Genomic DNA, 45104 nt, shown 5'->3' on the forward strand with positions numbered 1-45104 from the left:
ACCGGGCGCAGACCCAAGTACGTCCAGTACGAGGGTCTACGCCCGGCGCGCCGAGAGCACGCACCTGACGCCGCGCGGCCCGCCCTCCGGGCGGACGACGGGAGTTTGACGACAGGCCCTAGTACGGCCAGACCGGCGGGTTCGTGCAGAAGTGGCCGCCGAGGTGCGCGTGGTCCGGGTTCGAGGGGTCCAGCTCTCCCTGCTCGGCGACGAGCTTGTCCGCGTACTGCTCGGAGTCGTCCTGCGGTTCGTAGCCGATCGCGCGCGCCGACGAGAGGTCCCACCACAGCCGGGTGTTCGCGGACGAGCCGTAGACCACGGTGTGCCCCACCTGCGGGGCGGTCAGCGCCGCGTGGAAGAGGCGGGCGCCGTCGCCGGGGCTCATCCAGACGGACAGCATCCGCACGCTGGTCGGCTCCAGGAAGCACGAGCCGATCCGCACCGAGACCGTCTCGACCCCGTGCTTGTCCCAGTAGAACTGGGCGAGATCCTCGCCGAAGGACTTCGAGAGGCCGTAGAAGGTGTCGGGGCGGCGCGGGGTGTCCACCGGGATCAGCGGGTCGTCGCCGACGGGCCGCGGCGTGAAGCCCACCGCGTGGTTGGAGGAGGCGAAGACGACACGGCGGACGCCTTCCTCGCGCGCCGCCTCGTAGAGGTTGTACGTGCCCTCGATGTTCGCCCGCAGGATCTTGTCGAAGGAGGACTCCAGGGAGATGCCCGCGAGATGGATGACCGCGTCGACGCCCCGCACGGCCTCCCGCAGCGCCTTCTTGTCGGCTAGGTCGGCCGTGATCGCGTCCGGCTCGCCCTCGATGGGCCGCACGTCGAGCAGTCGCAGTTCGTGGCCGTACGCCGGAAGGAGCCCCCGCATGAGGGTGCCGAGGCCGCCTGCGGCGCCGGTGAGCAGGACGGTGCGGGGAGCGGGCATGAGGGGGTCTCCTCGGATCAGGGGCTGCTCGGCGGCTGCGTTCTGTCCACGTACGGCGTCGTTCGTGTGCACGCACGGCATTCACATCCGTGGACAAACTAAGGATCAATGCCTTGCCGAGTCAAGTGTCGTACGGACGCGGGGAATCCGCTCCTCGATCGCGGTTCTCTTCCCGATCTCTTGCCGGGCCCGCCGCTTGACCGGGGATCAGGAGGCGGCTTAGCGTGGAGTCGTTCAGAAATATGGACGTGGATCAGAAACGTGCACGCTAAGGGAGAGCCCGTGACGTCAGCACCCCTCGCCGCTCGACTCAACGTCCCCAGCGGGCCGCTGTTCTTCCCGGTCACCGCCTACGGCCCCGACGGCGCCGTCGACCTCGACGTCTTCCGCGCGCACGTGCGCGCGGGCATCGAGGCGGGAGCCGCTGCCGTGTTCGCCTGCTGCGGCACCGGCGAGTTCCATGCCCTGACGCCCGAGGAGTTCTCGGCGTGCGTCGCCGCGGCCGCCGAGGAGTCGGCGGGCCGGGTGCCGGTGGTCGCTGGCGCCGGGTACGGCACCGCGCTCGCCGTGCGGTACGCCAAGCTCGCCGAGGAGGCGGGCGCCGACGGGCTGCTCGCGATGCCGCCCTACCTCGTCGTCGCCGGGCAGGAGGGGCTCCTCGCCCACTACGCCGAACTGGCCGCGGCGACCTCCCTCGACGTCATCGTCTACCAGCGCGACAACGCCGTGTTCACCCCGGAGACGGTGGTCGAACTCGCCCGCGTCGAGGGCATCATCGGCTTCAAGGACGGCCTCGGCGACATGGACCTCATGCAGCGCATCGTCAGCGCCGTGCGTGCCGAAGGCCCGGAGGACTTCCTCTACTTCAACGGCCTGCCCACCGCCGAGCTCACCGGCCTCGCCTACCGCGGCATCGGCATCACGCTCTACTCTTCGGCGGCCTTCTGCTTCGCGCCCGACATCGCGCTCGCTTTCCACCGCGCCTTCAACGCCCGGACCGCCGAGGGCGACGCCCTGGTGAACCGGCTCGTCGACGGCTTCTACCGGCCCTTCGTGGAGCTGCGCGCCGAGGGCCGCGGATATGCCGTCTCGCTGGTCAAGGCGGGCGTGCGCATGGCCGGGCTCGACGTCGGCGAGGTGCGGACGCCGCTGCACGAACCCGCCGACGACCACATCAAGCGCCTGGCCGAACTGACCGAGCAGGGGCGCGCCCTGCTGCGGGAGGAGAGCGCGTGAGGACCTCCGCCTTCCTGTACCCCTGGGACGTCGTCGGCGACCCCGGTGCGCCCGCCCGCATCGCCGCCCTCGGCGTCCGGCAGGTCACCCTCGCCTCCGCCTACCACTCGACGCGCGCCCTGACCCCGCGCCACCCCCGCCACCGCATCGTCACCGCCGGTCACGCGGCGGTGCTCTACGAACCCGGCGACCGGTGGCAGGGTCGCGAGCTGTGCCCGTACGCCGCCGGGGACTGGGCCCCGGGTGACGCCTACGGAGAGGCTGCCAAAGCGCTGGCGGACGCCGGGCTCGACGTGCACACCTGGGTGGTCCTCGCTCACAACTCCCGGATGGGCGCCGACCATCCGGACACCTCCGTGGTCAACGCCTACGGAGACCGCTATCCCTGGGCCCCGTGCATCGCACGGCCCGCCACGCGCGCGTACCTCGTCGACCTCGCCGCGGAAGCCGCCGTACGCCCCGGCGCGCGCGGCACCGAGCTGGAGTCCCTGGGCTGGTACGGCCTCGCGCATCTGCACGCCCACGACAAGATCGCGGGAGTGCAGCTCGGGGAAGCCGGGCAGTACCTGATGTCGCTGTGCTTCTGCGCGGACTGCCGTGCGGGGTACGCGGGCCGGGGGCTCGACCCCGACGCTCTCGCGGCCGGGGTGCGCGACGCCCTGGAGCCCGTGTGGCGCGGCGAGGAGCCCTCCGGCGGCTGGGAGGCGGTGGAGAAGCTCCTCGGCGCCGAGCGGGCGGCCGCCACGCGCGCGTGGCGCGAGGAAACCGCCCGCACCCTCCAGGAGGCGGCGATCGCGGCCGTGCGCGCCGAGGCGCCGGACGGCTTCCGGGTGCTGCTGCACGCCGACCCGGTGGCCTATCACTGCGGGGCCAACGCCGGAGTCGACCCGGAGCACATCCTCTCCGTGGCCGACGGCGTGGTCGTGCCCTGCACGGGCGGCGCCGGGGCCCTTGCGCCCTTCGACGCGCACCGCACGGCCCGTACCACCCTCGCCGCGAACTTCACCGTGGTCTCCGGCATGGGCGGCAGCCCCGCCACGCTCGCCGCCGACGCCGCGCACGCACGCACCCTGGGCGCCGGCGAACTGCGGCTCTACCACGCCGGATTGGCGTCCGACGCGGATCTGGCGCAGGTGACGGAGGCCCTGGCGCACCTCAAATAGCCTCTGTCGCACCAGAAGTGGAAGCGGTTACCATCCGCGCAACCATTTCGCTCCAGTACGAGGAGACAAGGTGCGCAACAAGGGGATATCGGCACTGGTCTGCGCCGGGTTCATGGCGGGCGCGGCGGTACTCGGCGGGGCCGTGCCCGCCGCCGCGCAGGCCGGTGACGGGCAGGCCGGTGACGGGCGGGCCGGCGCATCGGGCGACATCCGGGACCGGCTGGAGAAGATCCCCGGCATGAAGGTCGTCTCCGTGGCCGACAGGGAGGGCCACCCCTTCTACACGCTCACCTACGCCCAGCCCGTCGACCACGGCAACCCCCGCGCCGGCACGTTCACCCAGCGCGCCACGCTCTGGCACAAGGCCACGGACAAGCCGACCGTCCTCTACACCGGCGGCTACACGCTTGCGTCCAACACCACGGCCCTCACCAAGCTGATCGACGCCAACCAGGTCAGCGTCGAACACCGCTACTTCGAGCAGTCCCGCCCCGCGGGCGCCGCAGGCGCCGACTGGTCCAAGCTCACCGTCCAGCAGGAGGCCGCCGACGAGCACCGCCTCACGCAGGCCCTGCGCGGCATCGAGAAGGGCAAGTGGCTGGGCACGGGCGCCAGCAAGGGCGGCATGACGGCGACGTACCACGAGCGGTTCTACCCCGGCGATCTGGACGCGGTCGTCGCGTTCGTCGCCCCGAACGACGCGAACAACAGGGACGACAGCGGCTACGAACGCTTCTTCAGGACGGTCGGCACGGCCGAGTGCCGCAGCGCGCTCGACGCCGTGCAGCGCGAGATGCTCGTACGCCGCGCGGCGCTGCTGCCCAAGTTCGAGGCGGACGCGAAGGCCGCGGGCGACACCTTCGAGGAGACGCTCGGCACCACCGACCGCGCCTACGAGTTCGCGGTGCTCGACCAGGTGTGGAACTTCTGGCAGAGCGGCAGCATCGACAACTGCCCGACCGTGCCCGACGCGAAGAAGGCAAGCGACGACGAGCTCTACGACTGGTCGAAGAAGCACGGCTTCAGCGTCTACCAGGACGAGACCCTCGGCACGAACGGCACGGGCCCCTACTACCGCCAGGCCGCGACCCAGCTCGGCTGGGCCGACCTCGCGTTCAAGCACCTCAGGGACGTCCGCCGCTACCCCGACATCTACCAGCCCAACTCGGTCCTGCCCGAGGCGATGCGCGGCTCCTACAACAACAGCACCACCGCCGACGTCGACCGCTGGGTGAAGACCCGCGGCCAGCGGATGATGTTCGTCTACGGCGAGAACGACCCGTGGAGCGCGGAGAGGTTCACCCCGAGCCACCGCGACTCCTACCGCTACGAGGTCCCCGGCTCCAACCACGGCGCGTCCATCGCCAAGCTGCCCGCCGCCGAGCAGGCCGAGGCGACCGCGACGATCAAGCGCTGGGCCGGCGTGAAGTAGCCGGATCTCCCGGTTCCGGGTGACCGGTCCGGCGATGAGTTCCGGGCGCCGGGCCGGTCTACAGGGGCAAGGGTGCGGTCTCTACAGGGGTCAGGGCCGCCGGGATTCGGGAGGATTCATGACGGAGATGATCGACTTCGCGCCGCAGGCCCGGCTTGTGGCGGCCGTCGCGGAAGGCGTCGCCGACGGGCAGCTCGAAGGAGCGACGCCCTGTCCGGAGTACCGCGTGCGCCATCTCCTCGGCCATCTGATCCAGCTGACCGGCGCGTTCCGGGACGCCGCGCGCAAGGACTTCGGGCCCCACCTCGACCGGGACCCCGGCAGCGTCGTGCCGGACGTCGGGCCCGGGTGGCGCGGCGACCTGCCGAAGCTGCTCGACGAGCTGGCGGAGGCCTGGCGCGACCCGGCCGCGTGGGAGGGCATGACCCGCGCGGGCGGCCTCGATCTGCCCGGTGCCGTCGCGGGTGCCGTCGCCATGGACGAACTCGTCGTGCACGGCTGGGACCTGGCGCGGGCGACCGGCCAGGCCTACGAGCCCGACGCCCTGAGCCTCGGGGTGGCCAAGGACCTGCTCACGCCCGAGGAGGGAGACGGCTCCGGGAACAGCCTGTTCGGGGCCGTGTTCCCGGTGCCGGACGACGCCTCGCGCCTCGACCGCGTGATCGGTCTCAGCGGGCGCGACCCGGGCTGGACGCCGGGCGCGTAGGGCGCCCCCTCCGAGCGCCCCGGGCACCGGGCTTTCCCCGGATCAGGTATCGATCGGGCAAAGGGTCTCGCGCAGATGCGTGTGATGCGCGTAGACAGTGCGCGTAGACAGGCATTGACCTGCTCGAACTCGTTGCCCCTGCACGGGCCCTGCGGCCCCGACCCTGATCCGGAGAGTACGTCCCATGCGCAAGTCCCTACGGGTGGCGGGCATCGCCACCGCCTGTGCCGTCGCCGGCGCCGCGCTGTACGGCACCGGTGCCGCCACCGCCGACAACTCCTCGGCGCGGCACACCGCCGAACCCCACAACATCGGCCTGCTCGTCGGCGAGATCGACGACTACTACGGCGCCCACCAGGACGCCGACGGCGTCTGGCGTTCCTCGCCCGACAGCCCGTACGCCAAGGACCTGGCGCGCATCCAGGCCAAGGCGAAGAAGGACATCAAGAAGGCCGCCGCGCACGGCGCGAAGAACGGCCGCCACGGCAAGAAGCCCGCGATCGTCCTCGACGTGGACGACACCTCGCTGCTCAGCTTCGACTACGAGAAGTCCACCAACTACACGTACAACAGCGGCACGTGGGACGCCTACGTGAAGGCGGCCAAGCGCCCCGCCGTCTTCGGCATGCCCGAACTCGTGAAGTACGCCAAGGGCAAGGGCGTCGAGGTCTTCTTCCTGACCGGCCTGAGCGAGGCCCAGCGCGAGGGCGCGGTCACCAACCTCGCCAAGGCCGGGTACGACACGCAGCTCGACACCCAGCACGTGTTCACCAAGAACAAGACCGCGCCGCCCGCCTACCTGAGCAACTGCGCCACGCCCGCCAAGTGGGAGTGCACCACCGTGCAGTTCAAGGAGGGCACCCGCAAGCACATCGAGTCGACCGGCTACGACATCGTCGGCAGCTTCGGCGACCAGGTCTCCGACCTCGCGGGCGGATACGCGGACAAGACGTACAAGCTGCCGAACCCGACGTACTTCGTGGAGTAGTCCGCTGTCCGTCGGCGTGGTGAGCATCGCGAGATAGGTTGCATTCCTGACTAGGTCGCTTTACGGTCTAGGTAGCTCACATGCTCATGGGGTCGTGCGGCGTGCGCCACCAGCCGCACGACCCCGTCGGGAAGGGGGAATCCCATGACCATCTCGCCGGACTTCTCGGTCGCGTCCACGGCCATCACGGCCGTCATCGGCGCCTATCTGCTGCTCGGTGAGCCCTGGCTCGGCCGCCGTCTCTACGGCTCGCTCGCCCGCCGCCGGGACACCGAACCGCGCGCTCTCGTCGGCTACTTCACCTTTGTGCTCGTCTTCTGGTGGGTCTTCGCCGCGCTCGCCGTGGCGGCGCTGCTGCTCTCACCGGGCATGACCGCCGCCGACCTCGGCGTCGCGGCGCCCGAATCGCCGCTAACCACGGCCGTCGTCATCGTCGTGTTCCTGGTGGTCACGGTGATGTCGGGGCGGAAGATGCGCACCCTCGCCGAAGGCGGCAGGAACGTGCCGGGGCTCGCCTCGATCAGGGCGATGCTGCCGCGCACGGCGCAGGAGCGCCGCCTCGCGATCGCCGTCGCCGTCACTGACGGCATCTGCGCCGAACTCGTCTACCGCGGTCTTCTGATCGCCTTCTGCGTCGGCGTGCTCGGCCTCGACCTCTATGCGGCGGCGGCCGTTTCCGTGCTGGTGTACGCCCTCGCGGGCCTCTACCAGGGCCGCAGCGGCGCCATCGCCTTCGCCTTCGTCGGGGCGCTGTTCGCCGGACTCTATGTGTCGACCGGGAGCCTGCTGCTGCCCGTCGTCATCCATGTCGCCCTCTCGGCACGGGACTTGACGCTCCCCGAGCCGGAGCCGATCGGCAGCGTGCCCGTCCACGCGCCCGCCCCGAAGGGAAGCTGACCATGGCCGCACCCGCCTCCGGAGGCGCGAAGACCGACCGCCGGGCCAGCTGGTTCAAGGGCGTACTGGATCTGCTCGTGCTCGCGAGTCTCACCGACGGCGAGAGCTACGGCTACGAGATCGCCAAGCTGCTCGGCGCCGCCGGGTTCGGCCAGATCAAGGGCGGCACGCTCTATCCCGTGCTCAACCGCCTAGAGGAGGCCGGCCTGGTCGCCGCGGAGTTCCGGGTCACCGAGAAGGGACCCGGCCGGCGCTACTACTCCCTGACGGACGCCGGGCGCGACACGCTCGGCGAGCAGGGCGGGCTGTGGCTCGCCTTCGACGGATCCGTACGCGAGGCCCTGGCGAAGGCGGGTGTGCGATGAGCTACTTCGACGATCTCGCCGAGCGGCTGCGGACGCAGGGAGTGCCGTCCGACCGCGTCGAGACGACCCTCGCCGATCTGGCGGCGCACCTGGAGGAGTCGGGCGGCGCGGACCCGGAGGCGGAGTTCGGGCCCGTGGAGGACTTCGCGCGCGAGCTGGCGCCCTCGGGGGGCCAGGGCCCCGCGGTTCCTGACGCGCACGCCGACGCGCACGTCGAGACGTGGCGGTGGACCGCCGACACATATGTCGACGAGGAGCTCCTGAACCGCTTCGGCGGCGAGGGGTGGGAGGTCGAGCGCGTCGACGCGCTCGGGCGCTTCGTCAGCCACCGGAGCCTCGATCGGCCGCAGCGCTGGGAGTACCGGCGTGAGCTGGTCACGCGCGGGCGTGAGGGGCTTGACGAGCGGCTGGCTCCCGACGGCTGGGAGGCGTGCGGGAACTGGATCGTGTACGCGTGGTTCAAGCGACCGGTGGCTGCGAGCCTCGGTCCTGAAGCGGAGATCTCGCAGCCGCCGGGGGTGCCCGAGCGGTGGAACTTCCTGAGCCGGAAGTTCTACCTGCTGGTGGCTTTCCTGCTGGTCGCCCTTGCCCTGGCGGGCGTTACCGCGGCCCTGGGCGACGGTGACTCCGGCACTGGGCTCGGCTTCGCCGGGGGAGCGGTGGTGGGGGCGCTGGTGCCGCTTGCCGCCCTGTGGGGCCGGCAGGTCTGGCGGTCGCGCCGTTGACCTCCGCGGGGTGCCCGTCTCTTGACCGGCACCCCGCGGCCGTGGGCTGTGCCCACCCGTTCCGCCCGCGGAACGCGCCTGCTCCCAGCGGTGGGAGAACAGGAAAGCGGTCAGCGGTTCAGGGCCGCCGACATCATCGCCTTCGCGATCGGCGCCGCCAGGCCGTTGCCGCTCACCTCGGACCTCGCCGCGTCCGATTCCTCGACGATGACCGCCACCGCGACCTCCTTGCCGTCGCTGCCCTTGGCGTACGAGGTGAACCAGGCGTACGGCGTCTTGCTGTTCTTCTCGCCGTGCTGGGCCGTGCCCGTCTTGCCGCCCACGTCCGCGCCGCTGATCCGCGCGTTCGTTCCGGTGCCCTTCTCGACGACCGTCTCCATCGCCGACTGGAGCTGACTCGCCGTGTCCTCGCTCATCACCCGCTGCGAGTCCGGGTCGTCGAAGGACTCCAGGACGTCGCCGCCCGAATCCGAGATCTGCGACACCATGTGCGGCGAGACCAGCTCGCCGCCGTTGGCGATCGCTCCGGAGACCATCGACATCTGGAGCGGCGTCGCCGTCACGTCGAACTGGCCGATGCCGGTCAGCGCCGTCTGGGCCTTGTCCATGTCCGAGGGGTACACGCTCTCGGAAGCGCGCACCGGCACGTCCAGCTTGTCGGTGTTGAAGCCCATCTTCTCGGCCATCGCCTTGACCTTGTCCTGGCCCAGGTCGACGGCCATCTTGCCGAAGACGTTGTTGCACGAGTACTGGAGCGCCGTACGGATCGTCGCGTCCTCGCAGGGCGCGGAGGCGCTCTCGTTCCTCAGGGGGGTGGTCGTGCCGGGCATCATGTACGGATTGGGGCTCTTGGTCTTCGTGTCCGCCGAACCGTAGAGCCCGTCCTCCAGCGCGGCCGCCGCGACGACCAGCTTGAACGTCGAACCCGGCGGCAGCGGCTGCCGCAGCGCGCGGTTGACCATCGGCTTCTCCTTGTCCTTCAGGAGCGCCGACCACTTCTCGGAGTCCGTGGAACCGCTGATGTCCGAGGGGTCGTACGAGGGGGACGACACCATGCCGAGGATCTTGCCCGACTTCGGGTCGACGGCGACCGCCGCGCCCTTCTTGTTGCCGAGCGACTTGTACGCGGCCTTCTGCACCGCCGGATCGATCGTCGTGACCACGTCACCCGGATCGGCGCGCTTGTTCGTGACCGTGTCCAGCGGGTTCTTCAGCCGGTTGTCGGTGCCGTCGAGGACGTCCTTGTAGATGCCCTCCAGCTGAGTCGCCCCGTACACCTGCGAGCTGTAGCCCGTGACGGACGAGTACAGCTCGCCGTCCTTGTAGGTGCGCTTGTACTTGAGGTCGCTGCCCTTCGTCCGCGCGGAGCCGGTGATCGCCTCACCGCCCACGATGATGTCGCCGAGCGGGTTCGCGTACTGCTCGATCGCGTTGCGCCGGTTCTGCTTGTCGTCCGCGAGCGCCTTCGAGTCGTAGAACTGCACCCATGTCGCCCGCACAAGGAGGGCGACCACAAGCAGCAGTGTGAAGACCGAGGCGCGCCTGATCGTCTTGTTCATCCCGTAAAAGGACGAACGGCGCGGAGCTATTCGTTCCGTTCTGCCGGTTTTCTCAGAGATTCCTCATACTGCGATCCGGCGGCGGTGCCGGGATCAGCCGGCGTCCATGAAGCCCGCTTCGTAGGCCGCGATCACCGCCTGCGTACGGTCCCGCGCCCCCGTCTTGGCGAGCACCGAGGCCACATGCGTCTTCACCGTCGCGGGGCCGACCCCCATCCGACCCGCGATCTCCGCGTTGGTCAAACCCGCCGCCATCAGCCTCAGCACCTCGCTCTCGCGCCCCGTCAGCCTGCCCACCCAGGCCGGCGGCGCGGGCTTCGCGCGCCCGTGCTCGGCGGCCAGGGCGCGCACCGCCGCCGGGAAGAGCAGCGAGTCGCTGCGCGCCACGAGCCGCACCGCCTGTACGAGGGAGTCCGCGTCAGCCCGCTTGAGCAGGAACCCCGACGCCCCGGCGCGCAGCGCCTCGTACACGTAGGAGTCGTTCTCGAAGGTGGTCACGACCACGATGCGCGGCGGATCGGCGAGCGTGCGCAGGATCTGCTCGGTGGCCCTGATGCCGTCGATCTCCGGCATGCGCACGTCCATGAGCACCACGTCGGGCTTCACCTCGCGCACGACGGACACCGCCTCGGCGCCGCTCGCCGCCTCGCCGACGACCTCCAGGTCGGGCTCGGCGGCCAGGATCACGCGCAGGGCGGTGCGCACCATGCGCTCGTCGTCGGCGAGCACGATGCGGACGGTGGCTGCCTCGGCTGTCTCGGTCATGTGCGTACGGGTCCCTTCGGTTCTGTCGTCGCACGGGGCCCTTCGGCGGGTCCCTTCAGGGGGAGTCGTACGTCCACGCGCCACACCCCGTCGTCCGGGCCCGCGCGGACCGTGCCGCCCAGGAGCCTGGCCCGGTCGGTGATGCCGCGCAGGCCGTGGCCGCCGCCGGGGCGGGAGACGGGGGCGGTGCGGGGCAGCGGGTTCTCCGCGACGATCTCCAGGTCGGCGCCGTCCAGGGCGATGCGGAGGGTGAGCGGGGCGTCGGGGCCCGCGTGCCGCAGCGCGTTGCTCAGGCTCTCCTGGACGATGCGGTAGGCCTCGCGGGACACCATCGGCGGCAGGGCGTCCGGGCCGCCGGGGCCGAGGTCGACCGTGGCCCTGACCCGCAGGCCGCCCGCGCGGGTGCGCCCCAGGAGCCCGTCGAGATCGGCGGCGAGGGTGGGGGCCGGCGCGGTCGGACTCGCCCCGTCGCTGCCGCCCTCCCGCAGTACGCCGAGGACCGCGTCGAGTTCCCCCACCGTGCGCCGGGTCGTCTCCTCGATGGCGGCGAGCGCCTCGCGGACGAACTCCGGGTCGCGGTCGAGGACCCTGCGGGCGGCGCTCGCCTGGAGCGTGACGGCGCTCAGAGCGTGCCCCACCGAGTCGTGCAACTCCCGCGCGAGCCGGTTGCGCACGGCGAGGTCCGCGGCGCGCTGTTCGGCCGCCGCGAGCCGGTCGGCGGGCGAGGGCCCCAGGAGAGCGGGCGCCCAGCGCGCGAGCAGGTTCCCGGCCGCCGCCGCGCACCCCGCGAGCGCGACGAGGCCGAGGACCCCGGCGACCGGGCAGAGCGCGAGCATCCAGCCCTCGCCGAGCGCTTCGGGCATCCCGACCCTGCTGTCCCGCAGCGCGGCGACGAAGGGCAGCGCGACGAGCACCGCGGCGAACGGCGGCAGGGCGAGGGACATCCCGCTGATGACCCCGCCGAACCCGAGGTGCAGCGTGAACCACGCCACGGTGCGCCCGCGCGCCTGCCGTGACCGGGCGGGCCCGTCGGCCAGCACCTCGCCCGGCACGTCGCACAGTGCGCGTACGGCGGCCACCGACATGGGCCGGGTGAGCGGGAAGAGCGCGGTGATCGCGGCGAGCGGCAACCCCACGGCGAACGCGCCGAGTTGGGAAGTGATCGAGCCGAATACGTTGTCCTCGCCGAGCAGCGGCCCGACGATGACGGAGCCCACGAAGACGTACGGCATGGCGAGTGCGCCGCCGAGGATCAGATGGATCCACCGGCGCCGCGCCCGGCGCCCGAAGAGAGCGGTCAGGGCCGTCGCGAAAGCTCTCACGCGGGGAGCCGCGCCGCCGTGGTGACCGCGCCCGACCGCTCTCGCTCCCGCTCCCTGAGGAAGCGTGCTCCGAGGGTGGCCACGAGCGTCCCGACGATCATCTGCACAGCGTAGGCCAGGAGCATTCCCGCCGTCGGCTGCCGGGCGATGTCGTCCGTGCCGACGAACGTGGCGAACAGCAGCCAGCCGCCCCAGCAGGCGATCGCGCCCGAGCCGGTCCAGGCGAGGGCGAGCGGGACCCGGACGGGCAGGGCGGGGGCCCACCGGAAGGCGATGAGCAGAGCGCCGGTCACGGCGGAGCCGAGGTAGACCAGGTCCATCGCTTCGAGGACGTAGAAGTCGGTCGTACGGTCCTCGGCGCGCGCCGCGTCGAGGGCGAACGTGGAGCCGGTGAGCCACAGGAGGTGCAGGGCGGCGGGGACGAGGGCCAGGAGGGCGGCGGCGACGGCGGTGGCCCGCTGGGAGCCTGCGCGGGGCAGGCCGCCGCGGGGCAGGTCGAGGAGCCGGCCCCGCCAGAGGTGGCCCCAGCGGGTCCGTGCGTAGCGGACGAACAGGGCGCCCAGGGCCAGGCCCTGGAGGATGAAGCCGCCGTAGACGACGCCGAAGACCCACTCGTCGAGAAAGGCGCCGCCGCCGTCCTTCGCCGAGGGCCGGTTGATGCTGCCGCCGAGCGCCTTGACCAGGAGCTGGAGCGGGAACCCGGCCATGATCGGCGTCAGCAGTCCCGTGGCCGCCCACATCGGGAACGCGAGCAGCCATGCGGGGGTGCGCAGGCCCCGGGGGCGGGTCAGGACGAGGGCGAGGAGGATGACGCCCGCGTCCATGAGGAGGGTGAGGGCGTTGGCGAAGATCATGGTGGTGCGGTGTTCGAGGAGGGTGCTGTCCTCGGGGATGCCGATGTGGCTTCCCGCGATCCAGGCCAGTTTGAGGGCGAGGTAGGGCAGGGCGGCGAGGACGGCGACGGCGCGCAGGGCTCTCATGCCCTCCACGCTCCCGCCACCGGGCACGGGCCGCGTCCTGCCCGACGATGATCCTCCTCCGCCGTGCGGGGGAGGAGGGACAAGGCCCCGCGCCGGCCTCAGCTCTCCAGCAGGAGAACGTCCTCCGCGATCTCCTCGCCCCGCGCATGCGCGAACCCGCTCGCACGGGCGGTGACCCGGAACCCGCACTTCTCCAGGACCCGGAGCGACCCTGCGTTGTCCGCGGCCGCGCGGGCGTAGAGAGGACGCTCGGGGACCTCCTCCAAGAGGGCCCGCAACGCGGCCGTGGCGAGCCCGCGGCCCCAGTACGCGCGGTCGATCCAGTACGTGACCTCCCGCTCGCCCGGCTCCCCGTACACCGCCGCGCTGCCCACCACGTCGCCGTCCGCCAGGACCGTGCGCGCCACGACGTCGGCCGACTCCCGAAGTCCCTTCCAGTGGGCCTCGAAGAGCGTCCAGTCGGACGTCTTCGGAGAGGTGAACGCGGCCACGCGGTTCGACTCGGGATCGTTCATCTGCCGGTAGAAGACCGGGAGATCACTGTCGTGCACCGGGCGCAGGATGACATGTATGGCGACCATGGTCAGAGCCTACGAGTCGCCAGTGACAATCGGTCCCGCGCGTCGAACAACGCGTCCTTCACCATCTGTTCGTGCGCGGGAGTCAGCCGCGCCACCGGCACGGAGCAGCTGATCGCGTCCCGCGCGGGCGTGCGGTACGGGATCGCGACGCCGAAGCAGCGCAGGCCGAGCGTGTTCTCCTCGCGGTCCACCGCGAAGCCCTGCTCGCGGACCGTGCGCAGCTCGTCGATCAGCTTCTCGCGGTCGGTGATCGTGTGCTCGGTCAGCGCGGGCAGCGTCTCCGGGAGCATCTTGCGGACCTGCTCGTCGGTGTGGGTGGCCAGCAGCGCCTTGCCCAGGGACGTCGAGTGCGCCGGGAGGCGGCGGCCCACGCGCGTGAAGGGGCGCAGATAGTGCTGGGACTGGCGCGTGGCGAGGTAGACGACGTTCGTGCCGTCGAGGCGCGCCAGGTGGATCGTCTCCGTGGTGTCGTCCGAGAGGCGGTCGAGCGTCGGCCGCGCCGCCGCCACCACCTCGTCGCCGTCGATGTACGACGTGCCGACGAGCAGTGCCCGTACCCCGATCCCGTACCGCGTGCCCGTGGCGTCCGTCTCCACCCAGCCGAGCTCCACCAGCGTACGAAGGAGCATGTAGAGGCTGGACTTGGGATATCCGACGGCTTCCTGCACGGCGGCCAGGGAGTGCATTCCGGGGCGGCCCGCGAAGTATTCGAGCAACTCCACCGTCCGCACCGCGGACTTGACCTGTGCCCCGCCAGTCTCGCCAGCCGACATCGCCCTTGACCCCTTAGTTCGACGAGAAATAGTCTCCGAAGTCTCCGCTATTCATCATCGGAGACAGCGTTCAGCATATCGAACAGCCCAGGTGGGTGGCAGCACATCTGTGGCATCACCTCTGGAGGACCCCGCGGTGGCAGCAGCACCAGTCTGGAGTGTCGACCCCCGAACCGGGAAGCAGCGCGAACAGGTTGCGGTCGAAGCCACAGCCCAGGAGGTGGATCAGGCGGTACGTGCCGCACTGGCCGCCGGGGACGCGCTCGCCGACCGCACCGTACGCGCCGCCTTCCTGCGCTCCGCGGCCGAACTGCTCGACGGAGCCAAGGACCACCTGGTGGAGGCCGCGGACGCGGAGACCGCGCTCGGTCCCGTCCGGCTCACCGGCGAGCTGGCCCGCACCTGCTTCCAGCTGCGGGCCTTCGCGGACGTGGTCGACGAGGGCGGCTTCCTCGGCGTCGTCATCGACCACCCCGACAGCAGCGCGACCCCGCCCATCCCGGACCTGCGGCGCTACAAGATCCCGCTGGGCGTCGTGGCCGTCTACTCCGCGTCCAACTTCCCCTTCGCCTTCTCCGTGCCCGGCGGCGACACCGCGAGCGCGCTGGCCGCGGGCTGCCCCGTGGTCGTCAAGGCGCACCCGGACCATCCGGCCACCTCCGAGCTGGTGGCAGCGACGCTGCGGCGGGCCGCGGCCAGGCACGGCATCCCCGAGGGCGTCATCGGCCTCGTGCACGGCTTCGAGGCGGGCGTCGAGCTGGTCAAGCACCCCCTGGTCTCCGGAGCGGGCTTCACCGGCTCCATCCGCGGCGGCCGTGCCCTCTTCGACGCGGCGGCGGCCCGCCCCGTGCCGATCCCCTTCCACGGCGAACTCGGCTCCCTCAACCCAGTGGTCGTGACCGAGGCGGCGGCGGTCGAGCGCGCCGAGGAGATCGGGACCGGCCTCGCGGGCTCGATGACGCTCGGCGTCGGCCAGTTCTGCGTCAAGCCCGGCCTGGTCTTCGCGCCGGCGGGCGCGGGCGGCGACCGGTTCGTCAAGTCCCTGACCGAAGCCGTCAGCGACACCGAGGCCGGGGTGCTCCTGGACCACCGGATGCGGGACAACTTCGTGGCGGGCGTGCGCGAGCGCGGCGAACTGCCGGACGTGGACGCGCCGGTGACGCCGGGCGCGGGCAGCGAGCACACGGTGAGCGCGGGATTCCTGACGGTCCCTGCGGCGAAGCTGGCCACCGAGGGCGAGCACGATCTGCTCCTGGAGGAGTGCTTCGGCCCCGTGACGGTCGTCGCGCGCTACGAGAACGAGGCGGAGATCACTGACGTGCTCACCCGGCTCCCCGGCAACCTCACGGCGACGGTGCAGCTGTCCGCCGACGAGGCCGCGGGCCAGGGGCGCGGCGCGGCGCTGCTCGCCGAACTGACGCCGCTGGCCGGGCGTGTGCTGGTCAACGGCTGGCCGACCGGCGTCGCGGTGGCGCCCGCGCAGCACCACGGCGGGCCGTACCCGGCGACGACGTCGACCTCTACCTCCGTGGGCGGCACGGCGATCGAGCGCTGGATGCGTCCCGTCGCGTACCAGAACACGCCTGAGGCGCTGCTGCCGCCCGAGTTGCGGGACGACAATCCGCTGGGGCTCCCGCGCCGCTACGAAGGGCGCCTGGAACACTGACGTCCATGGACGTCAACATCCCCGAACTGCCCTTCTCCTTGCGTACGTACGGTCCCGACGGGAACTGGTCGTACGAGGACGGCGTGCTCACCGGCTGGGCGGGCGCCCGGCAGGACCGCTTCGTGCCGCCGACGGGCGAGGCGCTCGACCCCGCGTCGGACGCGCCCCGTCTGCTCGGCGCGCCCGAGGGGGACTTCCAGCTGATCGCCCGGGTGACGGTCGGTTTCGCGGCGGCGTTCGACGCGGGCGTGCTGTACCTGCACGTGGGCGACCGGGAGTGGGCCAAGCTCTGCCTGGAGCGGTCGCCGGACGAGGCGACGGTCTGCACGGTCGTCACCCGCGGCCGCTCCGACGACGCCAACGCCTTCGTGGTGGACGGCAGCAGCGTCTGGCTCCGCATCAGCCGCACGGGCTCGGCGTTCGCCTTCCACGCGTCCCCGGACGGCAAGGAGTGGACGTTCGTCCGGATCTTCTCCCTGGGCGAGGAGAAGACGGCGGGCGCGGCGTTGGTCGGCTTCATGGCGCAGTCCCCGGTCGGGGAGGGCTGCGTGGTGACGTATGACGGGATCGAGTTCCGTCCGAACTGGCCGCAGGGTCTGAGGGACGGGTCCTGACGAGTCAAGCAGCGGAGCCTCTCAGCCCGTCCGGCGATTGAGGACGAACCCGGCGGAGCCGGTGATGACGGCAACGAAGGCTCCCGCGCCGAGCGGGTTTTCGGGAAGGGGCGGGGTTGGGGAAAATTCACTGCCCCCGCCGCAGCCCCAGCGTTGCCAGACCTGAAGCCGCCAGCAGCCCCGCAGCAATCAGCAGACTGATCCGCGTCCCCGGGACGAAGTCCCCCGCCACAAGCCCCCCGAAGGCAGCGATCCCAAGACCCCCGGCCACCTGCCGGGCCGAGTTGAGGACCCCCGCGGCAAGACCGGCCCGGTCGGCAGGCACCGCCTCCATCATCGCCGCCGTAAGCGGCGGAATCGTCAGCGCGCACCCCAGCGCCAGCGGCACCATGAGGAACGCGAGGCCGACCGCAGGCGTCGACGCGTCGGCGAACAGTAGGGCCAGCAGTCCGAGGACGGCCAGCGACTGCCCCGCGAGCATCGGAACCCGCGGCCCCACCCGCGCCGCCAGCTTCCCCGCGAAGAGGTTCGTGACCGCGATGAGCCCCGTCATGGGCAGGAACATCAGCCCGGCCCACAGCGCCGAACGCCCCTGTACCTCCTGGAAGAAGAGGCTGAAGACGAAGACGAGCCCGTAGAAGGCGACACTGCACGCCGCCCCGGCCGCGACGGTGATCGCCACCGTCCGGTCGCGGAAGAGACCGAGCGGCACCACCGGATGCGCCTGCCGCGCCTCCGTCCGCAGGAACACCGCACCCGCCGCCACCGCGACGCCCAGGGCCAGCAGCCCCGCCGTACCGCCCTCGATGACGGCGAAGGTCACGGCCGTCAGCGTCAGGACCGCGAGCAACTGGCCCGGCACGTCCAGCGGCGCGGGCCGCCGCTCCGAGCGCGGCGCCCGCAGCAGGAGCACCAGCGCCACCGCCCCCAGCGGGAGGTTGATGAAGAAGATGCCGCTCCAGTCCCACGCGGTGGTCAGCGCGCCGCCCGCGACCGGACCGAGCGCCACCGCCACCGAACCGCCCGCCGCCCACATCGCCACCGCACGCGCCCGCCTGGCCGCGTCCGCGTAGGCCTGGCGCACGAGCGAGAGCGAGGCGGGCAGGACCACGGCGGCCGCCACGCCCTGCACCACCCGCGCGCCGATCAGCACGGGCAGCGAGGGAGCGAGCCCGCACGCCACCGACGCGGCGGTGAACACCGTGATGCCGATCGCGTACGCCCGGGTCGCGCCGATCCGGTCGGAGAACGCGCCGGTGGAGAGCATCAGGGCGGCGAAGGCGAGGGTGTAGGCGTCCACGACCCACTGGAGCCCGGACATGCCGCCGCCCAGGGAGTCGCCGATCGCGGGCAGCGCCACGTTCACCACGGAGGCGTCGAGCGTGATCAGGGCGAAACCGAGCATGGCGGCGGTGAGCGTGAGGCCGGGGGAGGTGCGGCGCCTGCCGTCGCCCGGGGCGGGTGCGGGTTGCGCCGAGTGCCCCACGGTGAGGGAGCCTTCGGTGAGGGAGTTCGTTGCCATGTCCATGAGTCTGCGGACGGCGGCGCGGCTACAGTAGTGGCCTGAACGCCATACCTCCGGAGGTTCTGGCCATGCCCCGCCCGAAGCCCGCCCACCGGCCGCACCGCGTCGCCGTCATCGCCCCCTCGCCCGTGTCGATGTTCAACCTCGCGATCCCCGAGATGCTCTTCGGAAAGGTCGATCTCGCGGGCGGCCCCGGATACGAGGTGGTCGTCTGCACCCCGCAGCCCGGCCCCGTCGCCACCACCGGCGGTCTCAGCCTCCACGTGGAGCACGGCCTGGACGCCGTACGCGACGCGGACACCCTCCTGGTCGCGGGCACCGGAAGCCGCTACGAACCCGACCCGGGGACCGTCGCCGCCGTCCGCGAGGCCGCAGCGGCGGGCCGGCGCATCGCCTCCATCTGCAGCGGCGCCTTCGTGCTCGCCGAGGCGGGGCTCCTCGACGGGCGCAGCGCGACCACGTACTGGCAGCTCGCCGAGGAACTGCGCAGCCGCTATCCGGCGCTCGACCTTCAAGGGAGACGTCCTCTACGTGGAGGACGGCCAGGTCATGACGTCCTCCGGGTACGCCGCCGGGATCGACCTCTGCCTGCACGTCATCCGCACCGACTACGGAGCGGCCGTGGCCAACGAGGTGGCCAGAGCCGCGCTCGTCGCCCCCGTACGGCCCGGCGGCCAGACCCAGTTCACCCAGACCCCGCTGCCGCCCGAGCGCGGCAACGCCTGTGCCGACACCCGCGGCTGGGCCATGCGCCACCTCGACGAGCCGCTCACGCTCACCGACCTGGCCCGGCACGCGGGCGTCAGCGTGCGCACCCTCACCCGGCGCTTCCACGCCGAGAGCGGGGTGAGTCCGCTGCAATGGCTCCTGCACCAGCGCATCGAGCGGGCCAAGGAGCTCCTGGAGACGACGAAGCTCCCCATGGACCGGGTCGCCGAGGCCTGCGGGCTCGGCACCGCCGACTCGCTCCGCGGCCACCTGGTGCGCCGCACCGGGCTCACGCCGAGCGCCTACCGCGTCCAGTTCAGCCGCCTTGGAACCCAAAGCTCCGCAAACGCGTCTTTCGCAGCATGATCCACTCTGCCCTCCCCACCACGATGCGGACCGTGATGCCGACCGTCATACGCACCGCCGTCACCGCCGACGCCCCGGCCCTCGCGGCCCTGCACGCGCGCGCCCGCGCCACGTACTACCCGGAAGGGCTGCCGGACGAAGGCGTCGACGGGGCCGTGCTGTGGCGGGGAGCCGTCGAGCGCCGTGACGGGCATGTGCTGTGCGCGGTCCGCGAGGGCAGGATCGTGGGCCTCGCGTCCTTCCGTATGCCCGAGGGCGAGGCGGCGGACACCGTGGCGCTCTTCCAGTTCCACGTCGACCCCGGGCACTGGCGCGCCGGGGTTGGCACGGCGCTGCACGCCGCCTGCGTGGAGGAGTGGCGAGCCGACGGCATCCGGGTGGCCACGTTGGACGTCCACCGGGAGAACCGCCGCGCCCAGGCCTTCTACGCCCGCCACGGGTGGCATCCCGCGCAGCCGGGCGAGGGCGCGGGCACGCACCTGCGGATGCGGCTCGCCGTGCCGGCCGGGGAGTGAGCGGCCCGGGGGCGACCGGGGGTGTCCGGGAATGACAGGGCCAGGTCGTACGTTCTTCAACTGACCGGAGGGACCCTCCGCACTACCGTTCGACCTGGAGAGAGCTAGTCACATGCGCGTCGAGATCTGGTCCGATATCGCCTGTCCCTGGTGCTATGTCGGAAAGGCCCGCTTCGAGAAGGCGCTCGCCTCCTTCCCGCACCGCGACGACGTCGAGGTGGTGCACCGCTCCTTCGAGCTCGACCCCTCGCGGGCCAAGGGCGACAGCGGCCTCGTGATCCCGATGCTCGCCAAGAAGTACGGCATGAGCGAGGAGCAGGCCAAGGAGGCCGAGCGGAACCTCGGCGTGAACGCCTCCTCCGAAGGCCTCGACTACCTCACCGAGGGCCGCGACCACGGCAGCACCTTCGACATGCACCGCCTCCTGCACTTCGCCAAGGAACAGGGCAGGCAGGACGAACTGCTCGGGCTCCTCTACCGCGCCAACTTCGCCGAGGAGCGCTCCGTCTTCGACGACGACGAGCGCCTCGTGGAGCTCGCGGTCGCCGCCGGTCTCGACGCGGACGAGGCGCGCGCGGTCCTCGCCGACCCCGCCCGCTACGCCGACGACGTCCGCACCGACGAGCGCGAGGCCGCCGAACTGGGCGCGAACGGCGTGCCGTTCTTCGTCCTCGACCGCAAGTACGGGGTCTCCGGCGCCCAGCCCGCCGACGTCTTCGCGCAGGCCCTCGAACAGGCATGGGGCAGCCGCTCACCGCTCACCACCCTCGCGGACGGCGACGCCTGCGGCCCCGACGGCTGCGCGGTCCCGCAGACCGGGAGCAACGACGCGTAGCCGTCACCGGACCGGCCGCGTCGGCGGACGCGTAATGGACGCGGACGTGAACGAGCGCGAAGGTTGATCCCATGGGGATCAACAACGGCGCCGAGTTCGCGCCCACGTCGACGTATCTGGACACCGCCAAATGCGGCCTGCTGCCCGCCCGCGCGGTCGAGGCGGTCCAGCGCCTCGCGGCCGATAACGGCGCGGGCAGGGGCGACGGCGCGGGCGACTTCGGGATCGTGGAAGCGGTCCGCGCGTCCTTCGCGCGGATCGTCGGCGTGCCCGGCGGGCGGGTGGCGGTCGGCGGCTCGGTCGCCGTGCACTGCGGGCTGATCGCCGCCGCGCAGCCGGCGGGATCCGAAATCCTCTTCCCCGAAGGGGACTTCAGCTCGATCATCAACCCCTTCGTGGTGCGCGGCGACCTCAAGATCCGCTTCGCCCCCCTCGAAAACCTCGCCGAAGCGGTACGCCCCACCACGTCCCTGGTCGTGTACTCCGCCGTGCAGTCGGCCGACGGCCGCATCGCCGACGACACGGCGCTGCGCGCGGCCGCCGCCGCCCACGGCGCCCGCACCCTCAACGACGCCACCCAGGCCGCGGGCTGGCTGCCCTTCGACGCCAGCGCGTACGACTACACCGTCACCGGTGCCTTCAAGTGGCTGCTCTGCCCGCGCGGCACCTCGTTCCTGACCGTGGGCGAGGAGGCGCAGGAATCCCTCGTCCCGCTGCACGCCGGGTGGATGGCCTCGGCGGACAGCTGGCACTCCACGTACGGACCGCTGTCCGAACTCGCCCCCGACGCGCGCCGGTTCGACGAACCGCCCGCCTTCCTCGCCTACCACGGAGCAGCCGCGTCGCTCGCGCACATCGAGGCGACCGGCGTCGAGGCGGTGCACGCCCACGACACGGCGCTGGCGGCCCGCTACCGCGCGGGGCTCGCCGAACTGGGACACGAGCCGGTGCCCGGCGAGTCCGCGATCGTCGCGGTCCCCGGACTCGGCGGCAAGGAAGCCGAGTTGCGGCAGGCCGGGATCTTCACGTCCGCGCGGGCGGGACACCTGCGAGCCTCGTTCCATCTGTACAACACGGAGGCGGACGTGGACAGGATCCTTGACGTGCTCTCCGGCTGAACACTGGCGCGAGGGGCGGCGGGGCGCTAGGAAGGCAGCACGGCGTGGCCTCACGAGGCGGTGGTGTTCAGTGGCGGAACAGTCCCATCCGGACACCGACCTGCACCAGCGCCTGGTGTACGGCGACGAGACGGCCCTCGCCGAGGTCTACGACACCTACGGCCCGCTCGTCCACCGCATCGCCGGACGCGTCACCCGCAGCCCCGCCGGGGCGGAGGACGTCGCCCAGGAGGTCTTCGCCCATCTCTGGTCGCGGCCCTACGCGTTCGACGCGCGGCGGGGCAGTCTGCGCACCTGGCTGAGCATGCTGGCGCATCGCCGGGCGGTGGACTGGGTACGCGGCGAGGAGCGCCACCGCAAGGCGGCCCATGCCGACGACACGACCCTGCACACCATCCCCACCCCGGACCCGCCCCCGGAAGACGTGGTCATGGCACGAGAACGCTCCCTGCTCCTGCACTCCGCACTGGCCAGGCTGCCGCTCCCGCAGCGCCAGGTGGTGCACCTGGCGTACTTCGCGGGCTGCACGTACCGTCAGGCGGCCGTGGAACTCGGCATTCCCGAGGGAACGGCGAAGACCCGATTACGCACGGCCCTGCGCAAGCTGGCCGAAGCCCTGACCGAACCACCCGACCCGGCACTTGCCGACGCTCCAGGCGAAAGAGGCGCGTGATGACCACGGATCACGAAGCCGTACGCGAACTTCTCGGGGCCTGGGCCGTCGGCGCGCTCATGCCGGGGGACGAGCGGACCCTCGCGCCGCATCTGGCCGACTGCGATCCGTGCGCGGCGGAGGCGGCGCGGCTGCGGGCGGTGGTACGGGACCTGGACGGGCCGCCCGTCACCAACGGGGCCGCTCCCGCCGGGCGGGGCCTGGCCCTGGCTCTGCGCACCCGTCCCGCGGCTTCCCGCACGGCTTCGCACGCGGCGCCGTACGCCGCCGGCGTCGCCGGGCTCCAGGCGCTCCTCGGGGAGCTAGACGACCGCGGGGCGTGGGGGGTTCCCGTCGTGCACGACTGGGACGTGCACGACACGGTCGCGCATCTGCTGGCCGCGGACGAGCCGCTAGCCGTGCGCCTCGGCCTGCGGGTGCCGGGGGAGTTCGACGGCGTGGACGGCACGTCGTGGCGCGAGGCGTGGGCGGCCCGTACGGAGGAGGTCCTCGCCCGTGAGCGCGGCCGTACCCCCGCCGAGACCGTCGCGTCCTGGCGCAACCAGGCGAACGCGCTGCTTTCCGCACCGGAGGCGCACGATCCGGAACTGGCGGGCCGGGCGACGACGCTGATGGGCGCCCGGCTCCCGCTGGCGGACCACTTCCTGGTCAGGGCCTTCGAGGCGTGGGTGCACACGGAGGACATCGGCAGGGCTCTGGACCTGCCGGTTCCGCCGCCCCGCACGCCCCACCTGTGGCAGCTGGTGCGGCTGGCCGTGCGGATCCTGGGACTCGCCCTCGGCGCGACGGCACCGGCCGTCGCGCTGACCGTCGCGGGGGACGGCGGCGAGGTCTCGTGGATCCTGGGCAACGGGGCGGAGCCGGTGAGCGCGGAGCTTGTCCTCGACCCGGTGGACTTCTGCCTGCTCATGGGCGGCAGGGTGGACCCCGCGGGGGTTCCCAGGGGGCTCTCCGGCGACGAGTCCGCCGCGGAGCACGTCCTGAACCGAGCGGCATCGCTGGCCTGGCTCTGACCCGCGCGGCTTTCCCGGCCCGGTGGCCACCGGTGCGGCGGTCACCGGTGCGCCCCGCTAAGCCCTGCCCTCCGCATCCCGCGCACACTCCGCCGTGTCCGTGCACAAGTTCGCCTCCACCCGCCCGAGCAGCCGTGACAGCTCCGCGCGGTCCCGGGCGTCGAAGCCCGCCAGGGTCTGGTCCTCCAGATCGGCCCAGGCCTGTTCCACGTCCGCCAGCAGCCCGCAGCTCGCCTCCGTGGCCTCCACGAGCACCCCGCGGCGGTCGTCCGGGTCCGGGCGGCGCTGGACGTGTCCTGCCTGCTCAAGGCGTTGCAGCATTTTCGTGACCGTCGACGGGTCCAGGCCCACCGCCTTGATGATGTCGGACTGCCGCGCGGCCCCCGCGTCCCACAGGTACATCATCACGAACTCCTGACCGGGGTAGAGCCCGACCTCCTTCAGCACCTTGCCCGCCGCGATCCGGTGCAGCCGGGCCACCCGGCTCACGGTGTGGCTGACGGGACCCCGCCGTTGCGCGGTGGGGAGGGGACAGGCGGGCTCGGCCGGGTCTTTCATCGGTACTCCTGGGAGGGCGGTAGGCGAGGCGACACGACGCCGGCAGGGGGCAGTCGGGGGCGCGGTCCAGTCCCACCAGATTAACTTGGCCGGCCAAGGAATGAGTTAGGGTGGCGCCCGGTTCAATTAATTGGCCGACCAATAAATACTCCCCCAGGAGCCCCCGATGACCACCGCCTTCGACTCCCTCGACCTCGCCGGCACGCCCCTGAGCAACCGCATAGCCATGGCCCCGATGACCCGGAGCCGCGCGGGCGCGGACGCCACCGCCACGGAACTCACCGCCGAGTACTACGCCCAGCGCGCCTCGGCGGGCCTGATCATCACCGAGGGCATCCAGCCCTCGCTCATCGGCCAGGGCTACCCGGACACCCCGGGCCTGCACTCCGCGGAGCAGGTCGAGTCCTGGCGCAAGGTCACCTCCGCCGTCCACGCCGCAGGCGGCCGGATCTTCGCCCAGCTCATGCACGCGGGCCGCATCGGCCACCCGGTGCTGTTCTCCGACGGCTCGCTGAACGTCGCCCCCTCGGCCGTCGCGGCCGAGGGCCAGGTGTACACGGCCGAGGGTCCCAAGGACTTCGTCACGCCCCGCGAACTGACCGGCGACGAGGTCCGCGCCACCATCGAGGACTTCGTGAGCGCCGCCCGCAACGCGATCGACGCGGGCTTCGACGGAGTCGAACTGCACGGCGCCAACGGCTACTTGATCCACCAGTTCCTGGCGCCCGGCTCGAACCTGCGCACCGACGAATGGGGCGGCGCCCCCGAGAACCGCATCCGTTTCGCGGTCGAGACGGCAAGGGCGGTCGCGGCGGAGATCGGCGCCGCCCGCACCGGCCTGCGCCTCTCGCCGGGTAACCCCTTCAACAGCATCTCCGAGCCCGCGGACGGCCTCGAAGCCACGTACACCCTCCTGGTGAAGGAGCTGAGCGCCCTGGGTCTTGCGTACCTGCACGTCATGGAGGCCGGGCCGATCCGCGATCTGGTGAACACGCTGCGCGGCGGCTTCGACGGAACCTTCGTCCTGAACCCGGCCACCGAGGGCCCCACCGGATCCGACGCCCTCGCCCTCGTCGAGGACGGCACGGCGGACGTCGTCGCGTTCGGCGCGCTGTTCCTCGCCAACCCCGACCTGCCGGCCCGCCTCAAGGCCGGCGGCCCGTACAACTCGCCCGACACGGCGACGTTCTTCGGCGGCACGGAGAAGGGCTACACGGACTACCCGGCGCTGTGAACCGGGGCTGCTGAACCGGGAGCCAAGTGTGGCCCGGCACCCCCGGGTGCCGGGCCAACTCTCCTACGAGACCGCTTACTTCACCGGAGTGAAGTCCCGGGCCCCAATGTATTCCGGCCGCCGTACCGGCGCCGAGAACGGCTCCACCGCCGTGTTCTCCACGCTGTTGAACACGATGAAGACGTTGCTTCGCGGGAACGGCGTGATGTTGTCCCCCGAACCGTGCATGGCATTGCAGTCGAACCAGGTGGCAGAGCCCGCCTCACCGGTGAAGAGCCGGATGCCGTAGTCAGCGGCGAGGCTGGTCAGCGTCTCGTCCGAGGGAATGCCCGCGTCCTGCATCTGCAGGGACCGCTTGTAGTTGTCCTTCGGCGTCGCGCCTTCACAGCCGAGGAACGTCTTGTGCGACCCCGGCATGATCATGAGGCCGCCGTTGGTGTCGTAATTCTTGGTGAGCGCGATCGAGACGGAGACGGTCCGCATGTTCGCGAGTCCGTCCTCGGCGTGCCAGGTCTCGAAGTCCGAGTGCCAGTAGAACCCGGAGGCTCCGAAGCCGGGCTTCACGTTGATCCGGGACTGGTGGACGTACACGTCGGACCCCAGGATCTGCCGGGCCCGACCCACCACTCGCGGGTCGGCTGCGAGCCTCGCGAACAGCTCGCTGATCTTGTGCACCTCAAAGATGGTGCGGATCTCCTGTGAGCGCGGCTCCACGATGGAGCGGTCGTCCGCCCGCATCGTGGGGTCGTCGATCAACCGCTCCAGCTCCGAGTGGTAGAGGTTCACCTCGTCCGGAGTGATGAGCTGGTCGATCGCCAGGAAACCGTCCCGTTCGAACCCCGCCAGTTCATTGGCCTCGATCGGCCCCGGCGTACCCGGCGCGGACCACACGACGGGGTCCTTGCGCTCGATGAGGACCTCTTCGGTGCCTCGCGTCGGGTACAGGTCGGCGGTGCGTTCGGGTGCGGTGGTCATGGTGTTGCCTGCCTCTCCTCTCGTACGGCCCTTTCCGGGATGCACACCCCCGCCGCCCAGAGGAAGAGGGCGGCGGGGGAGATTCAGGGGGCGTGTCTCAGCCCTGTGGCGCGGAGCCGGAGCTCAGCGCGGGTCGCGGCGGTTCAGGCCGTCGGCTCCGGCTCCGTGAGCAGCGGGTACACGCCGTTCTCGTCGTGGTCCTCACGACCGGTGACGGGCGGGTTGAAGACGCAGATGCAGTGGAAGTCCTCCTTGATCCGCATCGTGTGCTTCTCGTGCCCGTCGAGCAGGTACATGGTCCCCGGCGTGATCGTGTACTTCTTGCCGGTCGTGTCGTCGGTCAGCTCGGCCTCTCCCTTGGTGCAGACGACGGCCTCGATGTGGTTGGCGTACCACATCGACGTCTCCGTACCCGCGTACAGGATGGTCTCGTGGACCGAGAAGCCCACTCGCTCCTTCGCGAGGACGATGCGCTTGCTCTCCCAGGTGCCGGACGCGGACTTCACGTGCCGGTCGGTGCCTTCAATGTCCTTGAACGAACGGACGATCACGGTGAGTTGGTTCCTTTTCTCTTACGGGGGTGAAGAACTGGCTCGAAATCGCTCAGGCGGTCTCGCGCACCGCACGGGCGAGGGTACGAAGCCCTTCGTCCAGTTCGTCGGCGGTGATCGTCAGCGCCGGAAGGAGCTTGACGACCTCGCTCTCGGGCCCGGACGTCTCGATGAGCAGGCCCAGTTCGAAGGCGCGTTTGGCGATGGCGCCCGCACGTGCCTTGTCGATGAACTCCATGCCCCAGACGAGACCGCGGCCGCGGTACTCCTTGATGGCGCCGGGGTTCTCGTCGGCGATCGCGGCGAAGGCCTCTTCGATCTGCTCGCCGCGGGCACGGGTCTGCTTCTCCATGGCCGGGCCGTCGGACCAGTAGGTCTCCAGGGCGGCGGCGGCCGTGACGAACGCGGCGTTGTTGCCGCGGAAGGTGCCGTTGTGCTCGCCCGGCTCCCAGATGTCCAGCTCCGGCTTGAACAGGGTCAGCGCCATCGGCAGGCCGTAGCCGCTGATGGACTTGGACACCGTCACGATGTCCGGCGTGATGCCCGCCTCTTCGAAGGAGAAGAACGCGCCGGTACGGCCGCAGCCCATCTGGATGTCGTCGACGATCAGGAGCATGTCCCAGCGCTCGCACACCTCGGCGAGCTTGCGCAGCCACTCGGCGCGGGCGACGTTGATGCCGCCCTCGCCCTGCACCGTCTCGACGATCACGGCGGCGGGCTGGTTGAGGCCGGAGCCCTGGTCCTCGAGCAGCCGCTCGAACCAGATGAAGTCGGGGGTCTTGCCGTCGAAGTAGTGGTCGAACGGCATCGGCGTGCCGTGCACCAGCGGGATGCCGGCACCGGCGCGCTTGAAGGCGTTTCCGGTCACCGCGAGCGAGCCGAGCGACATGCCGTGGAAGGCGTTCGTGAACGACACGATCGACTCGCGGCCCTTGACCTTGCGCGCCAGCTTCAGCGCGGACTCGACGGCGTTGGTGCCCGTCGGGCCCGGGAACATGACCTTGTAGGGCAGGTCACGCGGGCGCAGGATGATGTTCTGGAACGACTCGAGGAACGCGCGCTTGGCGGTCGTCGACATGTCCAGGCCGTGGACGATGCTGTCGCGCTCCAGGTAGTCGATCAGGGCGCGTTTGAGGACCGGGTTGTTGTGGCCGTAGTTGAGCGACCCGGCCCCGGCGAAGAAGTCGAGGTACGAGTGGCCGTCCTCGTCGAACATGCGGCTGCCCTGCGCACGGTCGAAGATGGTGGGCCAACCGCGGCAGTAGCTGCGCACCTCCGACTCCAGGGTCTCGAAGACGCTCAGGTCGGGCTGGGTGATGGTCACAGCAGATCTCCTGGGAGATGGAAAGACGTGGGAGGTGGGGGGGAACGGGTGGTGCGTGGGGGGAAGGGCGGAACTCAGCCGACTGGCTCGACCGGCCCGGTCTGCGCGGCCTGCCCGGTCTTGGTGATCGGCTCTATCAGGTACAGGACCTCGGGCTCGTGCCCCTCTTCGGGGAAGAGCCCGGCGTCGAAGAGCACCGTGCGCTCGACCGACGCTCCGTGGCGCTGTGCGTACGAGGTGAAGAGCCGCTGGGACGGGGCGTTGTCCGGCGTGATGGTCGTCTCGACCGAGACCAGCTCCCGGTCGGCGGCGACCTTGGCGGTCAGACCGTCGAGCAGCGCACCGGCGAGGCCGCGGCCTCGGTGCGCCTGGTCGACGGCAACCTGCCAGACCACCAGGGTGCGTGGCCGCTCTGGCCTGATGTAGCCGGTGATGAACCCGGCGGGCTCACCCTTCGCGTCCCTGGCCACCACGGAGGTCGCCGCGAAGTCACGGCACCACAGCAGGTAGCTGTACGAGGAGTTGAGGTCCAACACCTTCGAGTCGCGGGCGATCCGCCAGATCGCGGCACCGTCGGCGACGTCGGGGGTGTCGAGGCGCAACCCCTCGGGCATTTCCAGGGAATTCGCTAGCAGGTCGGTCGGTAGATCGGCTTGTGCAGCGGTCATGCGGATTGAATTTACCGAGCAATTTCTTTAATTGCATCGGCGGGAGGGGTTACGTCAGAGCGCCCCATGTGTTATCACGCGGGGGTGCGCGCCCGCAGGAGAACTCGGCGATTTGGCCTGATTTGACGGGGTCATAGAGAACATTCCGGGCGCGATGTGGAGTACGTCACAGAAGCGTAACTCCCTCGAAGCATGTCCGAATTGTGAGACTGTGTGTTGCTGAAACCTTAGTGTTTAGGTCCCTGAAAAGCGGGCAGAAGAATACGGGAAGCTGTGCTGATAAAGTGGATAAAGAAGCGGTGAGAATGCGTCCGTGAATTTACGTAGAGCATTTACGGCCCCGTTACCCCGTCGATTCCCTCCCTGAGGAGATCGGCGTGACCGTTGTGCCGCGCGTACTCCTCGATGAGGTGGACCAGGATCCAGCGCAGGCTCACCTCGGCGCTGCCCGCCACGGCGGCCTCCCGCTCGCTCAGCCGCCCGACGTCGTCCGGCGAACGCCCCTCGCAGATCTCCCGGCTCACCGCCACCTCGCGCCGCCACACGGCCAGGGCCTGGCCGTACGACCGCTGCGGGTCCAGGGCGAAACCTCCGGCAGGGTCCCCGTACACCGGCGGCACGTCCCGCCCGGCGAGCACCCGCTGGAACCAGTTCCGCTCCACCTCGGCCAGGTGCTGCACGAGGCCGAGCAGGGTCAGGGACGAGGACGGGACCGCCGTGAGACGGGTCTGCGCGTCATCGAGGCCGGAGCACTTCATCGCGAGCGTCTCGCGGTGGAAGTCGAGCCAGTCCGTCAGCATCGCCGGCTCGCCCGCGGTCGGGTCGGGCACGGGGCGGCCGTCCGGGAGCGTGGTCATGGCGGTCACGCTGCCATGCGGGCCCCTCGGCGCGTTCGCTGTTCGCTGTGAGCTTGGCCGGGCGCCGCGCCGGCATGGATCCGGCGCGGCGGGGAAGACGGGGCGCCTTCCGCGGCTTCGGTCGCTGTGGTGGGCCGGCCCCCGCGGTGGGTCGGCTCCTGCGGTGGATCGGCCCCCCGCGGTGGATCGGCCCCCCGCGGTGGAAAGCGCGCCGTCCCCTACTGCCAGGCGGCCGTCACCGCGCGCCGGGCCGCTTCGAGGTCGACCGCCAGCCCCGCTTCGCCCATCGCGGCGCCCAGGGCGGCCAGCGAGGCGTGCACGACGCCACGGGTCGCGTCCGGGCCGTAGTGGTTCACCCGGATCATCTCCTTGGCCAGCGCGCCGCCGCCCGCGACCAGCGGAAGCACCGGGTCCGCGGCCAGCGCCTTGGCGACCAGCAGCGAGGCGTCCACACCCTGAGGGGCACGCAGCGTCGTGGCGACCGGAGCGGCGTCCCGCGCCTCGTGGACGTAGGGCTCGAGCCCGCCGCCCAGCGCGATCGCCCCCGCACGGGTCGCGGCGGCGGCCGTCGCGTGCCGCGCCATCAGGGCGTCGGGCCCCTCCGCCTCGATGCGCTCCACGCACGCTTCGAGCGCGAGCATCTCCAGCTGCGCCGGGGCGTGGAGCAGCGCCTTGCGCCCGCCGTCGATCCACCGCTCCTTCCAGTCCAGGAGGGAGAGGTACGAGCGGCGGGGCGCCTGCGGATTGGCGGCGAGCCGCGTCCAGGCCCGCTCGCTCACGGAGACGGCCGATACGCCCGCGGGGCCGCCCATCGCCTTCTGGGCGCCGATCACGCACAGGTCCACGCCCCAGGCGTCGGGAAGCAGCGGCTCGGCGGCCACCGACGCGACGGCGTCGAGCATGAAGAGGGCGCCGTGCTCGCGGACGACCTCACCGATCTCGGCTACGGGGTTGGTGTTGCCGGTCGCGGCCTCGGCGTGGACGAGCGAGACGAAGTCGATCTCCGGGTGCGCGGCGAGCGCCTCGCGCACCTGCTCCGCCGTCACGGCCGTGTGGAAGGGGACGGCGAGGTCCACGACGGTCGCCCCGCAGTCGCGCAGCCAATTGCCGAAGGTCTGCCCGTACGGCCCGGTGATGACGTTCAGCGCGGTCGTGCCCGGCTGCGCCGCGCCCCGGATACAGCCCTCCAGGGGAAGCAGCGCCTCGCCCTGCATGATCACGACGTCCTGCGAGGTGGAGAGCAGCCCGGCGACGCGCTCCTCGATGGAGGCGAAGTGCTGGGCACTCAGGGGTGCCAGGTCAAGGAAGGGGTGGGTCACGGTGCTGCTCACTTCGCTCACGAGTTCGTTCGGGCTGCCGGACCGAGCGTACCGACAGGCTCCTAAGCTGCTGTACATGAGCGATCACACGGTGCTGCACGTCAAGGGGCGGGTGCTCGTCGGCCCGGACGAGGTCCGGGACGAATTGTGGGTGGTCGGGGGTCGGGTGACCTATGACCGCCCGGCGGCGGCGCCGGACGTCACGGTCGACGGCTGGACGCTCCCCGGCCTGGTCGACGCGCACTGCCACGTCGGCCTGGACGCGCACGGTCCGGTGGACGCGGACACGGCGGAGAAGCAGGCGCTGACCGACCGGGAGATCGGCGCGCTCCTCATCCGCGACGCGGGCTCCCCCTCCGACACGCGCTGGATCGACGACCGCGAGGACCTTCCGAAGATCATCCGGGCGGGCCGCCACATCGCGCGCACGCGCCGCTACATCCGCAACTACGCCCACGAGATCGAGCCCGCCGACCTCGTCGCCTACGTCGCGCAGGAGGCGCGGCGCGGCGACGGCTGGGTCAAGCTGGTCGGCGACTGGATCGACCGCGACGCGGGTGACTTGACGGCGTGCTGGCCGCGGGCCGAGGTGGAGGCGGCGATCGCGGAGGCGCACCGCCTGGGCGCGCGGGTGACGGCGCACTGCTTCGCCGAGGATTCCCTGCGGGACCTGGTGGAGGCGGGCATCGACTGCATCGAGCACGCCACCGGGCTGACCGAGGAGACCATTCCGCTGTTCGCCGAGCGGGGCGTCGCGATCGTCCCGACGCTGGTGAACATCGCGACGTTCCCGCAGCTCGCGGACGGCGGCGAGGCGAAGTTCCCGAAGTGGTCGCGGCACATGCGGCGGCTGTACGAACGGCGCTACGACACGGTGCGGGCCGCGTACGACGCCGGGGTGCCGGTCTTTGCCGGCACGGACGCGGGAGGCTCGCTGGCCCACGGCCTGGTCGCCGCCGAGGTGGCCGAGCTGCGGCTCGCCGGAATCCCGGCGGTGGACGCGCTGTCGGCGACGACGTGGGGCGCGAGGTCCTGGCTGGGACGCCCTGGCCTGGAGGAGGGGGCCCCGGCGGATCTGGTGGTGTACGGCGAGGACCCCCGGCAGGACGTGGGGGTGCTTGCCGCGCCGCGGAGGGTTGTGCTGAACGGGAGGGTGGTGGGGTAGGCGGGGCGCGGCGCCGGTGACCGCTGATCACCGGGGGGTAGGCGGGGCGCTGTTGGCCGCTGATCACCGGCTCCGCCGAGTTCGTCCTCAAACGCCGGACGGGCTGGATGATTCCGGCCGGGCTGGATAGGTCCGGCCCGGCCGGGGTGAGGCCTGCCCGGGGTCTGGGGCGGGGGCCCTGCGCGGCGGAGCCCCTGCGCGGGCGGGGGCCTAGCGCGGACGGTGCCCTGCGTGCGGGAATCCCTGCGTGGTGGGGGGTCTTGCGCAGACGGGGGCCCTGCGCGGGCGGGGCCCTTGCGCGCCGGAACCCCTGCGTGGACGGGCCCTTGCGCGGACGGGGGCCCTGCGCCCCAGACCCCTGCGCGCCGGAACCCCTGCGTGGATGGGGGGGGCTTGCGCGGACGGTGCCCCTGCGCGGACGGTGCCCCTGCGCGCCAGAACCCCCTGTGTGCCGGAGCCCCTGCGCCCCAGACCCCTGCGCGCCGGAGCCGCAATCAGACGCAGTCGGGAAGCGGCAGGGCGGGGGCGAAGAAGGCCCCGTCCATCAGTACCGGTACCCCCTCGGATCCCCCCGCCTCCACGGCCACCGTCACATCCTCCGCGAAGCCGTAGCCCCGAAGTTCCCGCCCCGACGCGCAGTCGGCGACAGCCGAGGCGACATCGCCGCACGACTGGAACGCGCCCGCAGCGACGCCCGCCTCCGGCGACAGCGAAACCCCCCGCATCGCGGAGATCACCGCCCCCGCCCCCAGCAGATCCTCCACCGCGGGCCGCAAGCTCCCGTCGGGCCACCGCTCACCGGCGGCGACCACGGCGACTGGCCGGTGAGACCCCCCGTAGCCCTGCTCCACCAGCCAACTCCCCACCGCCGCCGCGTTCCTGAGGCACCCCGCGACCACCACCCCCGACGCCCCCGCGGCCGCGGCGATCGCCGACCCGTTGGGCGAGGGCAGCACGAGCCGGGGCGTGAAGGGGGCCCGGCGCAGTGCGGCGGGGGAGAGGGACCACGGCGACGCGGAGCTCATCGCGCGCCGCCCCACCGCCAGTTCGGCACCCCGTCCCGCGGCGAAGGCGACGGCGCTCTCGTCCCGCCATGCGTAGGGGAAGACCCTCGTCCCCGCGTCCACCGCCACCGAAACCGCCGTCGAGAACGACAGTACGTCGACGACGACCAGGCACCCCGCGTCCGCGTCGCCGCCCGCCATGAGCCGCCGGGCCCCCTCGGGCCCCCACTCGAACCGCACGCCGTACCCGCCCTGCGCGGACCATTCCCCGCCGCTCGTGTCCCGCCTCTGCTGCGGGCTCTCCGGGCTCGCCAGGCTCTCCATGCTTTCTGCGCTCATGGGACTCATATTGACGGAGCGTTACGTGCACGGTCCTCGGTTCGTTGCACATCATTCGGCCACCGCACCGGGCGTCAACCGCCGTGTTCGAGCCAGGGAGTTGCTCGGGTGACTGAGGGGAACGTCCGTGCCGCAAGATTCGAAAGCAGGGACGGAAACCTCCCTTTGGAGTGAACTCACGCTTGGTCGCTGGCTATTCACTCTCAGTGCGTAAAGATTCCCCCTGTCGATGTTGCCGGTGTCGTGCTCATGCGATGTCCCCATCCAGCGAAGCGCGAGGCTTCCGGCGGCTCCGTAACTCTTGTGGGGGTTCCACCACCTTGAACAGCAACACCTTCCGCCTGCCCGCACGCCGCCTCGGCGTGATCGCCACCGCCACCGTCCTCGTCGCGGGTCCCGCGGCGCTCGCCACCGCGGGACCGGCCTCGGCGACGGGCGGCGACAAGGGCCGCGCGAACGCCGTCGTGCTGCGCACCGGGCTCGATGTGTCCCTGCTCAACAAGACCGTGAACGCCCCGCTCAGGGTCGCCCTCAACGAAGTGCAGGCGCCCGCCAGCGCCGAGAAGACCGCGCTCACCGCGAAGCTGGACGGTGTCGACGGCGGGCAGCCGTTCAGCGTGCTCCGGGCGGACGTCGCCACCGCGAAGGCGACCGTCGAGGAAGGCAAGGCGGAGGGCTACAGCAACATCGCGCGGGCGAAGGTGCACGTGCCGGGCCTGCCGCTGCTGTCCCTGATCGAGGTCGAGCAGGTGACGTCCAAGGCGGTCTGCGCGGCGGGCAAGAAGCCCGTCGCCGAGGCGAACCTCTTGGGCGGCGTGACCGTGCTCGGCAAGAAGATCACGCTGTCGGCGGGCGGCACGACGCAGGTGAAGGTGCCGGGGGTCGGGGAGGTGCGGCTCGACCTGTCGAAGACGCACACGACGTCGCGTACGGCGGCGGCCACCGCGCTCGAATTGAAGGTGTCCGTGAATCCCCTGAAGCTGAACGTCGCGGAGGTGGAGGGGACGGTGACGCTCGCGGGCGCGTCGTGCGAGACGCCCGCGGCGGCCGCGAAGCCCGAGCCCTCGACTCCCGCCAAGCCGCAGCCGCAGCCGCAGGGCGGCACGGAGGAGAAGCCGGTCGCCGACAAGCCGCAGGAGGCGAACCTCGCCGAGACCGGAGGGAACTCGTCCACGCCGTACCTGGTGGCCGGCGCGGTCGTGCTGCTCGCCGCGGGGGGCGGGGCGGTGGCGATGACTCGCCGGGGGCGCAGGGGCTGAGGCCAGGGGGTTCTCGAACGCCGGACGAGCTGGTGGTCCAGCCCGTCCGGCGTTTGAGGACGAACTCGGCGAAGCCGGTGATGACGGCAACCAGAACCCCGGTTTCAGCCCCCCAGGACTCCCCGCACCGCCGCCAGCAACCGATCCGTGGTCTCGACGTCCCGCACGGCCACCCGAAGCCACTCCTCTCCCAGCCCCGGAAACGTATCCCCCCGCCGCAAGGCGAAGCCCCGCTCCCGCAGGCGGTCACGGAGGGCCGGGGCCCCGGGGGCCCGGACCAGGATGAAGGGGCCCTGTGCGGGCTCCACGGCCCGCACCCCGAAGGGGGCGAACTCCCGCAGCCCGTCCAGGAGATAAGCCCGGTCCGCGGCGATCCGCACAGCCGCCGCAGAGGCCTCCGCCAGCGCCGCAGGCGCCACGCACACCTCCGCCGCCGCGAGCGCGGGCGAGGAAACCGGCCAGAGCGGCTGCGCCGCGGCGAGCGTCGCGATCGTCTCCGGATCGGACAGGACGTAACCGATCCGCAGCCCCGCGAGGCCCCACGTCTTGGTGAGGCTGCGCAGCACCACGAGCCCCGGCACGTCCGTACGCCCCGCAAGCGCCTCCCGCTCGTCCGGCACCGCGTCCATGAACGCCTCGTCCACCACCAGGAACCGTCCGGGGCGGGCGAGTGAGGCGATCGAGGCGGAGGGGTGGAGCACGGACGTCGGGTTCGTCGGATTGCCGATCACGACCAGGTCGGCGCCCTCCGGGACCGTCGCCCCCGAGAGCCGGAACCCGTCCTCATCGCGGAGCAGGACCCGGCCCACCGCATGCCCCGCGTCCCGCAGCGCCGCCTCGGGCTCGGTGAACTGCGGGTGGACCACCACCGGCTGGCGCACCTTCAGGGCGCGGGCGAGCAGCACGAAGGCCTCCGCCGCACCCGACGTGAGCAGCACCCGGTCCGGCGGCACGCCGTGCCGCGCCGCCACGGCCGCCCGTGCCGCGCGGCCGTCCGGATAGGCGGCAAGGCCGTCCAGCGATGCGGCGAGGTGCTGCTTGAGCCAGGCGGGCGGGGTGTTCGCGCGGACGTTCACCGCGAGGTCGGTCAGGTCTTCGGCGCCGCGGACCTCTGCATCGCCGTGATGCCGCAGGTCGGGGCCGCCGTCGTGGTCAGCGGGCAGGTGCATGGGATCCGTGGTCCGTTCCGGCGGCGGAGCCCGGCACAGGGGCGCCGTCGGCCGCCGCCTCCCGGTAGCGCTCCATGACGAGGTCGAGCAGTTCCCCGGCGGGGCCGATCACATCCGCCGGATGCACCTCGATGCCCGGCTGCGCCGCCGCCCAGCCGTCCGTCTGCTGGCAAATCCGCTCCGGCAGGGTGCCGGTGAACAGGAAGTAGGGCAGGACGACGATCCGGGACGCGCCAAGACGCACACAGCGGTCGAGGCCGGAGGGCACGTCCGGCGCGGCGAGCGACACGAACGCCGTCTCCACACCCGCGTAACCGCGCCCTTCCCACAGCAGCCGGGCCGCCCTGTGCACGTCGGCGTTGGCCTCCGGGTCCGTCGAACCGTCGCCCACGAGCAGCACCATGACGTCCGCGCGGTCGCCGGGCGTGCGGGCCGGGCCGCCGAGCGCCTCGTCCACACGGCGGGCCAGGACCTTCAGGAGCGAGGGATGCGGGCCGAGCGGGCGCCCGCAGGAGTACGCCAGGCCGGGGTGACGCTCCTGCGCACCGCCGAGCGCCGCGTACAGGCCGTCCGCCGCGTTCCCGGGCGGCACCAGCGTCAGCGGGACGGCCGCGACGCGTTCCGCCCCGAGGTCCACGAGCTCGGCGACCGCATCGCCGAGCGACGGCGACGGCGACGGCGACGAGGACGAGGACGCGGTGAAGCCGCCGGCGACCGGCAGTCCGGGGTCGCGGCGGGCGAGTTCGCCCACGAAGTCCCGGAAGGCGTTCGCCCCGGCCTCGTCCCGGATGCCGTGTCCGGCGATGAGCAGTGCGGGCGGGCTGGTCACTGGAACTCCTTGATTGCTCTGCCTGTTCCGTTCGGACGAGATGGGGGCACGCGCGGCGCCCCGTACGAGAGGCGCGTGGCGCGCGACGGCACAGGTTGCCATGGGCGCCCGCCCGGCCGGCGCCGACTTCCGCTTGGGCACGAGGAGTTCACCGCCGCCGCACAATGCGGAGGCCTCCGCCACGGACGGTGTACCCGTGGCGGCGAGCGGCGCGTAGGACGGGTTCGGCACGTCGACACCGGCCAGCTCGTCGGCCGCGTACGTCACGACCGGTACCCCGAGTCGCGCCGCCGCCGCGATGATGCCGGGCTCATCGGCCTTCGCGTCGACGGTCGCCAGCGCGGTGACGCAGGCCGGAGACAGCCCCGCGTCCCGGAGGGTGTCCCGCACCAGGCCGAGAACTTCATCGGCCGGTACGCCCCTGGCCGCCCCGACGCCCACCACGAGGCCCGCGGACCGCCCGCCGGACCCGGCGGCCGGCTCATGGACGGCCGCCACCTGTTCGAGGGACACCGCCGGGGTCGCCCCGCAGGCGGCTGCTTCGGTGTCTGCCATGGCCGGGGCTCCTCTCGTACGGGACGGAAACGGATCGGTGCGCGCTCCGCGACCGGATGTGGATGTGCGGGGCAGGGGGTCAATCGGCTAGCAAGGGCCCATGGCGGTGTTCGTGGCGCTCGGCGCCTTTGTGATGACCCTGGTGGGCGGCTGGACGGCCCAGCGGGTCACCGACCGGCGCCATCTCGTCCTCGGCCTCGCGGGCGGTCTCATGCTCGGCGTGGTCGGCCTCGACCTGCTGCCGGAGGCGCTCGACGCCGCGGGCGGACCGGTCTTCGGCGTACCCGCCGCGCTGCTCCTGTTCGTCGCGGGATTCCTCGCCGCGCACCTGGTGGAACACCTCCTGGCGGGCCGCCACGCCGCCCACGGGGCGGACGAGCACACGAACGGCCGGGTCCCGCAGGTGGGCCTGACGGCGGCGGGCGCGATGGTCGGCCACAGCGCCATGGACGGTGTCGCGATCGGCGCCGCGTTCCAGGTGGGCGGCGGCATGGGGGTGGCGGTCGCGCTCGCGGTCGTCGCCCACGACTTCGCGGACGGCTTCAACACGTACACGCTCACCAGTCTGTACGGGAACGCCCGCCGCAAGGCCCTCGCGATGCTCTTCGCGGACGCGGTGGCCCCGGTCGTGGGCGCCGCGTCGACGCTCCTGTTCACCATTCCGGAGCAACTGCTCGGCGGATATCTCGGCTTCTTCGGCGGCGCGCTGCTCTACCTGGCGGCCGCCGAGATCCTCCCGGAGGCGCACCACGAGCATCCGGCGCGCTCGACGCTGCTGTGCACGGTGGCGGGGGCCGCGTTCATCTGGCTGGTGGTGGGCATCGCGGAGTGAGACCACGGCGCGGCCGGTTCTCACCCCCCGCACCTCTGCGTGAACCGGCGGGCGATGCCGGGCTCGGCGGCCCAGTGCGTGTGCAGATAGCTCGCGTGCACGCCCTGCTGCACGAAGCCCTCGACGCGCCGCTGGGGGGAGTGCATTCCCCAGGCGGGCGCCGCCCCCGCGCCGGGTTCGACGACGGTGCGGTGGAACTCGTGCCCCCGCATCCGGGTCCCGGCCGCGGCGAGAGGGCTGTCGGACACGGCGACGGCGTCGCGGTAGCCGAGCGTCAGGCGCTCCGACATACGGGCATGTGCGTCGAGCACGCCGCACATCGGCTTCCCGTCGAGCTCCCGGGTCAGGTAGAGCAGCCCGGCGCACTCGGCGGCGACGGGCGCCCCGCTCAGCGCGAGCTCGGCGACGGCCTTGCGCAGCGGTTCGTTGGCGGACAGCTCGGGCGCGTACACCTCGGGGAACCCGCCCCCGATGATCAGCCCCGCGGTGCCGGGCGGCAGCTTTTCGTCGTGCAGCGGATCGAAGACGACGACGTCGGCCCCGGCGGCGGTCAGGAGCTCGGTGTGCTCGGTGTACGAGAACGAGAACGCGGCCCCGCCCGCGACGGCGACCACGGGCCTGTGTCCGCCGTCCTGCAACGGCTTGTCCTGCAACGCCTCGTCCCGCAATGCCTCGTCCGGCGTACGAGGAGCTCCCGCGCCCGGATCCCACGTCTCGCCGGTCATCGGGGGCGCACTGCGCGCCAGCGCGAGAATCGCGTCGAGATCGCAGCCCTCCCGCACCCGGGCGGCCAGGGCGGCCACCGAGTCGACGGCTTCGGTCTGCCGCTCGGCCACCGGGACGAGCCCCAGATGCCGTGAGGGCGTCCGGACCTGGCCGACCCGGCCGAGCGCGCCGAGGACCGGCACCCCGGACTCGCCGAGGGCGTCCCGCAGCAGCTCCTCGTGCCGTGCGGACCCCACCTTGTTGAGGATCACGCCCCCGATCCGCACCTCCGGGTCCCAGGACGCGAACCCGTGCACCAGCGCGGCGACGGAGCGGGACTGCGAGGAGGCGTCGACGACGAGCACCACGGGCGCCCTCAGCAGCTTCGACACATGCGCGGTGGAGGCGAGTTCACCCTGCCCGGAGACCCCGTCGTACAGCCCCATGACGCCCTCGACCACGGCGAGATCGGCCCCGCGCGCCCCGTGGTTGAACAGCGGCGCCACCATCTGCGGCCCGCACATGAACGCGTCGAGGTTCCGCCCGGGGCGTCCCGTGGCCAGCGCGTGATAGCCGGGGTCGATGTAGTCGGGCCCCACCTTGTGCGGGGACACGGAGAGCCCTGCCGCCGCGAACGCGGCCATCAACCCCGTGGCCACGGTCGTCTTCCCGCTCCCGGACGACGGCGCGGCAACGACAAGCCGAGCTACCACTCGATGCCCCTCTGGCCCTTCTGGCCGGCGTCCATCGGATGCTTGACCTTGGACATGTCGGTGACCAGATCGGCGAACTCGACCAGCGCGTCCGGTGCGTAGCGCCCGGTGATGACGACGTGCTGGTGCCCGGGACGATTGCGCAGGACTTCGACCACCTCGTCCACGTCGATCCACCCCCAGTGCAGGAGATAGGCGAACTCGTCCAGGACGTACAGCGAGTACGTCTCGGCGGCCAGGTCACGCTTGACCTGCTCCCACCCCTCGCGGGCCTTGTCCTCGTGGCTGGGCTCGCCCTCGGCGGGCGCGCGCTGGATCCACGACCAGCCCTCGCCCATCTTGTTCCAGGTGACGGACCCGCCCTCGTCGGACGCCCCGAGCACCTTCAGGGCGTTCTCCTCGCCGACCTTCCACTTCGCCGACTTCACGAACTGGAAGACCCCGATGGGCCACCCCTGATTCCAGGCCCGCAGCGCCATCCCGAAAGCGGCGGTGGACTTTCCCTTGCCGATCCCGGTGTGCACCATGACCAGCGGCCGGTTGCGCCGCTGACGCGTGGTGAGTCCGTCGTCCGGCACCACGTTCGGCTGTCCCTGCGGCATCAGGCCACGCTCCTCATCCGATGTCCCTGTACGTCCTTGACGAGCCCGGCGATGGACTCGGCCCGCAGCTCGTCGAGCGTCACGGCGGTCCCGCCGAGCTCCCCCGCGAGCTGTCCCGCGAGCCCGAGCCGCACGGGCCCCGACTCGCAGTCGACGACCACTGAGGCGATGTTGGCGGCCCCGAAGAGCCGCGCCGCGCGCCCCGCCGTCGCCACCGGCTCCACGCCTCCCGTGGCCCGGCCGTCCGTGACGACCACGACCAGCGGCCGCCGTGCCGGGTCCCGCAGCCGCTCGACCCGCAGCACCTCGTGCGCCCTGAGCAGCCCGGCCGCCAGCGGCGTACGCCCGCCCGTGGGCAGCGTCTCCAGACGGGCGGCGGCAGCGTCGACGGACGAGGTCGGCGGCAACGCCACCTCGGCATCGGCGCCCCGGAAGGTCACGAGCCCGACCTTGTCCCGGCGCTGGTAGGCATCGAGCAGCAGCGAGAGCACCGCCCCCTTCACGGCGCTCATCCGCTTCCGCGCGGCCATCGACCCGGAGGCGTCCACCACGAAGAGCACGAGGTTGCCCTCACGCCCCTCCCGCGTCGCCTGCCGCAGATCGTCCCGCCGCACGACGAGCCCCCGGCCCGAACGCCCGCGCGCCCGCTGGTGCGGGGCAGCCGCCTGCACGGTGGCCGCCAGGTGCAGCTTGGTGAGCGCCCCCTGCGGCCGCCGGGCCCCCGTGGTGCGCCCGTGCTCGGTCCGCGCCCTGGAGCGCCGCCCGGCGGCACCCTCGCCGAGGCCGGGCACGCTCAGCATCTTCGTGCGGAACGGCTCGGAGGCTCCTACGGCCTGCTGCTCGGCGGCAGCCGCGGCGGGAGCCTGCGCGGGGGATGCGTCGTCGTCCTGCTTGCCGTCGAGCCCGCTGTCGTCGGCGGGGGAGTCATGTGCGTCGGGTGCCGGGGCATCGGGTGTTTCGGGTGCCTCGGGCCCGCCTTGGGGCGGCACGCCGCCCCCGCCCGGACCGTCGGGGTCGTCGTCCCCGTCCGTGCCTTCGTCGTCGCCGTTCTGCTCCAGGGTGTCGTCGAGCTTGTCCTCGTCGAGCCCCGGCGCGTCGAAGGGGTTGCGCCGCCGCCGGTGCGGAAGCGCGAGGAGAGCGGCCTGCCGTACGTCCTCGGCCAGTACGTCCTCGCGCCCGGCCCAGGCGGCGAGCGCCGTCGCCGTACGCGCCATCACGATGTCGGCCCGCATCCCGTCGACCTCGAAGGCCGCGCAGGTCGCGGCGATCTGCCGCAACGCGCCGTCGCCGAGCCGCACCCGGGGCAGCAGCGCGCGTGCCGCGACGATCCGCTCGCGCAGCGCGGACTCGTCCTCGTGCCACCGCGCGGCGAACCCTTCCGCGTCGTCGTCGTACGCGAGCCGCCGCCGTACGACCTCGACCCGCTGATCGGTCTCGCGCGACGCGGCGACCTCGACGGTGAGGCCGAACCGGTCGAGCAACTGCGGGCGAAGCTCGCCCTCTTCGGGGTTCATGGTGCCCACGAGCAGGAACCGCGCGGCATGCCGCACGGACACGCCCTCGCGCTCGACGTACGAGGCGCCCATCGCGGCGGCGTCGAGCAGCAGGTCGACCAAGTGGTCGTGCAGCAGGTTGACTTCGTCGACGTAGAGGATGCCGCGGTGGGCGTCGGCGAGCAGCCCCGGCTCGAAGGCCTTGACGCCCTCTGCGAGCGCCCGCTCGATGTCCAGGGCCCCGACGAGGCGGTCCTCGGAGGCACCGACGGGCAGCTCGACCATGCGGGCGTCCCGCACCGACGCCCCGCCCGCCTCGTGCGGACCGTCGGGGCAGGCGGGGTCCGGGGCGGCCGGGTCGCAGGAGAAGCGGCATCCGGCGACGACGGGCACCTGCGGCAGGAGCGCGGAGAGCGCCCGCACGGCGGTGGACTTGGCGGTGCCCTTCTCGCCGCGGACGAGCACACCGCCGACGGCCGGCGAGACGGCGTTGAGCAGCAGGGCGAGCCGCAGGTCGTCCTGCCCGACGAGAGCGGTGAACGGATAGGGGGTGCTCACAAGGCCTCCAGTACGTGGTTCGGGGCGGGGCAGCGGGCAGCGGATCTCGCCCGCCCCGCTCCGCCGGTCATGAGGGCGCCCCGGGTGCGATGAAGGGGAGGCCGGAGGGGGCGCCGGTCTCGATCAGGCGGAGCAGCGCGTCCGTGTCCGCGTGGTGCTCGATCAGGTCGCCGAGCAGGTCGAGCTGCTCCTCGCGCAGCGCGCTGAAGCTGGTGTCGGGCGCGGGCACGAAGCGGCGCCCCGCGGCGCGGGCGACCTCGGCAAGGAAGCGGCGCCGGAACGCGTCGCTCTCCAGGGAGCCGTGCCAGTGCGTGCCCCACACCTCGCCCACCCGGCAGCCGTCCAGGAAGGGTTCCTCGCCCAGGACTTCGGCGACGCCGTGGTGGATCTCGTACCCCTCGACGGGTTCGCCGAGAGCCTCGCCGACCGGCCTCGCGAGGGTCTTCTCGCGCGCGAACCGCACGCGCACGGGCAGCAGTCCGAGGCCGTCCACGGCTCCCGCCCGTGACTCGACGTCGTCCTCGATGTGCTCGCCGAGCACCTGGAAGCCGCCGCAGATCCCGAGCACGGGGCGCCCCTCGGCCGCGCGCCGCGCGATGGCGTCCGCGAGGCCGCGCTCGCGCAGCCACTCAAGGGCGCGGACGGTGCCGCGCGTACCCGGTACGACCACGAGATCGGCGTCGACGAGTTCCTCGGCGCGGTCCACGAACCGCACCACCACGCCGGGTTCGGCGGCCAGCGCGTCGACGTCCGTGAAGTTCGACATCAGCGGCACGGCACAGACGGCGACCCGCAGCACGTCGTCGCCGACCGGGGGAGCGACGACGGACTCCCGTACGGCACCCCGCAGGGACACCCGCAGGCCGTCCTCCTCGTCGATGCCGAGGCCGTGCTGGAACGGCAGCACTCCGAACGTGCGCCGGCCGGTGAGGTCCTTGAGCATGTCGAGCCCGGGTTCGAGCAGCGAGACGTCGCCCCGGAACTTGTTGACGAGATATCCGGCGACCAGCTCCTGGTCCGCGGCGCTCAGCAGCGCGGTGGTCCCGAAGAAGGAGGCGAAGACGCCCCCGCGGTCGATGTCGCCGACGACGAGGACGGGGAAGCGGGCGGCCCGCGCGATGCCCATGTTCACGATGTCCGTGCGCCGCAGGTTGATCTCGGCGGGGCTGCCCGCGCCTTCGCAGATCACGGCGTCATAGCTGCCCCGGAGTTCTTCGAGGCATCCCACGACGGTGGAGAGCAACTGTTCCTGGCGCCCTCCGTGATAGCCCCGCGCACTCATCTCGCCCACGGGTTTGCCCATCAGGACGACCTGGCTGCTGCGGTCACTGCCCGGCTTGAGCAGCACGGGGTTCATCAGCGCGCTCGGCTCGACCCGGGCGGCCTGCGCCTGCATGGCCTGGGCCCGCCCGATCTCCGCTCCCTCGCGCGTGACGAAGGAGTTGAGGGACATGTTCTGTGCCTTGAACGGCGCGACCGAGACCCCCTTACGGGCCAGCCACCGGCAGATCCCGGCGGTGATCACGCTCTTGCCGGCATCCGACGTGGTGCCGGCGACGAGCAGCCCACCACTCATCACGCCCCGCCCTTCCGTATGGTGCTCACCGCTGCCGCGACCCCCAGGGCAAGCAGCCCCACCCGGCGCGACAGCTTCACGGCCCGTTCGATGTCGGCGACTTCGACGCCGCGCCCGTCCCCGTTCAGGACGGGCCGGTGCTCGACCCGGCCTCCGTACGAGAGGCTCCCCCCGAGCCTTACCCCCAACGCCCCCGCGAAGGCCGCCTCTACGGGCCCCGCGTTGGGGCTCGGATGCCTGCCGGCGTCCGCGCGCCAGGCGCGCAGGGCGCCCCGCGGCGCGTCCCCGGCGGCCGCCGCGAGGACGGCGGTGAGCCGGGCCCCGGGCCACCCCAGAACATCGTCGAGGCGTGCGGAGGCCCATCCGTAGCGCCGGTACTTCGGGGACTTGTGTCCGACCATGGCGTCGAGCGTGTTCACGGCCCGGAAGCCGACGAGCCCGGGCACCCCGCCGAGCGCGCCCCACACCAGGGCGCCGACCACGGCGTCGGAGGTGTTCTCGGCGACGGACTCGACCACGGCCCGCGCGATGCCGTCGGCGTCGAGGGCCTGCGGATCCCGCCCGCACAGATGCGGCAGGCGCTCCCTGGCGACCTCGACGTCCCCGGCGGCGAGCGCCCCGCCGATGGCCCGCGCCTCACGCCCGAGCGAGGTGCCGCCGACCACGGCCCAGGTGGTGGCGGCGGTCAGGGCGACAGAGGCGGCGCGTGAGTCACGTACTAGAGCGGAGGCCAGGGCGGCGGCACCGGCCGCACCTCCGGCGCACACCACGGCGTGCAGGGCGCCCCACCCGCGGTGGTCACGCCACAGCACACGCTCGACGGCACCGGCGGCCCGACCGAACACGGCGACCGGATGCCCGCGGCGGGGATCGCCGAGGAACAGATCACCGAGGAGGCCGGCGGCGGCGCCGTACGCGAAGTCGCGATCGGCACTCATGGCTTCAGCCGGCCGGTACGTGGAGAGGAGCAGACAGGGTCACAGGGACCGGCAACGGGCGGCCGCGCATGGCGATATGTCCTCACTCAGGGTGTCCGCGCCCTGATTCGACGAGATCGGCGGCGAGAGTTCCTGGCTTCCGGGGACCCTGCTGGGCAGTTCCCCGGTGACAGTGGCGGGACCGCGCCGGATTCGCACCGGCTTCCTCTTCTGCCGCCGTAATGGCTCGGGAAGTCCACCACGCCCACGTACGCCCGTCAACTTGCCGTTGACCTGGGACGGGAGAGTGTGCCGAGGCCCACAGCCGGGCCCGCGCACAAAGAGCCGGGCCCACGCACAAAGGCGGGGTGGGGGGCGCCGCCCCGGCCCCCCCCCCCCCCCGAGGGCCGCCCGGGCGGCGCCGAGCACATAGATGCCGGACCCCCCCG

At 72.2% G+C, this 45104-nt stretch carries 42 protein-coding genes, 1 pseudogene and 1 riboswitch; of the genes and pseudogenes, 20 read left to right on the forward strand and 23 right to left on the reverse strand.

The genetic code is table 11. The annotated features are described in order from the left end of the window. Window positions 1-118 precede the first annotated feature (118 nt). Window positions 119-928, reverse strand: coding sequence for an NAD-dependent epimerase/dehydratase family protein (locus ACQKIP_RS05035; protein ID WP_365853201.1), 810 nt, complete (start codon window positions 926-928; stop codon window positions 119-121). A gap of 282 nt (window positions 929-1210) precedes the next feature. Between ACQKIP_RS05035 and ACQKIP_RS05040 the strand changes: the two genes are divergently transcribed. From ACQKIP_RS05040 to ACQKIP_RS05075, 8 genes are all read left to right on the forward strand, one after another. Beyond that, window positions 1211-2164, forward strand: a complete 954-nt coding sequence (locus ACQKIP_RS05040; RefSeq protein WP_365853203.1) for a 5-dehydro-4-deoxyglucarate dehydratase — start codon at window positions 1211-1213, stop codon at window positions 2162-2164. Then, window positions 2161-3327 (forward strand): hypothetical protein, encoded by a 1167-nt coding sequence (locus ACQKIP_RS05045; RefSeq protein WP_365853205.1) that lies wholly within the window; start codon window positions 2161-2163, stop codon window positions 3325-3327. The genes ACQKIP_RS05040 and ACQKIP_RS05045 overlap by 4 nt, the downstream gene beginning before the upstream one ends. Before the next feature lie 70 nt (window positions 3328-3397). Continuing rightward, window positions 3398-4759 carry a S28 family serine protease gene (locus tag ACQKIP_RS05050; RefSeq protein WP_365853207.1) on the forward strand — a complete coding sequence of 454 codons (1362 nt, stop codon included), beginning with the start codon at window positions 3398-3400 and terminating at the stop codon, window positions 4757-4759. 118 nt (window positions 4760-4877) lie between these two features. Next, window positions 4878-5465, forward strand: coding sequence for a TIGR03086 family metal-binding protein (locus tag ACQKIP_RS05055; RefSeq protein WP_365853209.1), 588 nt, complete (start codon window positions 4878-4880; stop codon window positions 5463-5465). Window positions 5466-5649: 184 nt separating this feature from the next. Next, window positions 5650-6453 (forward strand): HAD family acid phosphatase, encoded by an 804-nt coding sequence (locus tag ACQKIP_RS05060; protein WP_365853211.1) that lies wholly within the window; start codon window positions 5650-5652, stop codon window positions 6451-6453. A 144-nt stretch (window positions 6454-6597) separates the two neighbouring features. Continuing rightward, window positions 6598-7350: a CPBP family intramembrane glutamic endopeptidase gene (locus ACQKIP_RS05065; RefSeq protein ID WP_365853213.1), complete on the forward strand. Its 753-nt coding sequence runs from the start codon at window positions 6598-6600 to the stop codon at window positions 7348-7350. Between the two features lie 2 nt (window positions 7351-7352). Beyond that, window positions 7353-7715 (forward strand): PadR family transcriptional regulator, encoded by a 363-nt coding sequence (locus tag ACQKIP_RS05070; RefSeq protein WP_365853215.1) that lies wholly within the window; start codon window positions 7353-7355, stop codon window positions 7713-7715. Next, window positions 7712-8440 carry a hypothetical protein gene (locus tag ACQKIP_RS05075; protein WP_365853217.1) on the forward strand — a complete coding sequence of 243 codons (729 nt, stop codon included), beginning with the start codon at window positions 7712-7714 and terminating at the stop codon, window positions 8438-8440. The genes ACQKIP_RS05070 and ACQKIP_RS05075 overlap by 4 nt, the downstream gene beginning before the upstream one ends. A gap of 110 nt (window positions 8441-8550) precedes the next feature. On the opposite strand, the gene ACQKIP_RS05080 is transcribed toward ACQKIP_RS05075, so the two are convergent. From ACQKIP_RS05080 to ACQKIP_RS05105, 6 genes are all read right to left on the reverse strand, one after another. Continuing rightward, window positions 8551-9999 (reverse strand): peptidoglycan D,D-transpeptidase FtsI family protein, encoded by a 1449-nt coding sequence (locus ACQKIP_RS05080; protein WP_365853219.1) that lies wholly within the window; start codon window positions 9997-9999, stop codon window positions 8551-8553. Window positions 10000-10092: 93 nt separating this feature from the next. After that, complete coding sequence (locus tag ACQKIP_RS05085) at window positions 10093-10764, reverse strand: response regulator transcription factor (RefSeq protein ID WP_365853221.1); 672 nt, start codon at window positions 10762-10764, stop codon at window positions 10093-10095. Beyond that, window positions 10761-12086: a sensor histidine kinase gene (locus tag ACQKIP_RS05090; RefSeq protein WP_365853223.1), complete on the reverse strand. Its 1326-nt coding sequence runs from the start codon at window positions 12084-12086 to the stop codon at window positions 10761-10763. The genes ACQKIP_RS05085 and ACQKIP_RS05090 overlap by 4 nt, the downstream gene beginning before the upstream one ends. Beyond that, window positions 12083-13066, reverse strand: a complete 984-nt coding sequence (locus ACQKIP_RS05095) for a hypothetical protein (protein ID WP_365853225.1) — start codon at window positions 13064-13066, stop codon at window positions 12083-12085. Before ACQKIP_RS05095 ends, ACQKIP_RS05090 begins: the two co-directional genes overlap by 4 nt. Window positions 13067-13164: 98 nt before the next feature. Continuing rightward, entirely contained in the window at window positions 13165-13638 is a 474-nt protein-coding gene (locus ACQKIP_RS05100) for a GNAT family N-acetyltransferase (protein WP_365853490.1), read from the reverse strand. 11 nt (window positions 13639-13649) lie between these two features. Continuing rightward, the gene (locus ACQKIP_RS05105) at window positions 13650-14420 is read right to left on the reverse strand and encodes an IclR family transcriptional regulator (RefSeq protein WP_365853227.1); all 771 of its coding nucleotides are present in this window, start codon (window positions 14418-14420) and stop codon (window positions 13650-13652) included. A 136-nt stretch (window positions 14421-14556) separates the two neighbouring features. Here ACQKIP_RS05105 and ACQKIP_RS05110 point away from each other — a divergent pair, with 136 nt between their 5' ends. Together ACQKIP_RS05110 and ACQKIP_RS05115 are read left to right on the forward strand one after the other, a co-directional pair. Continuing rightward, window positions 14557-16086 (forward strand): aldehyde dehydrogenase (NADP(+)), encoded by a 1530-nt coding sequence (locus ACQKIP_RS05110; protein WP_365853229.1) that lies wholly within the window; start codon window positions 14557-14559, stop codon window positions 16084-16086. Between the two features lie 5 nt (window positions 16087-16091). Beyond that, the gene (locus ACQKIP_RS05115) at window positions 16092-16700 is read left to right on the forward strand and encodes a DUF1349 domain-containing protein (protein WP_365853231.1); all 609 of its coding nucleotides are present in this window, start codon (window positions 16092-16094) and stop codon (window positions 16698-16700) included. Window positions 16701-16827: 127 nt separating this feature from the next. Here ACQKIP_RS05115 and ACQKIP_RS05120 read toward each other — a convergent pair whose 3' ends face one another. Further along, window positions 16828-18222, reverse strand: a complete 1395-nt coding sequence (locus ACQKIP_RS05120; RefSeq protein WP_427742197.1) for an MFS transporter — start codon at window positions 18220-18222, stop codon at window positions 16828-16830. 137 nt (window positions 18223-18359) lie between these two features. Between ACQKIP_RS05120 and ACQKIP_RS05125 the strand changes: the two are divergent. The 6 genes and pseudogenes from ACQKIP_RS05125 (at window position 18360) to ACQKIP_RS05150 (ending at window position 23453) form a co-directional block, all read left to right on the forward strand. Then, window positions 18360-19299, forward strand: a pseudogene (locus tag ACQKIP_RS05125) (GlxA family transcriptional regulator). Next, a complete protein-coding gene (locus ACQKIP_RS05130; protein ID WP_365853233.1) occupies window positions 19296-19814 on the forward strand; it encodes a GNAT family N-acetyltransferase in 519 nt (172 codons plus the stop codon). The pseudogene ACQKIP_RS05125 and the gene ACQKIP_RS05130 overlap by 4 nt, the downstream one beginning before the upstream one ends. 112 nt (window positions 19815-19926) lie before the next feature. Further along, the gene (locus tag ACQKIP_RS05135) at window positions 19927-20649 is read left to right on the forward strand and encodes a DsbA family oxidoreductase (protein ID WP_365853235.1); all 723 of its coding nucleotides are present in this window, start codon (window positions 19927-19929) and stop codon (window positions 20647-20649) included. 71 nt (window positions 20650-20720) lie between these two features. Further along, window positions 20721-21767, forward strand: a complete 1047-nt coding sequence (locus tag ACQKIP_RS05140; RefSeq protein WP_365853237.1) for an aminotransferase class V-fold PLP-dependent enzyme — start codon at window positions 20721-20723, stop codon at window positions 21765-21767. Window positions 21768-21837: 70 nt separating this feature from the next. Beyond that, complete coding sequence (locus ACQKIP_RS05145; protein WP_365853239.1) at window positions 21838-22440, forward strand: RNA polymerase sigma factor; 603 nt, start codon at window positions 21838-21840, stop codon at window positions 22438-22440. Beyond that, window positions 22440-23453: a maleylpyruvate isomerase family mycothiol-dependent enzyme gene (locus ACQKIP_RS05150; protein ID WP_365853241.1), complete on the forward strand. Its 1014-nt coding sequence runs from the start codon at window positions 22440-22442 to the stop codon at window positions 23451-23453. The genes ACQKIP_RS05145 and ACQKIP_RS05150 overlap by 1 nt, the downstream gene beginning before the upstream one ends. A 57-nt stretch (window positions 23454-23510) precedes the next feature. Here ACQKIP_RS05150 and ACQKIP_RS05155 read toward each other — a convergent pair whose 3' ends face one another. After that, on the reverse strand, window positions 23511-24011 hold the full coding sequence (locus ACQKIP_RS05155) for a MarR family winged helix-turn-helix transcriptional regulator (protein ID WP_365853243.1): 501 nt from the start codon (window positions 24009-24011) through the stop codon (window positions 23511-23513). A 166-nt stretch (window positions 24012-24177) separates the two neighbouring features. Between ACQKIP_RS05155 and ACQKIP_RS05160 the strand changes: the two genes are divergently transcribed. Next, on the forward strand, window positions 24178-25245 hold the full coding sequence (locus tag ACQKIP_RS05160; RefSeq protein ID WP_365853245.1) for an alkene reductase: 1068 nt from the start codon (window positions 24178-24180) through the stop codon (window positions 25243-25245). A 75-nt stretch (window positions 25246-25320) separates the two neighbouring features. On the opposite strand, the gene thpD is transcribed toward ACQKIP_RS05160, so the two are convergent. From thpD to ACQKIP_RS05190, 6 genes are all read right to left on the reverse strand, one after another. Next, window positions 25321-26220, reverse strand: a complete 900-nt coding sequence (gene thpD / locus ACQKIP_RS05165) for an ectoine hydroxylase (RefSeq protein ID WP_365853247.1) — start codon at window positions 26218-26220, stop codon at window positions 25321-25323. Window positions 26221-26363: 143 nt separating this feature from the next. Further along, window positions 26364-26771 (reverse strand): ectoine synthase, encoded by a 408-nt coding sequence (locus tag ACQKIP_RS05170; protein WP_365853249.1) that lies wholly within the window; start codon window positions 26769-26771, stop codon window positions 26364-26366. A gap of 52 nt (window positions 26772-26823) precedes the next feature. Continuing rightward, entirely contained in the window at window positions 26824-28095 is a 1272-nt protein-coding gene (gene ectB, locus ACQKIP_RS05175; protein WP_361188226.1) for a diaminobutyrate--2-oxoglutarate transaminase, read from the reverse strand. A gap of 74 nt (window positions 28096-28169) precedes the next feature. Further along, window positions 28170-28763 (reverse strand): diaminobutyrate acetyltransferase, encoded by a 594-nt coding sequence (ectA, locus tag ACQKIP_RS05180; protein WP_365853251.1) that lies wholly within the window; start codon window positions 28761-28763, stop codon window positions 28170-28172. A 332-nt stretch (window positions 28764-29095) separates the two neighbouring features. After that, window positions 29096-29620: a DinB family protein gene (locus ACQKIP_RS05185; RefSeq protein ID WP_365853253.1), complete on the reverse strand. Its 525-nt coding sequence runs from the start codon at window positions 29618-29620 to the stop codon at window positions 29096-29098. A gap of 218 nt (window positions 29621-29838) precedes the next feature. Then, complete coding sequence (locus ACQKIP_RS05190) at window positions 29839-30939, reverse strand: pyridoxal-phosphate-dependent aminotransferase family protein (RefSeq protein WP_365853494.1); 1101 nt, start codon at window positions 30937-30939, stop codon at window positions 29839-29841. A gap of 76 nt (window positions 30940-31015) precedes the next feature. On the opposite strand from ACQKIP_RS05190, the gene ACQKIP_RS05195 reads away from it, so the two are divergent. After that, a complete protein-coding gene (locus ACQKIP_RS05195) occupies window positions 31016-32104 on the forward strand; it encodes an amidohydrolase family protein (protein WP_365853255.1) in 1089 nt (362 codons plus the stop codon). Between the two features lie 494 nt (window positions 32105-32598). Here the strand turns inward: ACQKIP_RS05195 and ACQKIP_RS05200 are convergent, their stop codons facing one another. Further along, the gene (locus ACQKIP_RS05200) at window positions 32599-33447 is read right to left on the reverse strand and encodes a 2-phosphosulfolactate phosphatase (RefSeq protein ID WP_365853257.1); all 849 of its coding nucleotides are present in this window, start codon (window positions 33445-33447) and stop codon (window positions 32599-32601) included. Window positions 33448-33767: 320 nt separating this feature from the next. Here ACQKIP_RS05200 and ACQKIP_RS05205 point away from each other — a divergent pair, with 320 nt between their 5' ends. Then, on the forward strand, window positions 33768-34706 hold the full coding sequence (locus ACQKIP_RS05205; protein ID WP_365853259.1) for an SCO1860 family LAETG-anchored protein: 939 nt from the start codon (window positions 33768-33770) through the stop codon (window positions 34704-34706). Between the two features lie 104 nt (window positions 34707-34810). Here the strand turns inward: ACQKIP_RS05205 and cobC are convergent, their stop codons facing one another. Both cobC and ACQKIP_RS05215 read right to left on the reverse strand, forming a co-directional pair. Beyond that, on the reverse strand, window positions 34811-35875 hold the full coding sequence (gene cobC / locus ACQKIP_RS05210; protein WP_365853261.1) for an Rv2231c family pyridoxal phosphate-dependent protein CobC: 1065 nt from the start codon (window positions 35873-35875) through the stop codon (window positions 34811-34813). Continuing rightward, window positions 35859-37259 carry a cobalamin biosynthesis protein gene (locus ACQKIP_RS05215; protein ID WP_365853263.1) on the reverse strand — a complete coding sequence of 467 codons (1401 nt, stop codon included), beginning with the start codon at window positions 37257-37259 and terminating at the stop codon, window positions 35859-35861. The genes cobC and ACQKIP_RS05215 overlap by 17 nt, the downstream gene beginning before the upstream one ends. A gap of 100 nt (window positions 37260-37359) precedes the next feature. On the opposite strand from ACQKIP_RS05215, the gene ACQKIP_RS05220 reads away from it, so the two are divergent. Beyond that, window positions 37360-38091 carry a ZIP family metal transporter gene (locus ACQKIP_RS05220; protein WP_365853265.1) on the forward strand — a complete coding sequence of 244 codons (732 nt, stop codon included), beginning with the start codon at window positions 37360-37362 and terminating at the stop codon, window positions 38089-38091. A 20-nt stretch (window positions 38092-38111) separates the two neighbouring features. Here ACQKIP_RS05220 and ACQKIP_RS05225 read toward each other — a convergent pair whose 3' ends face one another. The 5 genes from ACQKIP_RS05225 to ACQKIP_RS05245 form a co-directional block, all read right to left on the reverse strand. After that, the gene (locus ACQKIP_RS05225) at window positions 38112-39509 is read right to left on the reverse strand and encodes a cobyrinate a,c-diamide synthase (RefSeq protein WP_365853267.1); all 1398 of its coding nucleotides are present in this window, start codon (window positions 39507-39509) and stop codon (window positions 38112-38114) included. Beyond that, a complete protein-coding gene (gene cobO, locus ACQKIP_RS05230) occupies window positions 39503-40111 on the reverse strand; it encodes a cob(I)yrinic acid a,c-diamide adenosyltransferase (protein WP_190083331.1) in 609 nt (202 codons plus the stop codon). The genes ACQKIP_RS05225 and cobO overlap by 7 nt, the downstream gene beginning before the upstream one ends. Continuing rightward, the gene (locus ACQKIP_RS05235) at window positions 40111-42162 is read right to left on the reverse strand and encodes a putative cobaltochelatase (RefSeq protein ID WP_365853269.1); all 2052 of its coding nucleotides are present in this window, start codon (window positions 42160-42162) and stop codon (window positions 40111-40113) included. Before ACQKIP_RS05235 ends, cobO begins: the two co-directional genes overlap by 1 nt. 67 nt (window positions 42163-42229) lie before the next feature. After that, complete coding sequence (locus ACQKIP_RS05240; protein ID WP_365853271.1) at window positions 42230-43738, reverse strand: cobyric acid synthase; 1509 nt, start codon at window positions 43736-43738, stop codon at window positions 42230-42232. Next, on the reverse strand, window positions 43738-44676 hold the full coding sequence (locus tag ACQKIP_RS05245; RefSeq protein WP_365853273.1) for a cobalamin biosynthesis protein: 939 nt from the start codon (window positions 44674-44676) through the stop codon (window positions 43738-43740). The genes ACQKIP_RS05240 and ACQKIP_RS05245 overlap by 1 nt, the downstream gene beginning before the upstream one ends. Window positions 44677-44780: 104 nt before the next feature. Beyond that, a riboswitch (cobalamin riboswitch) is annotated at window positions 44781-44909 on the reverse strand. Window positions 44910-45104: the final 195 nt, after the last annotated feature.

This window comes from Streptomyces sp. NPDC059900 (assembly GCF_050270335.1).
GTDB lineage: Bacteria > Actinomycetota > Actinomycetes > Streptomycetales > Streptomycetaceae > Streptomyces.

What these genes read in the sequence shown, in the direction of transcription:
- ACQKIP_RS05240 (WP_365853271.1), bottom strand. Translation starts at nt 43,738, where the DNA reads ATGAGTGGTGGGCTGCTCGTCGCCGGCACCACGTCGGATGCCGGCAAG.
- ACQKIP_RS05065 (WP_365853213.1), top strand. Translation starts at nt 6,598, where the DNA reads ATGACCATCTCGCCGGACTTCTCGGTCGCGTCCACGGCCATCACGGCC.
- ACQKIP_RS05150 (WP_365853241.1), top strand. Translation starts at nt 22,440, where the DNA reads ATGACCACGGATCACGAAGCCGTACGCGAACTTCTCGGGGCCTGGGCC.
- ACQKIP_RS05070 (WP_365853215.1), top strand. Translation starts at nt 7,353, where the DNA reads ATGGCCGCACCCGCCTCCGGAGGCGCGAAGACCGACCGCCGGGCCAGC.
- ACQKIP_RS05095 (WP_365853225.1), bottom strand. Translation starts at nt 13,066, where the DNA reads ATGAGAGCCCTGCGCGCCGTCGCCGTCCTCGCCGCCCTGCCCTACCTC.
- ACQKIP_RS05105 (WP_365853227.1), bottom strand. Translation starts at nt 14,420, where the DNA reads ATGTCGGCTGGCGAGACTGGCGGGGCACAGGTCAAGTCCGCGGTGCGG.
- ACQKIP_RS05135 (WP_365853235.1), top strand. Translation starts at nt 19,927, where the DNA reads ATGCGCGTCGAGATCTGGTCCGATATCGCCTGTCCCTGGTGCTATGTC.
- ACQKIP_RS05060 (WP_365853211.1), top strand. Translation starts at nt 5,650, where the DNA reads ATGCGCAAGTCCCTACGGGTGGCGGGCATCGCCACCGCCTGTGCCGTC.
- ACQKIP_RS05200 (WP_365853257.1), bottom strand. Translation starts at nt 33,447, where the DNA reads ATGAGCGCAGAAAGCATGGAGAGCCTGGCGAGCCCGGAGAGCCCGCAG.
- ACQKIP_RS05195 (WP_365853255.1), top strand. Translation starts at nt 31,016, where the DNA reads ATGAGCGATCACACGGTGCTGCACGTCAAGGGGCGGGTGCTCGTCGGC.
- thpD (WP_365853247.1), bottom strand. Translation starts at nt 26,220, where the DNA reads ATGACCACCGCACCCGAACGCACCGCCGACCTGTACCCGACGCGAGGC.
- ACQKIP_RS05185 (WP_365853253.1), bottom strand. Translation starts at nt 29,620, where the DNA reads ATGACCACGCTCCCGGACGGCCGCCCCGTGCCCGACCCGACCGCGGGC.
- ACQKIP_RS05080 (WP_365853219.1), bottom strand. Translation starts at nt 9,999, where the DNA reads ATGAACAAGACGATCAGGCGCGCCTCGGTCTTCACACTGCTGCTTGTG.
- ACQKIP_RS05130 (WP_365853233.1), top strand. Translation starts at nt 19,296, where the DNA reads ATGATCCACTCTGCCCTCCCCACCACGATGCGGACCGTGATGCCGACC.
- ACQKIP_RS05215 (WP_365853263.1), bottom strand. Translation starts at nt 37,259, where the DNA reads ATGGCAGACACCGAAGCAGCCGCCTGCGGGGCGACCCCGGCGGTGTCC.
- ACQKIP_RS05245 (WP_365853273.1), bottom strand. Translation starts at nt 44,676, where the DNA reads ATGAGTGCCGATCGCGACTTCGCGTACGGCGCCGCCGCCGGCCTCCTC.
- cobC (WP_365853261.1), bottom strand. Translation starts at nt 35,875, where the DNA reads ATGCACCTGCCCGCTGACCACGACGGCGGCCCCGACCTGCGGCATCAC.
- ACQKIP_RS05055 (WP_365853209.1), top strand. Translation starts at nt 4,878, where the DNA reads ATGACGGAGATGATCGACTTCGCGCCGCAGGCCCGGCTTGTGGCGGCC.
- ACQKIP_RS05085 (WP_365853221.1), bottom strand. Translation starts at nt 10,764, where the DNA reads ATGACCGAGACAGCCGAGGCAGCCACCGTCCGCATCGTGCTCGCCGAC.
- ACQKIP_RS05220 (WP_365853265.1), top strand. Translation starts at nt 37,360, where the DNA reads ATGGCGGTGTTCGTGGCGCTCGGCGCCTTTGTGATGACCCTGGTGGGC.
- ACQKIP_RS05115 (WP_365853231.1), top strand. Translation starts at nt 16,092, where the DNA reads ATGGACGTCAACATCCCCGAACTGCCCTTCTCCTTGCGTACGTACGGT.
- ACQKIP_RS05120 (WP_427742197.1), bottom strand. Translation starts at nt 18,222, where the DNA reads ATGGCAACGAACTCCCTCACCGAAGGCTCCCTCACCGTGGGGCACTCG.
- ACQKIP_RS05155 (WP_365853243.1), bottom strand. Translation starts at nt 24,011, where the DNA reads ATGAAAGACCCGGCCGAGCCCGCCTGTCCCCTCCCCACCGCGCAACGG.
- cobO (WP_190083331.1), bottom strand. Translation starts at nt 40,111, where the DNA reads ATGCCGCAGGGACAGCCGAACGTGGTGCCGGACGACGGACTCACCACG.
- ACQKIP_RS05075 (WP_365853217.1), top strand. Translation starts at nt 7,712, where the DNA reads ATGAGCTACTTCGACGATCTCGCCGAGCGGCTGCGGACGCAGGGAGTG.
- ACQKIP_RS05035 (WP_365853201.1), bottom strand. Translation starts at nt 928, where the DNA reads ATGCCCGCTCCCCGCACCGTCCTGCTCACCGGCGCCGCAGGCGGCCTC.
- ACQKIP_RS05140 (WP_365853237.1), top strand. Translation starts at nt 20,721, where the DNA reads ATGGGGATCAACAACGGCGCCGAGTTCGCGCCCACGTCGACGTATCTG.
- ACQKIP_RS05160 (WP_365853245.1), top strand. Translation starts at nt 24,178, where the DNA reads ATGACCACCGCCTTCGACTCCCTCGACCTCGCCGGCACGCCCCTGAGC.
- ectA (WP_365853251.1), bottom strand. Translation starts at nt 28,763, where the DNA reads ATGACCGCTGCACAAGCCGATCTACCGACCGACCTGCTAGCGAATTCC.